Here is a 55,998-nt window from a genome sequence, read left to right as displayed (position 1 = left end):
CGCGGCGATCGTGCCATCCCAGGTCTCCGGCGGGGTCAGGCAGGTGTCGCAGTTGCCGCACCCCGTGGCGGAGGGCTCCTGGCCGAAGTAGGCCAGCAGCTGCCCGCGCCGGCACTGGGCGGTCTCGCACAGGGCGAGCATGGCATCGAGGTGGGCGGACGCCCGGCGGCGGAACGCCTCGTCGCCCTCGCCGGACTGGATCAGCTTGCGCTGCTGGATGACGTCGTTGAGGCCGTAGGCCATCCAGGCGGTGGAGGACGTTCCGTCGCGGCCCGCGCGGCCCGTCTCCTGGTAGTAGCCCTCGATCGACTTGGGCAGGTCCAGGTGGGCGACGAAGCGCACGTCCGGCTTGTCGATGCCCATGCCGAAGGCGATGGTCGCGACCACGACCAGGCCCTCCTCGCGCAGGAACCGGGACTGGTGGGCCGCGCGCGTGCCCGCGTCCAGGCCCGCGTGATAGGGCACTGCCTCGATGCCGTTGCTGCTCAGGAACTCGGCCGTCCGCTCCACCGAGTTGCGGGAGAGGCAGTACACGATGCCGGCGTCGCCCGCGTGCTCCTCCCGCAGGAAGGCGAGCAGCTGCTTCCTGGGGTCGGCCTTGGGCACGATCCGGTACTGGATGTTGGGCCGGTCGAAGCTGGCGACGAAGTGCCGGGCCCGCGGCATGTCCAGCCGCTGGGTGATCTCCTGGTGGGTGGCGCGCGTGGCCGTGGCCGTGAGGGCGATCCGCGGGACGTCCGGCCAGCGCTCGCCGAGCAGGGAGAGGGCCAGGTAGTCGGGGCGGAAGTCGTGGCCCCACTGGGACACGCAGTGCGCCTCGTCGATGGCGAAGACGGAGATCTTGCCGCGGGAGAGCAGGTCGAGCGTGGCCTCGACGCGCAGCCGCTCCGGGGCCAGGTACAGCAGGTCCAGCTCGCCGGCGAGGAACTCCGCCTCGACCACGCGCCGCTCGTCGAAGTCCTGCGTGGAGTTGATGAAGCCGGCCCGCACGCCGAGGGCACGCAGGGCGTCCACCTGGTCCTGCATCAGCGCGATCAGCGGCGAGATCACCACGCCCGTACCGGGTCTGACCAGGGCCGGGATCTGGTAGCACAGCGACTTGCCGCCGCCGGTCGGCATGAGGACGAGGGCGTCTCCGCCCGCCACCACATGCTCGATGATCGCTTCCTGCTCACCGCGGAAGGCCTCGTATCCGAAGACCCGGTGCAGCGTGGCCAGCGCCTCGCTCGCGTCCGCGCCCGGCCCCTCGGTCGTCCTTCGCATCTCGCTGATCCCGCCCGTCGCGCCCATCGTCCTGTCCCCCGTGCGTCGTCCCTCGACCACTGCGTCCACGATAGGCGCCCGCGCCGACAGCGTCTGAAGTTGTCCACAGGTGCGAGTGACTTCTCATATCAACCCACCGACTGTTTCCGGACAGCCGATCTTGCACCCCAACGGGTGCGTCGGCTGCTGCCGAAAGGCCACCGCTCAACCCATTGGGCGCCTCTGGATGGCCACTCCCCTCGCCCGGAGACAGGCTGCTGGAGCGGGCCGGGGAAGCCCGCTCGCCGTCGGATCACGCTTCCCGCCCCGGTACACCCGCGTCTGCCCCTAGGAGCCCCGCCTCATGATCGCTCGCCTCGCCGGAGCCGCCCTCGCCCTCGTCTCGGCCCTCGCCGTGCCCGCCTCCGTGCCCGCCCACGCCGCCGGCCAGGACACCTTCACCGACCCGCAGCTGACCGCGGCGTACACGGCGACGGCGCTGTACCGCTACGCGCCGTTCGCGACCGCCGCCGGCTACGAGCCGCACGTGTGTCTGGCCCGTGCCGAGGGCGCCATGGGCTTCCACTACTTCAACGAGTCCCGCTTCGGCTCCCTCGACCCGAAGAAGCCGGGCGGCCTGCTGTACGAGGACACCGGCAACGGCGGGCGCCGGCTCGTGGGTGTGGAGTGGGTGGTCCCGGTCACCGGCAAGAACATGAAGCGGCCCCGCCTGTTCGGGCAGGACTTCCAGGGCCCGATGGTCGGCCACTACCCGGGCATGCCCACCCACTACGACCTGCACGTATGGCTCTACAAGAAGAACCCCCGCGGTCTGTTCTCCCAGTGGAACCCGACCGTGAAGTGCCCTTCGTCGGCGACGCCGGGCATGTCGAAGATGCCGGGCCACTGACAGGCGATGGCCCCGGCTCCTCGCTCGGAGGAACCGGGGCCGCACAGCCGTGGCGCGGACCTCAGCGCACGAACACTCCCGCCTGGCTCGCCAGGTTCAGGAAGTACTGCGGCGCCACACCGAGCACCACCGTGACCGCCACGCCCACCCCGATCGCCGCCATGGTCAGCGGCGACGGCACGGCCACGGTCGGGCCCTCGGGCCTCGGCTCGCTGAAGAACATCAGCACGATCACCCGGATGTAGAAGAACGCGGCGATCGCCGAGGAGATCACACCGATCACGACCAGCGGGGCCGCACCGCCGTCCGCCGCCGCCTTGAAGACGGCGAACTTCCCGGCGAAACCGGAGGTCAGCGGGATACCGGCGAAGGCCAGCAGGAACACCGCGAACACGGCCGCGACCAACGGCGACCGGCGCCCGAGCCCGGCCCACTTGGACAGGTGCGTCGCCTCGCCGCCCGCGTCGCGCACCAGCGTGACCACCGCGAAGGCACCGATCGTCACGAACGAGTACCCGGCCAGGTAGAACAGCACGGACGACACGCCGTCCTTCGAGGTCGCGATGACACCCGCGAGGATGAATCCTGCGTGCGCGATCGACGAGTACGCCAGCAGCCGCTTGATGTCGGTCTGCGTGATCGCGATGATCGCGCCGCCCAGCATGGTGACGACCGCCACCGCCCACATGACCGGCCGCCAGTCCCAGCGCATGCCGGGCAGGACGACGTACAGCAGGCGCAGCAGCGCGCCGAACGCCGCCACCTTCGTCGCCGCCGCCATGAAGCCGGTCACCGGGGTCGGCGCGCCCTGGTAGACATCGGGCGTCCACATGTGGAACGGCACCGCGCCCACCTTGAAGAGCAGGCCCATCACGATCAGGGCGCTGCCGAGCAGCAGCAGGGCGTCGTTGCCCATGGTGCCCGCGAGCGCCGGGTCGACGTTGGTGACCGTGCCGTCGACGACCTGCGCGATGCGCGCGTACGACAGCGAGCCCGCGTAGCCGTACAGCAGGGCGATGCCGAACAGCGTGAACGCCGAGGCGAACGCGCCGAGCAGGAAGTACTTGACCGCGGCCTCCTGCGACATGAGCCGCTTGCGGCGGGCCAGCGCGCACAGCAGGTACAGCGGCAGGGAGAAGACCTCCAGGGCCACGAACAGCGTCACCAGGTCGTTGGCCGAGGGGAAGATCAGCATGCCGGCGATCGCGAAGAGCAGCAGCGGGAAGACCTCGGTGGTGGTGAACCCGGCCTTCACCGCGGCCTTCTCGCTGTCACTGCCCGGCACGGACGCGGCCTGCGCCGCGAACGAGTCGACCCGGTTGCCGTGCGCCACCGGGTCCAGGCGCCGTTCGGCGAAGGTGAACAGGGCGACCAGACCGGCCAGCAGGATCGTGCCCTGCAGGAACAGGGCCGGCCCGTCGACCGCGATCGCTCCCATGGCCGCGATGTGCGCCTTCGTGGTGCCGTAGCCGTCGGCCGCCAGGGCGACCACCGCGGCGAACGCGGCACAGAGGGCCACGACGGACACGAACACCTGCGCGTAGTAGCGGGACCTGCGCGGGACGAACGCCTCGATCAGCACGCCGACCAGTGCCGCACCGACGACGATCAAGGTCGGCGACAATTGCCCGTACTCGATCTTCGGCGTGGGGATCTTCGCGATCGGCTCGGCCGCGTTTGTCCACAGGCTGTGGACGGCTGTTGCGCTCACTTGGCCGCCTCCACCGAGGGCTTGGGATCGGTCTTGTGTACGTCGGACATGGTCTGTTTGACCGCCGGGTTGACGATGTCCGTGACGGGCTTCGGGAAGACGCCCAGGAAGATCAGCAGCACGATCAGCGGGGCGACGACCACCAGCTCGCGCGCGCGGAGGTCGGGCATCGCCGAGACCTCGGGCTTGACCGGGCCCGTCATCGTGCGCTGGTACAGCACGAGGGTGTAGAGCGCGGCCAGCACGATGCCGAAGGTGGCGATGATGCCGATCGCCGGGTAGCGCGTGAACGTGCCGACCAGGACCAGGAACTCACTCACGAACGGTGCGAGTCCGGGCAGCGAGAGAGTGGCGAGGCCGCCGATCAGGAAGGTGCCGGCGAGCATCGGGGCGACCTTCTGCACACCGCCGTAGTCGGCGATGAGGCGCGAGCCGCGCCGGGAGATCAGGAAGCCGGCGACCAGCATCAGCGCGGCCGTGGAGATGCCGTGGTTGACCATGTAGAGCGTGGCCCCGGACTGGCCCTGGGTGGTCATCGCGAAGATGCCCATGATGATGAAGCCGAAGTGCGAGATCGACGCGTAGGCGACCAGGCGCTTGATGTCCCTCTGGCCGACGGCGAGCAGGGCGCCGTAGACGATGCTGATGAGCGCCAGTACGAGGATGACGGGCGTCGCCCACTTACTGGCCTCCGGGAACAGCTGGAGGCAGAAGCGGAGCATCGCGAAGGTGCCCACCTTGTCGACGACCGCGGTGATGAGGACGGCGACCGGGGCGGTGGCCTCCTGCATGGCGTTGGGCAGCCAGGTGTGCAGCGGCCACAGCGGCGCCTTCACCGCGAAGGCGAAGAAGAAGCCGAGGAACAGCCAGCGTTCGGTGTTCGTCGCCATGTGCAGCGAGCCGTTGGCGCGTGCCTGCGCGATCTCCTGGAGGCTGAAGTTCCCGGCGACCACGTAGAGGCCGATCACCGCGGCCAGCATGATCAGACCGCCGACCAGGTTGTAGAGCAGGAACTTCACCGCCGCGTACGACCGCTGGGTGGAGGCCGCCTCCTCGCCGTGCTCGTGGGCACGGTCCCCGAAGCCGCCGATGAGGAAGTACATCGGGATGAGCATGGCTTCGAAGAAGATGTAGAAGAGGAAGACGTCGGTGGCCTCGAAGGAGATGACCACCATCGCCTCGACCGCCAGGATCAGCGCGAAGAAGCCCTGGGTGGGCCGCCAGCGGCGGCTGCCGGTCTCCAGCGGGTCGGCGTCGTGCCAGCCGGCGAGGATCACGAACGGGATCAGCAGCGCGGTCAGCGCGAGGAGCGCCACCGCGATGCCGTCGACGCCCAGCTCGTAGCGGACCCCGAAGTCCGCGATCCAGGCGTGCGATTCGGTGAGCTGGTAGCGAGCACCGTCCGGGTCGAAGCGGACCAGGACGGTGATCGCCAGGGCGAGCGTGGCGAGCGAGACCAGCAGCGCCAGCCACTTCGCGGCGGTGCGCCGTGCGGCCGGTACGGCGGCCGTGGCGACGGCCCCGATGGCCGGGAGCGCCGCCGTCGCTGTCAGCAGAGGAAAGGACATCGGTATCAGACCGCCCTCATCAGCAGGGTCGCGGCGACCAGGAGTGCCGCACCGCCGAACATCGAGACCGCGTAGGAACGGACGAAGCCGTTCTGGACCCGCCGGAGCCGGCCCGACAGGCCGCCGAAGCCGGCCGCCGTGCCGTTGACGACGCCGTCGACCAGGGTGTGGTCGACGTACACCAGGGAGCGCGTGAGGTGCTCGCCGCCGCGCACCAGGACGACGTGGTTGAAGTCGTCCTGGAGCAGGTCGCGCCGGGCGGCCCGGGTGAGCAGCGATCCGCGCGGGGCGACGGCCGGGACGGGCTTGCGGCCGTACTGGGCCCAGGCGATGCCGACGCCGATGACCAGGCACACCATCGTCGCGCCGGTGACCGTGGCCGCGCTGACCGGCGAGTGGCCCTCGCTGTGGCCGGTGACCGGCTCCAGCCAGTGCAGGAAGCGGTCGCCGATGCTGAACAGCCCACCGGCGAAGACCGACCCGAACGCGAGCAGGACCATCGGGATCGTCATGACCTTGGGCGACTCGTGCGGGTGCGGCTCGTTGCCGTTCTCGTCCGGCTGCCAGCGCTTCTCGCCGAAGAACGTCATCAGCATCACGCGCGTCATGTAGAACGCGGTGATGGCCGCGCCCAGCAGGGTCGCACCGCCGAGGATCCAGCCCTGGGTGCCGCCCTTCGCGAAGGCCGCCTCGATGATCGCGTCCTTGGAGAAGAAGCCCGACAGGAACGGGAAGCCGATGATGGCGAGGTAGCCGAGACCGAAGGTGGCGAAGGTGACCGGCATGTACTTCCGCAGGCCGCCGTACCTGCGCATGTCGACCTCGTCGTTCATGCCGTGCATGACGGAACCGGCGCCGAGGAACAGCCCGGCCTTGAAGAAGCCGTGCGTCACCAGGTGCATGATCGCGAAGACATAGCCGATGGGGCCGAGGCCGGCGGCGAGGATCATGTAGCCGATCTGCGACATGGTCGAGCCAGCCAGCGCCTTCTTGATGTCGTCCTTCGCGCAACCGACGATCGCACCGAAGAGGAGCGTGACCGCACCGACGACGGTGACGGCGAGCTGGGCGTCCGGAGCCAGGTTGAAGATGGCAGCGGAGCGGACGATCAGGTACACGCCCGCGGTCACCATCGTCGCGGCGTGGATCAGGGCCGACACCGGGGTCGGGCCCTCCATGGCGTCCCCGAGCCAGGACTGCAGTGGCACCTGGGCCGACTTGCCGCAGGCGGCGAGCAGCAGCATCAGGCCGATCGCGGTGAGCCTGCCCTCGGAGGCGTCACCGGCGTGGCTGAAGACCGGGCCGAAGGCGAAGCTGCCGAAGGTGGTGAACATCAGCATGATCGCGATCGACAGGCCCATGTCGCCCACGCGGTTGACCAGGAAGGCCTTCTTCGCCGCCGTGGCCGCGCTGGGCTTGTGCTGCCAGAAGCCGATCAGCAGGTACGACGCGAGGCCGACGCCCTCCCAGCCGACGTACAGCAGCAGGTAGTTGTCGGCGAGGACGAGCAGCAGCATCGCCGCGAGGAACAGGTTCAGATAGCCGAAGAAGCGGCGGCGCCGCTCGTCGTGCTCCATGTACCCGACCGAGTACAGGTGGATCAGCGAGCCGACGCCGGTGATCAGCAGCACGAAGGTCATCGACAGCTGGTCGAGGCGGAAGGTGACGTCCGCCTGGAAGCTGCCGACCGAGATCCACGTCCACAGGTGCTGGGTCAGGGTGCGGTGTTCGGCGTTCTTGCCGAGCAGGTCGGCGAAGAGGATCAGGCCGAACACGAAGGAGGCGGCCGACAGGAGCGTGCCGACCCAGTGGCCGACGGCGTCCAGCCGCCGACCGCCGACCAGGAGGACGGCCGCTCCGAGCAGGGGCGCCGCGATGAGCAGCGCGATCAGGTTCTCCACGATTCTTCCGACCCCTTACAGCTTCATCAGGCTGGCGTCGTCGACCGAGGCCGAGTGGCGGGTACGGAACAGCGACACGATGATCGCGAGGCCCACCACGACCTCCGCGGCGGCGACGACCATCGTGAAGAAGGCGATGATCTGGCCGTCGAGGTTGCCGTGCATCCGGGAGAAGACGACGAACGCGAGGTTGCAGGCGTTGAGCATCAGCTCGATGCACATGAACACGACGATCGCGTTGCGCCGGATCAGCACCCCGGTAGCGCCGATGGTGAACAGGAGAGCGGCGAGGTAGAGGTAGTTGACGGGGTTCACTTCGACGCCTCCTCGGGCCGCTTGAACGTCGTCGGCTCGGTCTCGGTCCGCTCCAGGCGTTCCTCGGCGCGCTGCTCCAGGGCCCGCAGGTCGCCCAGCGCCTCCGCCGACACGTCACGGATCTGGCCGCGCTCGCGCAGCGTCTTGCTGACGGTCAGCTCGGAGGGGGTGCCGTCGGGCAGCAGGCCCGCGACGTCCACGGCGTTGTGCCGGGCGTAGACGCCGGGAGCGGGCAGCGGCGGCAGGTGCTTGCCCTCGCGGACGCGCTGCTCGGCCAGCTCGCGCTGGGTCTTGGCGCGCTCGGTGCGCTCGCGGTGGGTGAGCACCATGGCGCCTACGGCGGCCGTGATCAGCAGGGCGCCGGTGATTTCGAAGGCGAAGACGTACTTGGTGAAGATGAGGGCGGCGAGGCCCTCCACGTTGCCGTGCGCGTTCGCCTGGCCGGTGCCGTTGAACTCCTTGAGGGAGGCGTTGCCGATGCCGGCGAACAGCAGGACGCCGAAGCCGACCCCGCACAGAAGGGCCAGCCAGCGCTGGCCCTTGATGGTCTCCTTCAGCGAGTCCGCGGCCGTGACGCCGACGAGCATCACCACGAAGAGGAACAGCATCATGATCGCGCCGGTGTAGACGACGATCTGCACGATCCCGAGGAAGTAGGCGCCGTTGGCGAGGTAGAAGATCGCCAGGATGATCATGGTCCCGGCGAGGGAGAGCGCGCTGTGCACGGACTTCTTCATGAAGACGGTGCACAGGGCGCCGATCACCGCGATCGTGCCGAGGACCCAGAACTGGAAGGCCTCACCGGTGGAGGTGGTGTAGGCCGCGAGCTGCGGGCTCATGCGTCCACCTCCTGGTTTTCGGCCGCGTCCGAAGAGCCTGCCGATTGAGGCTGTTCGCCCTTGGAGACGGCCACCTGCTGCACGGTCCCCGGCGCGGCCTCCGTCACCAGGCCCCGGTAGTAGTCCTGTTCGTCGGTCCCCGGGAAGATCGCGTGGGGCGTGTCGACCATGCCCTCTTCGAGACCGGCGAGCAGTTGCTCCTTGGTGTAGATGAGGTTGGCGCGGCTGGAGTCGGCCAGTTCGAACTCGTTGGTCATCGTCAGCGCGCGCGTGGGGCACGCCTCGATGCACAGCCCGCACAGGATGCAGCGGGCGTAGTTGATCTGGTAGACGCGGCCGTACCGCTCGCCCGGGGAGTAGCGCTCCTCGTCGGTGTTGTCGGCGCCCTCCACGTAGATGGCGTCGGCGGGGCAGGCCCAGGCGCACAGCTCGCAGCCGACGCACTTCTCCAGGCCGTCCGGATGGCGGTTGAGCTGGTGCCGTCCGTGGAACCGCGGAGCCGTGGTCTTCTGCTGCTCCGGGTACTGCTCCGTCAGCCGCTTCTTGAACATGGCCTTGAAGGTCACGCCGAAGCCGGCCACGGGGTTCTGGAAACCGGGCTTGGTCTCCTTGGGCTCCTCAGCCATCGGACGCCTCCTTTCCATCCGAAGATCCGTCACTGACAGTGTCCGATCCGCCACTGACAATCAGCTCCCGGTCCTGGCGCGAGCGGCGCCTCGGTACCGGCGGCAGCTCCTGTCCGGGCAGCGGCGGTACGGGGAATCCGCCCGCCATCGGGTCGAACCCGGGCTGCTCGGCGGCGGGCTGCTCGGCCGTCTTCGCCTTCTCGCGGAACATGTCGGCGACGAAGGAGATCAGCAGCAGGGCCAGGATCCCGCCGCCGACGTAGAGGGCGATGTCGGCGAAGTCGTAGTTCTCGTTGCGCAGCGCCCGCACGGTCGCGACGAGCATCAGCCAGGTCACCGAGACCGGGATGAGGACCTTCCAGCCGAGCTTCATCAGCTGGTCGTAGCGCACGCGCGGGAGCGTGCCGCGCAGCCAGATGAAGAAGAACAGCAGCAGCTGGACCTTGATGACGAACCAGAGCAGCGGCCACCAGCCGTGGTTCGCGCCCTCCCAGAAGCCGCTGATCGGCCACGGGGCGCGCCAGCCGCCGAGGAACAGGGTGGTCGCCACGGCCGAGACCGTCACCATGTTCACGTACTCGGCGAGCATGAACATCGCGAACTTGATCGAGGAGTACTCGGTGTTGAAGCCGCCGACCAGGTCGCCCTCGGACTCCGGCATGTCGAAGGGGGCGCGGTTGGTCTCGCCGACCATCGTGACGATGTAGAGGATGAAGGAGACCGGCAGCAGCAGGATGTACCAGCGGTCCTGCTGCTGTTCGACGATCGTCGACGTCGACATCGACCCGGAGTAGAGGAACACGGAGGCGAACGCGGCGCCCATGGCGATCTCGTAGGAGATCATCTGCGCGCAGGAGCGCAGGCCGCCCAGCAGCGGGTAGGTGGATCCGGAACTCCAACCCGCGAGGACGATGCCGTAGATGCCGACGGAGGCGACCGCGAGGATGTAGAGCATCGCGATCGGCAGGTCGGTCAGCTGCATCGTGGTGCGGTGCCCGAAGATCGAGATCTCGTCGTCGGCCGGGCCGAAGGGGATCACCGCGATCGCCATGAAGGCCGGAATGGCCGCGACGATCGGCGCGAGGATGTAGACCACCTTGTCCGCGCGCTTGACGATGATGTCTTCCTTGAGCATCAGCTTGATGCCGTCGGCGAGCGACTGGAGCATGCCCCAGGGGCCGTGCCGGTTCGGGCCGATGCGCAGTTGCATCCAGGCGACGACCTTGCGCTCCCAGACGATGGAGAACAGCACGGTCACCATCAGGAAGGCGAAGCAGAACACCGCCTTGATGACGACCAGCCACCAGGGGTCGCGGCCGAACATCGAGAGGTCTTCAGCGGCGAGGTACGGGCTCATGCCTCCACCTCCTTGGGGGCCGCGTCGGCGCGTGCCGCCGGGCCGATGCGGACGAGGGAGCCGGGCTGCGCGCCGGTGCCGGAGGCGACGCCCGGGCCGACGGAGTTCAGCGGGAGCCAGACCACCCGGTCGGGCATCTCGGTGACCTGGAGGGGGAGTTCGACCGTGCCGGCCGACCCGGTGACGGCGAGGAGATCGCCGTCCCTGACGCCTGCCTCGGCGGCTGTCGCCGACGACACGCGCGCGCGTGCGGCGTGCCGGGTGCCGGCGAGCGCCTCGTCGCCCTCCTGCAGGACACCGTGGTCGAGCAGCAGCCGGTGTCCGGCGAGTACGGCCTCACCCGCGGCGGGGCGGGGCAGCGCGGCCGCGGTCTCCATGGGCTCGGAGGCGCGCGGGCCGTCCCAGGCGCCGAGCCGGTCGATCTCCGCGCGCGCGGTGCGCAGGTCCGGCAGGCCCAGGTGGACGTCCATGGCGTCGGCCAGCATCTGCAGCACGCGCCCGTCGGTCGGGGCGAGGCGGCGGGTCATCTGGTCGGGCTTGAGCGCGGCCTCGAAGAAGCGCACCCTGCCTTCCCAGTTGAGGAACGTGCCGGCCTTCTCGGCGACCGCGCCGACCGGCAGGACGACGTCGGCGCGCTCGGTGACCTCGCTGGGCCGCAGCTCCAGCGACACCAGGAAGCCGACGCTGTCGAGCGCCTCACGCGCGCGTGCCGGGTCGGGCAGGTCGGCGGCCTCGACACCGGCGACCACGAGGGCCGACAGTTCGCCGGTGGCGGCGGCCTCGAGGATCTGATGGGTGTCGCGGCCGTAGCGCAGGGGCAGTTCGGAGAGCCCCCAGACGGCGGCGACCTCCTCCCGCGCGCGCGGGTCGGTCGCCGGGCGGCCGCCCGGCAGCAGCGACGGCAGCGCGCCCACCTCGACGGCGCCGCGCTCGCCCGCCCGCCGTGGGATCCACACCAGGTGTGCGCCGGTCGCGGAGGCGGCGCGTACGGCGGCGGTGAGTGCGCCGGCCACCGCGGCGAGCCGCTCGCCCACGACGATCACCGCGCCCTCGGCGCGCAGGGCCTCGGCGGCCTTCGCGCCGGGCTCCTCCAGGCCGACACCGCTCGCGAGGGCGTCCAGCCACTCGGTCTCGGTGCCGGGAGCGGCCGGCAGCAGCGTGCCGCCCGCCTTCTCCAGGCCGCGGGTGGCGTGTGTGGCCAGCGAGAACACCCGCTGCTTGTGCCCCCGCCAGGCCTTGCGCAGCCGCAGGAAGACGCCGGGCGCCTCCTCCTCCGATTCGAAACCGACGAGCAGGACGGCGGGCGCCTTCTCCAGGGAGGTGTACGTGACGCCCGTACCGTCGAGGTCACGGCCGCGGCCGGCCACCCGGGCCGCCAGGAAGTCGGCCTCCTCGCCGCTGTGCACGCGCGCGCGGAAGTCGATGTCGTTCGTGTCGAGCGCCACGCGCGCGAACTTGCTGTACGCGTAGGCGTCCTCGACGGTCAGGCGGCCGCCGACGAGGACACCGGCCCGGGAGCGGGCGGCGGTCAGCCCGCGCGCGGCCGCTTCCAGCGCCTCGGGCCAGGAGGCGGGCTCCAGGACACCTTCGGCGTTACGTACGAGCGGGGTGTCGAGGCGGTCCTTGAGCTGCGCGTACCGGAACGCGAAGCGTCCCTTGTCGCAGATCCACTCCTCGTTGACCTCGGGGTCGTTGGCGGCGAGCCGCCGCATGACCTTGCCGCGCCGGTGGTCGGTGCGGGTCGCGCAGCCGCCGGAGCAGTGCTCGCACACCGACGGCGAGGAGACGAGGTCGAAGGGGCGGGAGCGGAAACGATAGGCCGCGGAGGTGAGCGCGCCGACCGGGCAGATCTGGATGGTGTTCCCGGAGAAGTACGACTCGAACGGGTCGCCCTGGCCGGTGCCGACCTGCTGGAGCGCGCCCCGCTCGAGCAGCTCGATCATCGGGTCGCCCGCGACCTGGTTGGAGAAGCGGGTGCAGCGGGCGCACAGCACGCACCGCTCACGGTCGAGCAGCACCTGTGTGGAGATCGGGACGGGCTTCTCGTACGTCCGCTTGCGGCCCTCGAAGCGGGACTCCGCGTTGCCGTGCGACATGGCCTGGTTCTGCAGCGGGCACTCGCCGCCCTTGTCGCAGACCGGGCAGTCCAGCGGATGGTTGATGAGCAGCAGCTCCATCACACCGTGCTGCGCCTTCTCGGCGACCGGGGACGTGAGGTGAGTCTTCACCACCATCCCGTCCGTGCACGTGATCGTGCAGGACGCCATCGGCTTGCGCTGGCCCTCGACCTCGACGATGCACTGACGGCAGGCACCGGCAGGGTCCAGGAGGGGGTGGTCGCAGAAGCGGGGGATCTCGATGCCGAGCTGTTCGGCGGCGCGGATGACCAGGGTGCCCTTGGGCACGCTGATCTCCACGCCGTCGATCGTCAGCGTGACGAGGTCCTCCGGCGGGACCGCCGCCTCTCCCCCTCCGGAGGGAGCGCTGGTGGTCACGGTCATGCGTTCACCTCCGGGCGGTCGGCCCAGGCCGTCGACTTTGCCGGGTCGAAGGGGCAGCCCCGGCCCGTGATGTGTTGCTCGTACTCCTCGCGGAAGTACTTGAGCGAGGAGAAGATCGGCGAGGCGGCGCCGTCGCCGAGGGCGCAGAAGGACTTGCCGTTGATGTTGTCGGCGATGTCGTTCAGCTTGTCGAGGTCGGACATGACGCCCTTGCCGGCCTCGATGTCCCGCAGCAACTGCACGAGCCAGTACGTCCCTTCACGGCACGGTGTGCACTTGCCGCAGGACTCGTGGGCGTAGAACTCGGTCCAGCGGGTCACCGCCCGCACCACGCAGGTCGTCTCGTCGAAGCACTGCAGGGCCTTGGTGCCGAGCATGGAACCCGCGGCACCCACTCCTTCGTAGTCGAGCGGGACGTCGAGGTGCTCGGCGGTGAACATCGGCGTCGAGGAGCCGCCCGGCGTCCAGAACTTGAGGCGATGCCCGGGCCGCATGCCGCCGCTCATGTCGAGGAGCTGGCGGAGCGTGATGCCGAGCGGCGCCTCGTACTGGCCGGGGCTCGCGACGTGACCGCTGAGCGAGTAGAGCGTGAAGCCGGGCGACTTCTCGCTCCCCATCGACCTGAACCATTCCTTGCCGTTTTTCAGAATGGCGGGAACCGACGCGATCGACTCGACGTTGTTCACAACAGTCGGGCAGGCATAGAGCCCTTCGACCGCAGGGAAAGGGGGACGGAGCCGCGGTTGACCACGGCGGCCTTCGAGCGAGTCGAGCAGTGCGGTCTCCTCACCGCAGATGTACGCGCCGGCGCCGGCGTGCACGGTGAGTTCGAGGTCGAGTCCGCTGCCCAGGATGTTCTCGCCGAGGTAGCCCGCCGCGTGGGCCTCGCGCACGGCCTCGTGCAACCGCCGCAGAACGGGGACGACTTCACCACGCAGATAGATGAAGGCATGCGACGACCTGATGGCATAGCACGCGATCACAATGCCCTCGATGAGGCTGTGCGGGTTCGCGAAGAGGAGCGGGATGTCCTTGCAGGTCCCGGGCTCCGACTCGTCGGCGTTGACAACTAGATAGTGCGGTTTCCCATCACCCTGGGGAATGAACTGCCACTTCATTCCGGTCGGGAATCCCGCGCCGCCGCGCCCGCGCAGACCTGAATCCTTGACGTACGCGATCAGGTCGTCCGGCGACATGGCGAGCGCCTTGCGGAGCCCCTCGTACCCCTCGTGCCTCCGGTAGACGTCCAGAGACCAGGACCGGTCCTCGTCCCAGAAGGCCGACAGCACGGGTGCGAGCAGCTTCTCGGGGCTGGTGTCCTTGAGTTCGGTCACGGTCATCACTCCCCCTCCTCCTCGGCCCGGCCCGCGGACGGAGCGTCCTGTGGTTCCTGGCCGCGCGGATGGACCACGCGCGCGGGTGCGGCCTCTCCCCTTGCCAGGCGAAGGCCCACCAGCGAAGCGGGTCCCGCACTGCCGCCCTCCTCGACGGCCCCTGGCCGCTCGTCGGGGAAGCCGGCCAGGATCCGCGCGGTCTCCTTGAAGGTGCACAGCCGCGCCCCGCGCGTGGGCTGTACGGGCCGTCCGGCACGCAGGTCGTCGACCAGACGCTTGGCGCTGCCCGGGGTCTGGTTGTCGAAGAACTCCCAGTTGACCATCACGACCGGCGCGAAGTCGCAGGCCGCGTTGCACTCGATGTGCTCCAGGGTGACCTTGCCGTCGTCGGTGGTCTCGCCGTTGCCGACGCCCAGGTGCTCCTGGAGACCTTCGAAGATCGCGTCGCCGCCCATCACCGCGCAGAGCGTGTTGGTGCAGACGCCCACCTGGTAGTCACCGGACGGCCTGCGCCGGTACATGGTGTAGAAGGTGGCGACGGCGGTGACCTCGGCCGTGGTCAGGTCCAGCACGTCCGCGCAGAACTGCATTCCGGTGCGCGTGACATGCCCTTCCTCCGACTGCACGAGGTGGAGCAGCGGCAGCAGGGCGGACCTGGAGTCGGGGTAGCGCGCGATCAGCTCGCGCGCGTCCGCCTCCAGCCGGGCCCGTACGTCGTCCGGGTACGCGGGTGCGGGCAGTTCGGGCATGCCCAGGCTGACGCCCCGCTCCGAGGAACTGGTGGTCACCGGTCGACGCCTCCCATCACGGGGTCGATGGACGCCACGGCGACGATGACGTCGGCGACCTGGCCGCCCTCGCACATCGCCGCCATGGCCTGCAGGTTGGTGAAGGACGGGTCGCGGAAGTGGACCCGGTAGGGGCGGGTGCCGCCGTCGGAGACGGCGTGCACCCCGAGTTCGCCCTTGGGCGACTCGACGGCCACGTACGCCTGTCCGGGCGGGACTCGGAAGCCCTCGGTGACCAGCTTGAAGTGGTGGATCAGGGCCTCCATGGAGGTGCCCATGATCTTCTTGATGTGGTCGAGGGAGTTGCCGAGTCCGTCCGGTCCCAGGGCGAGCTGGGCGGGCCAGGCGATCTTCTTGTCGGCGACCATGACCGGGCCGGGCTGGAGCCGGTCCAGGCACTGCTCGACGACCCTGAGCGACTGGCGCATCTCCTCCAGGCGGACCAGGAAGCGGCCGTAGGCGTCGCAGCTGTCGGCGGTCGGGACGTCGAAGTCGTACGTCTCGTAGTCGCAGTACGGCTGGGCCTTGCGCAGGTCGTGCGGCAGGCCGGCGGAGCGCAGGATCGGGCCGGTGGCGCCGAGGGCCATGCAGCCGGCCAGGTCGAGGTAGCCGATGTCCTGCATACGGGCCTTGAAGATGGGGTTCCCGGTGGCGAGCTTGTCGTACTCCGGGAGGTTCTTCTTCATCTTCTTCACGAACTCGCGGATCTGGTCCACCGCGCCGGGCGGCAGGTCCTGCGCGAGTCCGCCGGGCCTGATGTACGCGTGGTTCATGCGCAGGCCCGTGATGAGCTCGTAGATGTCGAGAATCATTTCACGATCACGGAATCCGTAGATCATGATCGTGGTGGCGCCCAGCTCCATGCCGCCGGTGGCGATGCACACCAGGTGGGAGGACATCCGGTTCAGCTCCATCAGGAGCACCCGGATGATCTTGGCGCGCTCGGTGATCTGGTCCTCGATGCCGAGGAGCTTCTCGACGGCGAGGCAGTAGGCGGTCTCGTTGAAGAAGGACGTCAGGTAGTCCATGCGCGTCACGAACGTGGTGCCCTGCGTCCACGTCCGGTACTCGAGGTTCTTCTCGATGCCCGTGTGGAGGTAGCCGATGCCGCAGCGGGCCTCGGTGACCGTCTCGCCCTCGATCTCCAGGATCAGACGGAGCACTCCATGGGTGGACGGGTGCTGGGGACCCATGTTGACGACAATGCGCTCGTCGTCGGCGCGGGCCGCGGACTGGACGACCTCGTCCCAGTCGCCGCCGGTGACCGTATATACGGTGCCCTCGGTGGTCTCGCGCGCCGAGGCGGCGGAGGCCGCGGATGCTGACTGCGTGCTCACGAGTACGACCTCCGCTGGTCCGGAGCCGGGATCTGGGCGCCCTTGTACTCGACGGGGATGCCGCCGAGGGGGTAGTCCTTGCGCTGCGGATGGCCCTGCCAGTCGTCCGGCATCATGATCCGCGTCAGGGCCGGGTGACCGTCGAAGACGATTCCGAAGAAGTCGTAGGTCTCGCGCTCGTGCCAGTCGTTGGTCGGATAGACGGGGACCAGGGACGGGATGTGCCGGTCGCTGTCGGGGGCGCTGACCTCGAGGCGGACGAGCCGGTTGTGGGTGATCGAGCGCAGGTGGTACACGGCGTGCAGCTCGCGTCCCTTGTCGCTCGGGTAGTGGACGCCGCTGACGCCCGTGCACAGCTCGAAGCGCAGGGCCGGGTCGTCGCGCAGGGTGCGGGCGACGCGGACCAGGTGCTCGCGTTCGATGTGGAAGGTGAGCTCGCCCCGGTCGACGACCGTCTTCTCGATGGCGTTCTCCGGGAGGAGTCCCTGCTCCTCCAGGGCGCCCTCCAGCTCGTCGGCGACCTCGTCGAACCAGCCGCCGTAGGGCCGGTTCGCCGGTCCCGGGAGTCGGATCGAGCGGACCAGGCCCCCGTAGCCGGAGGTGTCGCCGCCGTTGGCGGCGCCGAACATGCCGCGCTGGACACGGATCTCCTCGCCGCCCTGGCCGCGCTGGCCGGGGAGGTTGGAGGCGGCGAGGTCCTTCTCGGGGTTCACCCCGTTCGCGCCGTTGGTGCCGTTCGCGTCGCTCACCGCAGCAGCCCCTTCATCTCGATCGTGGGCAGGGCCTTGAGCGCCGCCTCCTCCGCCTCCCGGGCCGCCTCCTCGGCGTTCACGCCGAGCTTGGAGGTCTGGATCTTGTGGTGGAGCTTGAGGATCGCGTCCATCAGCATCTCGGGCCGCGGCGGACAGCCGGGGAGGTAGATGTCGACGGGGACGATGTGGTCGACGCCCTGGACGATCGCGTAGTTGTTGAACATGCCGCCCGAGGAGGCGCAGACGCCCATGGAGATCACCCACTTGGGGTTGGGCATCTGGTCGTAGACCTGCCTGAGCACCGGCGCCATCTTCTGGCTGACCCGGCCGGCGACGATCATCAGGTCCGCCTGGCGCGGCGAGCCGCGGAAGACCTCCATGCCGAAGCGCGCGAGGTCGTAGCGGCCGGCGCCGGTGGTCATCATCTCGATGGCGCAGCACGCCAGGCCGAAGGTGGCCGGGAAGACGGACGCCTTGCGCACCCAGCCCGCGGCCTGCTCGACGGTGGTCAGCAGGAAGCCGCTCGGCAGCTTTTCTTCGAGTCCCATGTCTCTAAAGGCCCCTCAGTCCCATTCCAGGCCGCCGCGCCGCCATACGTACGCGTACGCGACGAAGACGGTGAGCACGAAGAGCAGCATCTCCACGAGCCCGAAGATCCCCAGGGCGTCGAAGGTGACGGCCCAGGGGTAGAGGAAGACGATCTCGATGTCGAAGACGATGAAGAGCATCGCCGTCAGGTAGTACTTGATGGGGAAGCGCCCGCCGCCGGCCGGCGTGGGGGTCGGCTCGATACCGCACTCGTAGGCCTCGAGCTTGGCGCGGTTGTACCGCTTCGGACCGATCAGCGTGGCCATGACCACGGAGAAGATCGCAAAGCCTGCCCCGAGGGCTCCCAGTACGAGGATGGGCGCATACGCGTTCACCGCTCCTCGCTCCTCTCAGTCGGCACTGACTGGTGGCGGTTGCACTGGGCTCACACCCGCCTCACCGGTCCCACGAGCCCCGCTCGTCGCGGGCGAAGATCGAGAACATGTGAAGCAGGTCACAAGCCCAACTGCCTCGCATCTTATGCCCGCCACTCTGTGATCTGCGACACGGGGTATTACACAAGCTTTGTGATCTCCACCACCTGACGAAGGATCATGAAGTCGGATGATGGGTGATCTTCGTACGCGAAGCGTTCAGGTGATCACCAGAAGTGACATTCTCGCTCGTCGTCGCAGGCCGGAGGGGTCGTCTCCATATCAAGAGAGTTCCGCTGCATGCAAATTGGTGCTGAACCCGGCGCCCTGATAGAGGACCGCGTTCACACATCGGGGGGAGCTTCGAGGCGGGATGTGGACGCGCGGCGAATGCGTGCACACGTTCACGAGCTCCTGCCCGCGCGTGACGCCACCCCTCGGGTAACCGTTCCGTGACCTCCGCCACATTCATGAGAGCGGCCTGAGAACCGGGCTTGGCCATCCACCCGAACCAGTGGTAGGTGCGGGGCAATTCGGACGTAATGATCAAAGACCGTGATCAAGGGCTTGATCACGGTCGTCCGCAATGTCCGTTACGGCGTCAATAAAGAGCGACACGCCCGGGCTTCGAGGTCTCGATTGAACAACTGTGGCGCAGCACACGTTTCTTGAAGATATGAAGGAGCCCCTGGTACCGGTTATTCCCATGTCCCACACCGCTCACATACGCAGCCACCGGAAGCCCCGCCGCAGCAGCGCGTCGACCATCGCCGTGCGGGCCGGAGTTGCCGGTGGCGTCCTCAGCACCCTGGCAGTCGCCGGGGCGTCCGGTTCGGCGAACGCTGCCGAGCCGGTGACGCAGACCCTCGAACTGCCCACCCTGACGGCCGACCTGGCCGCTCAGGTCGCCCAGTCCGCGGACGCCACGCAGCAGGCCGCCGCGAACTACCAGCTGCAGGCCGAGCGCGATCAGGCCGCCGCAAACGCCGCGAAGCAGGCCAAGACGGACCTCGCGGACGCGAAGCAGAAGGCGGCGGAGGCCAAGAAGAAGGCTCAGGAGGCCGCCCGCAAGGCCGCTGCCGCGCGCGCCTCGCGCAGCGCGGAGCGGACGACGCTCTCCACCACGGCGGGCACCGGCTCGAGCACCTCCACCAGCACGTCCACGGCCACCGGTTCGGCCGCGGCGGTCCTCGCCTTCGCCAAGGCGCAGATCGGCAAGAGCTACGTTCTGGGCGCCTCCGGCCCCAACGCGTGGGACTGCTCCAGCCTCGTGCAGGCCGCCTTCAAGCAGGTCGGCATCAGCCTGCCGCGCGTCTCCCAGGACCAGTCGACCCAGGGCACCCCTGTCTCGCTGAGCAACCTGCAGCCGGGCGACATCCTCTACTGGGGCGGCGCGGGCAGCGCGTACCATGTGGCGATCTACGCCGGTGACGGCATGTTCGTCGGTGCGCAGAACCCCTCCACCGGCATCGTGGAGAAGCCGCTGTCGTACGACCCGCCGACCGGCGCCGTGCGGGTGCTCTGAGCACTCGGCACACCATTCACGCGCGTAGGGCCGCAGCCGCTCGGGGGCAGCGGCCCTTCGGGCTCATCCCGTCCCCTCATCTCCAGGGCGATCCGGGCATATTCGCCCCATTGGGCTCATCCCAGGTCGAAGGTGTTGGGTAGACCGAGCCGGTAGGGCAGCTCGTCGACGCGTTTGAGGGCTTCCATCTCGGGCGGGCGGAACAGCTCCCAGATCCGGCAGCGCTCGGTGTCCGAATTGTCTGCGTCCAGGAGGGCGTTGACGGCCCGGCGCGCGGACTCGTTGGCGCCCTCCATCGTCGCCAGATCCACATCCGTGCGGACGTAGTCGCCGGCGAGGAAGAAGTTGGGCACCGCCGTCTTCGCCGACGGACGGTTGTAGAGCGTCCCCGTGGGGTGAATGAGGAGCTGTTCCCGGTTCTGCGGGTCCCGGGCCGCCCAGGCCGGTCACCGCGGGGTCCATGAACCAGCCGAGCCGGTCCTCGTCCCTGAGCGTCGTCTTGCCGGAGTCGTTGACCCCGTCCTTCAGCTGGGCCCAGAGTTCGGCGACGATCTCCTCCTTGGTGCAGGCGCGGGCCGTCTTGCCATACAGGATGCCGGGCTTGTCCCATTCGGAGATGATCGCGGACAGGCAGTCGTGGGCCTGTCCGTCCCCGTAGTCGCGCGCAAAATCCCGTACGTCCCAGAACTGGGCCTGGCCGATGCCCGTCACCGCCCAGGGCGAGTCGAGGCAGTTGATGTGCCCGTGGACCACGGGTGTGGGCGTGCGCAGAGAGAACTGGACGCCGGTCATCCAGTCGGTCTTCAGCGCGTCGCAGCGACCGAGCCGGGGGTCGGCGGCGCGCAGGGCCCGGCCCCAGGTCGCGCGGGCGTGTTCGACGGGCAGTGCGGAGACGTAGTGGTCGGCGGTGACCGTGCGCTCCTGGCCGCCGTCCCGGGCCGAGACGCGGATGCCGCTCACCCGACCGCCCTCGTACACCACCTCCCGCACCTGGGTCCCGAGCACGAACTCGACGCCGAAGGAGCGCAGCTGCGTCTCCCAGGGGTCGATCCACGCCTCGCCGGTGGGGGCGTTGAGGACACGGTCGATGTCGGCGTCGCCGTCCGTGCCGCGGCCGAGCAGGCCCCACAGGAGCAGGGCCTCGATGATGACGCGGCCGACGATGGGGGCACCTCCCTGCTCGAGCGAAGCCGAGAGCTTGGGGGAGGGTGGAGGCGATCTCGGCGCGGGTGGCCACCAGGTTGCGGGTCTGGCCGATACCGAGGAGAACCTGGTACTCCCTGCTCATCTCGCCGGCCCGGATGAAGTCCCACCACGCCGTCTTCTCCCACTGGTCCTCGCGGCGGGCGTCGCAGCTGGTGAGATGGACCAGGAGGCGGTCGGCGAAGTGGGCGGCCTCGTGGGCGGGCAGGCGGCTGCCGAGATCCAGGACGGACAGGATCTGGTCGCGGAGCCAGGACGGGGTGATGTCCCCGGGTGCGGGCGGGGTGGTGACCCGTCGCAGCGGGAAGTGCGGGTCCGGGCGGCCGGAGCCACGGGCGAACAGGGCCTCGGTGCCGCTGCGGAGGTTGTCGTGGACGCCGTTCGCGTTGCCGGGGACGGGGATGCGGCGCATCGTGTCCGGCAGGTTCCGGTAGAAACCGGGGAAGAAGCGGAAGCCGTGTTCGCCCGGGAGCGGTCTGCGGCCGCCGGTGCCCGTGGCGGGGACGTCCATCGAGCGGGCCTTGCCGCCGAGGTGGTCCCCGTGCTCGTAGACGGTGACGGTCGTAGCCGCGCTCGGCGAGTTCGTGGGCGGCGCTGAGGCCGGATACTCCGCCGCCGAGGACGGCGACCCGCTTGCCGGCGGCCGGGGTCGCCGCGGCCGCCGTCGAGGCCGTCCCCAAGGCGGCGGCACCGGCCACGCCCCCGGCGACCGCTCCCCCGGCCGCCGTCAGGAAGCGTCTCCGGGAGGGGCCGACGTGTCCGGCGAGCCCCTGTGACTGCTGCGCGTGTTCTGTTGTCATGAGTCCCGGAGGGTAGGGAGGGGCGCCGGAGGCCGGAAGCCCGCTGCCCTGTCACCCACAGCATCCTCGCAAACACAGGGAGACACAGCGATGCCACGTGTGTTCGTCCAGGGCAGCCCCGCCGACCACTACCCGCGTCACGCCCCCGAGGCCGGACGCGGTGCGGTGCGCCGCATCACCGAGGTCGGGGAGGAGGTCCTGCACAAGCCCTGCCGGGACGTCACGGAGTTCGGGCCCGACCTCGCCGCGCTCATCGACGACATGTTCCTCACCATGTATGTCGCCGAGGGGGCGGGACTGGCCGCGAATCAGGTCGGGATCGATCTGCGCCTGTTCGTGTACGACTGCCCCGATGACGATGGAATCCGGCATGTCGGACACATTGTCAATCCCGTGCTCAAGACTCCCCTGAGCGGCCGACGGCTGCTGGACGAGGGCGAGGGGTGCCTGTCGGTGCCGGGAGCCGTCATGGCCGTACCGCGACCGGATCGGGCCGTCGTGCGCGGGCAGGACAAGGACGGCAGGGCCGTGGTCATCGAGGGCACGGGGTACTTCGCGCGCTGTCTCGCCCACGAGACCGACCACACCACCGGGTACATCTACCTGGATCGGCTCTCCAAGCGGGAGAAAAGGGACGCGCTGCGGCAGATGACGGACCGGCGGGACGAGGTGTACGCCCGCCGGACCGCCAACGCGGCGGCTCTCAGCGCCTGATCACGCCTTCGGGGCCACCTTGCTCAGACCGTTGATGATGCGGTCCATCGCGTCGCCGCCCGTCGGGTCGGTGAGGTTCGCGAGGAGCTTCAGGGTGAACTTCATCAGCTGCGGGTGGGTGAGACCGCGCTGGGCGGCGATCTGCATGACCTTCGGGTTGCCGATGAGCTTCACGAAGGCGCGGCCGAGCGTGTAGTAGCCGCCGTAGGTGTCCTTGAGGACGCGCGGGTAGCGCTGCAGGGCGATCTCGCGCTGGGCGGGCGTGGCCCGCGCGTGGGCCTGGACGATGACGTCGGCGGCGATCTGGCCGGACTCCATGGCGTAGGCGATGCCCTCGCCGTTGAAGGGGTTCACCAGGCCACCGGCGTCGCCGACGAGCAGCAGGCCCTTGGTGTAGTGCGGCTGGCGGTTGAAGGCCATGGGGAGGGCGGCGCCGCGGATGGGGCCGGTCATGTTCTCGGGGGTGTAGCCCCACTCCTCCGGCATGGACGCGCACCAGGCCTTGAGGACCTCCCGCCAGTCCAGTTCCTTGAAGGAGGCGGAGGTGTTGAGCACGCCGAGGCCCACGTTGGAGGTGCCGTCGCCCATGCCGAAGATCCAGCCGTAGCCGGGCAGCAGACGGTCCTGGGAGCCGCGGCGGTCCCAGAGTTCCAGCCAGGACTCCAGGTAGTCGTCCTCGTGGCGCGGCGAGGTGAAGTACGTGCGCACCGCGACGCCCATCGGGCGGTCCTCGCGGCGGTGCAGGCCCATCGCCAGGGACAGGCGGGTGGAGTTGCCGTCGGCGGCGACGACGAGCGGCGCGCGGAAGGTGACCTCGCGCTTCTCCTCGCCGAGCTTGGCGGTCACGCCGGTGATCCGGCCCGTGCGGTCGTCGATGACCGGACCGCTGACGTTGCACAGCTCGAAGAGCCGCGCTCCCGCCTTCTGGGCCTGGCGGGCGAGTTGCTCGTCGAAGTCGTCGCGCTTGCGGACGAGACCGTAGTTCGGGTAGGCGGCGAGATCCGGCCAGTCCAGCTGGAGTCGCGAGCCGCCGCCGATGATGCGCAGGCCCTTGTTGCGCAGCCAGCCGGCCTCTTCGGAGATGTCGATGCCCATGGCCACGAGCTGCTTGACCGCGCGCGGGGTGAGGCCGTCGCCGCAGACCTTCTCCCGGGGGAACTCGGTCTTCTCCAGCAGGAGAACGTCGAGTCCGGCCTTGGCGAGGTGGTACGCGGTGGTGGAGCCGGCTGGCCCCGCGCCCACGACGATCACATCGGCGGTGTTGTCGGAGAGGGGCTCGGTCACGGCGGGATCTCCCCAAGGTTCAAAATCTGCGTGCCGACCGGCACTGGACATGGGCAGTCTATTCAGCAGAATTGATCACCCGGCTGAAGGGCTACCCCCGTGAACCGAGCTCTCCCCGCAGTACAGCTGCGAGTGCCCACCGACGAGGACGCGTTCGCCTGGCACCGGGCCTTCGACGACCCCGAGGTCATGGAGTTCCACGGCGGCAGTTCCGCCGAACTCTCGGTCTACGAGGAGCTGACCGCGCGCCAGCGCCGGCACGACGCGGAGCGGGGATTCTGTCTGTGGTCGGTGCTGGACGACTCCGGTGACGTCGTCGGCTTCACCGGCGCCCAGCCGTGGCCGCACGAGTGGGGGCCGTCGGGCGAGATCGAGATCGGCTGGCGGCTCGGCCGGGCGCACTGGGGCCGGGGATACGCCTCGGCGGCCGCCGAGGCGACCCTGGAGCGACTGCGGGCCCTGGAGGTGCCGCACGTGGTGGCGATGGTCGACGCACGCAACGAGCGCTCCATCGCGGTCACCCGGCGCCTCGGCATGCGGCTCGCGGAGACCTTCGTGACCCCGTCCTCGGAACGCGAGGGGCACTGCTACCGACTTGATCTGTGACCCAGAGTAACCAAGTGTTACAGAAAGCCACATGACGCTTCCGGGCGGCACGCACCCGGGTTACCCTTCCAGTACCGCTGGGGGTGACATCTGTGCGTATAACACCCAAAACACCCGAAGTGCACGTTCCTCGCCTGGTCGGGCTCATGGCCGTGGACGCGCGCGAGACGGCCCAGGCGCGGGGTCTGTTCCTGAACGCGCCGGACCGCCCGGACTTCCACCTCACGGTCGTCGACTACGTCGTACGGCAGTACCCGCAGCCCGGCGCCGAGGTGCCGCGGGACTCCATGGTGTACGTGTGGTTCGACTTCGGTGAAGGTGAGGGCGGCGGGGGCGTGCGCGAGCCACGCATCCCACGGCCGCCCAGGGGCGGAATGCAGCGCGAACTGGGCGAGCCCGGCGACGCCTTCGAGATGATCGACCGGTGAGACGCCGGCACCCGCCGCCGGGGCTCAGCTCTCCTTGAAGCCCCGGTGCAGCGCGACCACACCGCCGGTCAGGTTGCGCCAGGCCACCTTCGACCAGCCCGCCTTGCGCAGCCGCTCGGCGAGCGCGGGCTGGTCGGGCCAGGCGCGGATGGACTCGGCGAGATAGACGTACGCGTCCGGGTTCGAGGACACCGTGCGCGCGACCGACGGCAGGGCCCGCATCAGGTACTCGGTGTAGACGGTCCGGAACGGCGCCCATGTCGGGTGCGAGAACTCGCAGATCACCACCCGGCCGCCGGGCCGCGTCACCCGGTACATCTCACGCAGCGCCGCGTCCGTGTCCTGCACGTTGCGCAGCCCGAAGGAGATCGTGACGGCGTCGAAGGTGTCGTCCTTGAACGGCAGCCTCGTCGCGTCGCCCGCCGTGAACGGCAGCCAGGTGTGCTTCTTCTTGCCGACCTGGAGCATCCCCAGCGAGAAGTCGCAGGGGACCACGTACGCGCCCGTCTGCGCGAAGGGCAGCGAGGAGGTCGCCGTGCCGGCCGCCAGGTCGAGGACCTTCTGCGCGGGGCGCGCGTCGACCGCCTTCGCCACCTCCTTGCGCCAGCGCCGGTCCTGGCCGAGCGACAGCACGTCGTTCGTCAGGTCGTACCGTTCCGCCACGTCGTCGAACATCGAGGCGACTTCGTGCGGCTGCTTGTTCAGGGAAGCGCGGGTCACCCGCCCATTCTTGCAGCACGGCCTCCCGGGATCAGTCGCGGCTTCTTCTTCGCGGCCACGTCCTCCACCCAGCCGCACGCCAGGACGAAGCCGGCGATCAGGACCCAGCCGACGCCGAACATGAACCACTGGCTCTCCAGCGGCAGGTACGTCTCGAAGGCGGGGACGTTCCAGAACCGGTCGATGAGCGGGACGGCCAGGATCAGGGCGATCTCGTGCCAGAGGTAGATCGTGACGGCCCGGGCGTTGAAGATCGTCACGATCCGGTCGGTCCGCCGGAATCGGGTGAGCCGGGCGAAGCCGATCCGGAAGTACGCCTTGGCCCACATCAGCAGCAGCACGAAGCCGGCCGACCAGAAGGCCTGCGCGAGCGGGTTCTCGTCGAGGTCGTACGTGCCGAAGTCCGCCTGGTGCGAGAAGGCGTACCAGCCGCCGTACGGGGACGTCGTACTTGCGCAGGATCGCGAGGACCTGCGGGGTCCAGGTCGGGTTGGGGCCGTCGTCGAAGGTGAGCGCGATGGTCCTGGCCGGGACGGAGACTGTGGTGGCCCGGCCGCCCCGGAAGGTCAGGATCGGGCCGCCGTCGAGGACCTTGCCGGAACCGGCGCCGGTGCGCACGCGCTGGTCGCCGCCGACCTCGGCGCGCAGATAGCCGTCGAGCAGCATCACGCAGGTCAGCGCCAGCAGGAGCAACAGGGCGAGGATGACGCGCGGGCGCTGCAGCGCGGCCGCCCTGCCGCGGACGAGGACACGACCGCCGGCGGAGACGGGGAAGAGGACACGGAGAGGGATGTGGATGCGGATGCGGATGGCGACGGGATGCTGCTCGGGAGGTCCGCCCGGCGGCCGATCCCGCCCTGTGGGCGGATGCCGGGGCCCCGGCCGTCCCGGGCGTCGCCGAAAGGAAGCAGCGAGGACGGGGCGAGGGAGGTGCCCCAGCCCATGAACGCGGCGCCGAGCACACCCGCGTACGCGAGGCAGACGACACCGACGAGCAGGCCGATCCGGCGCAGCACCTTCGAGCGACGTCCGCCGGAGTCGACGAACACGGGCCCCTCGACGGACCCGTTGCCATGTTTGCTACGGCGACCACGCCTGGCGGCGCGAGTTTCGATGGCGGGTTCGGAATGCATTCCTCGGATATTAGGAAGCCTTTATGTGACCCCTTCCCGGGGATTCTTGTGAGCCACCAATGAAAGGCCAATCAAGCTGTATTTCTCCTGAGAATACCGAGGTGAACGGCCTCTACGTGTGAGAGATTTCCTTCCGAACAACCAATTTTGTTTCCGTCCCGAGACGGAGATCACGAGAATGGGTAGGCGCACGATGAGGAGTTCCCTGACGTGGATCACCGGGTTCACCTGCATGTTTGCAGTCGTTGCAACCGGGTGCTCGGCGCCGGGCGGAAGCACGCCCGCCCACGCCTCCTACGTCGCCGACTACGCCCCCTACGTCAGCGCCACCGACGCCTCCGCCACCGACTCCGCCGGATCCCCGGCGGCGTACAACCTCGCCTTCGTGATCTCGGGCGGGAGCGGCTGTACACCGAAGTGGAACGGCACCGAGGCGATCGCCGACTCCGCCGTGAAGTCCCGGATCTCGCGGCTGAAGCAGGACGGCGCCACGGTCCGGGTGTCCTTCGGCGGGGCCTCCGGCAAGGAACTGGCCGCCACCTGTGACAGTGCCTCCGCGCTGGCCGCCGCCTACGCCGAGGCACTGGACGCGGCCGGCTCCACCCAGGCCGACTTCGACGTCGAGGGCGACGAGTTGACCGACTCCGGCTCGGTCGCCCTGCGCTCGAAGGCGATAGCCCGGCTGCAGAAGAACCGGCCCGGCGTGCGGGTCTCCTTCACCCTCCCGGTGATGCCCTCGGGGCTCGACGCGGACGGCCTCGCCCTGCTGGAGTCCGCGAACACGTACGACGTCCAGGTCTCCACGGTCAACCTCATGACGATGAACTACGGCGAGTCGTACTCCGGCGACATGGGCGACTACGCCCTCACCTCCGCCCAGGGCGCGCACGCCCAGCTGAAACGGGTGTTCGAGCTGTCCGACGCGGGCGCCTGGCGGGGCATGGCGCTCACCTCGATGATCGGCGTCAACGACGTGGCCGGGGAGACCTTCACGCTCTCCGACGCCGCGCAGGTACGGAAGTTCGCCGGGCAGAAGGAGATCGCCTGGGTGTCGATGTGGTCGGCCTCCCGGGACCGCCGTTGCGGGGAGGGTGACTCCGTGTCCGACGGCGCGGCGACCGACTGCAGTGGGGTGAAGCAGAGCCCGGGGGCTTTCGCGCAGGCGTTCGCGGGCTGAGCCCGGCGCTCCCCGATACGAGCCGTGATCAGCGGCCGCGGTACACCAGCCGCCCTCCGATCACGGTCGCCACGCAGGTCCCGGCGCCGCGCCGGACCAGTTCGGCGCGGTCCGCGACATCGAACACGGCGAATCGGGCGGGACCGCCCGGCACCAGCCTCGGCAGCAGGATCAGCGGGGTCGGGGACAGCGCCGGCGGGCCCGGGAGACGGTCCGGCCGCTGTCCCAACGCGAGCCCGGCTCGGCGCACCGCGTCGACCACGGCCCTCGACCGCAGCTCCCCGGCCACCGCGACCGTGCCGTGCGCCAGCATCCGCTGCACCCCGCGCCGCGCGCTCGCGCCGAGGCGGACAGGGTCGGTACGGAGGATCTCCCGCGCCCGTTCCCCGCCGATGGGCTCGGTACCCAGGGCATCGGCCTCGCGCGGGTCGGGATGGTAGGTGGCCTCCAGCAGCTCCGGGCCGTACGGGTTCAGCAGTCCCGGCGTCAGGATGCCGGGCCAGCGCCGCACCCTCGCCCGCGGGTGGGCGGCGGCCAGTTCCTGGTACGGGCCGACGGCGGCGACGGACGCCCCGTCGACCACGACCGCCGTCTCGGGCGACTGCTCGGCGACATGAAGTGTCAGCACGGGACCCCTGGCCGGCTCTAGTTGGACGCCAGCAGCTTCAGCTCGGGGTGAGCCGTGCCGCCCGCGATCGCCGTGGACGAGATGTGCGACATCACCCGCTCGTCGACGGGGTCGTTCGCCGGGTCGTCGTGCACGACGAGGTGCTCGTAGGTCGTGGCCCGCTGGGCCGGGACGCGGCCCGCCTTGCGGATGAGGTCGATGATCTCGAGCCGGTTGGAGCGGTGCTTGGCGCCGGCCGAGGAGACCACGTTCTCCTCCAGCATGATCGAGCCGAGGTCGTCCGCGCCGTAGTGCAGGGACAGCTGGCCGACCTCCTTGCCGGTGGTCAGCCACGAGCCCTGGATGTGCTGGACGTTGTCCAGGAAGAGGCGGGCGATCGCGATCATCCGCAGGTACTCGAAGAGCGTGGCCTGGGTGCGGCCCTTCAGGTGGTTGTTCTCGGGCTGGTAGGTGTACGGGATGAAGGCGCGGAAGCCGCCCGTGCGGTCCTGTACGTCCCGGATCATGCGCAGGTGCTCGATGCGCTCGGCGTTCGTCTCGCCCGTGCCCATGAGCATGGTGGACGTGGACTCCACGCCCAGCCGGTGCGCGGCCTCCATGATCTCCAGCCAGCGCTCGCCGCTCTCCTTGAGGGGCGCGATGGCCTTGCGGGGGCGGGCGGGCAGCAGTTCGGCGCCGGCACCCGCGAAGGAGTCGAGGCCCGCCTCGTGGATCCGGGTGATGGCCTCCTCGACCGACACCCCGGAGATCCGGGCCATGTGCTCGACCTCGGAGGCGCCCAGCGAGTGGATCACCAGCTGCGGGAAGGCGTCCTTGATGGCCTTGAAGTGCTTCTCGTAGTACTCGACGCCGTAGTCGGGGTGGTGGCCGCCCTGGAACATGATCTGGGTGCCGCCCAGCTCCACGGTCTCCGCGCAGCGGCGCAGGATGTCGTCGAGGTCGCGGGTCCAGCCCTTGGCGGTGTCCTTGGGGGCCGCGTAGAAGGCGCAGAACTTGCACGCCGTGACACACACGTTCGTGTAGTTGATGTTGCGCTCGATGATGTACGTCGCGATGTGCTCGACGCCCGCGTACTTGCGGCGGCGCACGGCGTCGGCGGCGGCGCCCAGCGCGTGCAGCGGGGCGTCGCGGTAGAGGACGAGCGCCTCTTCCGGGGTGATCCGCCCACCGGCAGCGGCACGGTCGAGGACAGACTGGAGGTCGGCCTTCTCGGTCACCAGGGTCCCTTTCGGAAGGGTTGTGGACGGACTGATCCAGCCTACGCCAGGGGTTTCGGCGGTCCGCGCTCAGGCCGCGTACGCGCCGATCAGCAGCCCGGCAAAGGCTCCGATGATGAGGAAGGGCCCGAACGGGATCGCCGTCTTGCGGCCCGCTCGTCGCGCGACGACGAGGCCACCGCCGTACAACGCCCCGAGCAGGAAGCCGGCGAAGGTGCCGAGCAGGACGGTCGGCCAGCCGTACCAGCCGAGGACGGCGCCCATGCCGAGGGCCAGTTTCACGTCGCCGAAGCCCATGCCGGCCGGGTTGATCAGGTACAGCACGTAGTAGCCGCCGCCGAGCGCGAGGGCGCCGTACAGCGCGGTGAGCCAGTGACCCGCGTGCTCGGGCAGCAGCGCGACGAGGCCGAGCAGGGCGAGCCCGGCGGCCGCGAGCGGCAGGGTCAGCGGGTCGGGCAGCCGCCGCACCCGCAGGTCGACGGCGGCCAGCAGTACCCACACCGGTGCGAGCAGCAGCCAGACCCCCAACTCGGGCCGGGTGCCGGTCGCGGCGGCGAGAGCGGCACAGATGAGGGCGGTGAGGGTGGCCAGGGCGGCGGACGCGTCGCCCGGCGTCCGCGCGCACTCGCCGCACCGTGCCCGGCCGAGCCACCCGCGGATCGGGTGGCCGTCCGGGCACAACTCCCGCCACGGCTCCTCGTCCGGGGCGGCGAAGCGGTAGGCGGCCCGGGGCAGCAGCGCGCCCGCCACCGCGCCCCACAGTGCCGCGACGAGGACCAACGCGCCCATGCTCACGGGGAGATCCTAGGGAGTGCGGCCGGTCGGGGAGGCCGGTCTCAGACAGTCGGCATCGCGTAGACCTCCTGGCCGCCGGTCACCAGCAGCCGGCTGCCCGACCGGGCGATCTGCCAGTAGTCGGTGGCGTCGGTGTTGTCGACCCAGGTCCAGCGGACCTTGCCGGTCCTGGCGTCCAGGGAGATGATGCCGCCGCCCAGCGCGCCGGCGGCCGCGTACAGCGTCGTCCCGGCCTTCAGGAACGTCTCCCTGGGCACGCGGTTGCCCGCCTCGCAGAGCCAGATCCGTTTGGCGTCCTTGACGTCGACGGCCCAGATGCCGTGGTCGTAGTCGGTGGCGTAGAGGACGCCGTCGATGACGGTGGGGTTGTTGAAGCCGCGGCGGCCGTTCGGCGAGAGCGTCCAGCGCGTCCTGCCGGTCTCGATGTCCACGGCGGTCAGCTGCTCGCCCGGCAGGAACACCAGTCCGTTCGCGGCCGTGGGCTGCCAGCTCCAGTCGTCGCCGATCTTCTTGCTCCACAGCTGCCCGCCCGTGGCGGTGTCGCGCACGGTGAGGTTGTAGTTGGAGTCGGCGTAGACGAGGTACTTGCCGGAGACGGTGCCCTCGACGTCGTAGTCCTTGGTGCCCCAGTCGCGCCGCTGCAGCCATGTGGTCCGGCCCGTGCTGTGGCTGACCGCGGCGACGGCCGTGCGGTACTTGGTGGCGCTCTTCGCCTGGCCGTAGTCGGTCAGCGTGACGTAGACGTTCTTGTCGTCGACGGCGATCGTCCGCTCGATGCTCAGCTTCTTGCCGAGCCGGCTGCGCCAGGCCTCGTCGCCGGTCCGTACGTCGTAGGCGACCAGGACGCCGTCGAAGTCGCCGTCGGCCAGGAACACCTTGCCGTCGTGGAAGAGGAGCGGGGCTCCCGAGCGACAGATGCCTTTCCTGGACCAGCGCGGCTTGCCGGTCTTCACGTCGTACGCGACCAGCGGGTCGCCGCTGACCAGGAGCAGTCCGTCGTAGGTGACGAGCGGTACGGAGGTGGCGGTGCTGTCCTCGGCGGCGCTCTTGTGCCACAGCGGCTGCGGGGCCACCCCGGGAGGCGGGGTGGTGAAGGTCTCGGCGGCCGGCTCGCCGGAACTGCCGTGGCTGCGCGGGCCGTCGGACGTGCCGGTGCCGCCGTCCTTGCGCGTCAGCCACCAGGCCGTGCCCCCGCCGACGACGGCGACGGCGGCGGCCCCGCCGAGGGCGTAGGAGAGGGCGCGGCGGCGGGTGGGGGCCGGCGTGGAGGCGTCCGTGGCGCCGAGCCGGACGGTGCCGGGCTGCGGGGTGTCGTGGCCGGGGGCGGGCGTGCCGTAGGCGGGCGCGGGCGTACCGGCCGGCGGATAGCCGTACCCGGCCGCGGGCGTACCCGCCGGCGGATAGCCGTATCCCGCCGCCGGCGTACCCGCCGGCGGCACCGCGGCGGCCGGCATTGTCGGTGCCGGACCGAAGGAGGGTGTTGTGGCCGGCTGCTCGGGTGCCTCCAGGTCGAGGTCCAGGATCCCGCCCGCGTGGGTGGCGATGGTGGACGCCACCGCCGAGGGCAGCCAGTCGCTGAGCACGCCCTCGACGCCCTGCGGGGCCAGTGCCGCCACGATCTCGGCGGGGCCGGGGCGGCCGGCCGGGTCCTTCAGCAGACAGGCCCGCACCAGACCGAGCAGGGACTGCGGTACGTCCGTCAGATCCGGTTCGCCGTGGACGACCTGATAGAGCAGCGCGGCGTGCGAGGCGGCGCCGTCGCCGAAGACGTTGCGGCCGGTGGCGGCGAAGGCGAGGACGGCGCCCAGCGAGAAGACGTCGCCGGCCGGGCCGACGTCCTGGCCCAGGGCCTGCTCCGGGGGCAGGTAACCGGGCGAGCCGACCACGACGCCTGTCTGGGTCATCCGGTTGCCGTCCACCGCCCGCGCGATGCCGAAGTCGATGACTCGGGGGCCGTCGGCGGCCAGGAGGACGTTCGAGGGCTTGAGGTCGCGGTGGATGAGACCTGCCGCATGGATCTCCTGGAGGGCGGCCGCGAGCCCGGCGCCCAGCGCGCGCACGGTGTGCTCGGGCAGCGCGCCGTGCGCGTCCACGACGTCCGTCAGGTCCGGGCCGAGCACGTACGAGGTCGCCAGCCACGGCAGCGGTGCGTCCGGGTCGGCGTCCACGACCGAGGCGGTGTAGTGGCCGGAGACCGCCTGGGCGATCTCCACCTCGTGCCGGAAGCGTCGGCGGAAGTCGGCGTCGGCGGCGAGGTCGGGGCGTACGACCTTCACGGCGACGGTACGGCCACCGGGCGAACGGGCCAGGTAGACCCGGCCCATGCCGCCGGCTCCGAGCCGGCGCAGCATGCGGTAGCTGCCCAACTCCCGCGGGTCGTCCGGCTGCAGTGTCTCCATGGCGGGCGTTCCCCGTCCTTCCCCGTTGCGATGCTTTGCACCGCTGCGCTGCGCGTTGTGACGCGTTGTCCGGACCAAGACCGGTGCGGTGGCGCGCCGTTGGCGTTCGCCAACGCAGACACAGTAGTGACAGCCGGGGAGGGCGGGCAGACGGGGGCGTGGCGCGGTGCCGGGCTAGCCCACCTTCGACATCCGCGACTCCGGGTCGCCCTCGGCCGCGCTCTCCGCGGAGTACCGCAGGTCGTCACCGACCGGCGTCAACTCCACCGGGTGCGGCGCGGGATCGCAGCCGACGTGGTTGCCCCTGGCGCCCACCGAGGTCGCCACGATCCGGGTCTTCGTCACCTGCTCGAGGGTGAGGATGTCGGTGCAGACGCCCCCGAGCTGGTCGGTCTGCTTGAGCCGCCCCAACTCCTTGCCGACGGCCGCCTGGTGGACGGTGAGCCGGAAGGTGCCCATGTCCAGGCTGCCGCCGAGTCCGGTGGCCCGGCCCTCCCAGGTGCCGAGGTAGCGGGCCGGGATCGCGCCCGGCGCCGCACTCGGCTCCTGCGAGTAGCCGTCGGCGGGTGACGACGGCGAGGAGGAGTCGGAGGCGGCCGGCGCGCCGCCCGCCGTGTCGTTCTCCCCGCCGGCCCACGGCCGCAGCAACGCCCCGAGCCCCACGGCGCTCGCGGCCAGCGCCCCCGCCACGGCCAGCGCGACGGTGCAGCTCACCCGCCGCCCGCGCCCGCTCTCCGCCGGCCCGGCGGCCGCCGCCACGCTGACGCTGACCTTCCCGGGAGCCGGCACCGCGTCCTGCGGCTGAGCCTCCGACGGCACGGCCGGAGCCTCGGTCGGCACGGGAGGAGTCATCACCGGAGCCGGTCCGAACTCCCCCGCGGCCACCGCCGGCCCACGCGGGACCGCACCGGATTCCCCGCCCACCGAAGGGCTGTTGAACCGCACCGGCCCCGACGGCGCCGGCTCCGCCGTCTCCAGGTTGAGCAGGTGTACGGCGCTGCGGCTGACCTGTTCCACCAGCGCGCCCGGCAGCCAGCCGCCGGCGACCAGACGGGCGGCGCCCTCGGGGGCGAGCCGACGGGCCAGCTCGGCCGGGGTCGGTCGGGCGGTCGGGTCCTTCGCCAGGCAGGCGGCAGCGGCCTCCCGCAACTCACCGGTCAGGTGGCCGAGCTCCGGCTCCTCGTGGACGACCTTGTAGAGCAGGGCGGCCGAGGAGTCGCCGGGGAAGGGCGGCTCACCGGTCGCCGCGTACGCCAGGACCGCGCCGAGGGAGAAGACGTCGGCCGCGCCCGTGACCCCCTTGCCGAGGATCTGCTCGGGGGACATGTAGCCCGGCGAGCCGACGGAGACGCCGGTCGAGGTCAGGGACGCCGTGCCGTCCGTGGCGCGCGCGATGCCGAAGTCGATCAGCAGCGGGCCGTCCAGGGTCAGCAGGACGTTGGAGGGCTTCACGTCCCGGTGGACGAGGCCCAGTTCGTGCACCGCCGTCAGCGCCTCGGCGAGGCCCGCGCCCAGCGCCCGTACGGTGTGCCCGGGCAGTGCGCCGCCGTCCTGAACGGCGGCGGCGAGGGAGGGGCCGGCCGCGTAGACGGTGGCGGCCCAGGGCACGGCGGCCTCCGGGTCCGCGTCGAGCACGGGCGCGGTCCAGGCCCCGCCGACCCGGCGGGCTGCCTCCACCTCGCGCCGGAAGCGGGCCCGGAACTCCTCGTCCAGCGCGAAGTGCGGATGCACGATCTTCACGGCGACCGTACGGCCGCCCGCGCTGCGGCCCAGGTAGACCCGGCCCATGCCGCCGGAACCGAGCCGGCCGAGCAGCCGGTAGGGCCCGATGGCGGCCGGTTCGTCCGCTGCGAGCGGCTGCATGGCGTCCCCCTCTTCCCCCGGGGCGTCCCGCCTCTCCCCCGGCACGCCTCACTGCCCGCAGCGTAGTGCCGTGGCGATTACGGCTGAAGCAGGTCCACCTTCACGTCCGCAGGGAAGCCGGTCGTCGGGCCCACCCGGCGGGCGAACTCGGTGACCGCGGCCAGCTGCGGCTCGCCGAAGCTGAAGTCGAGGGTGGTGAAGTACTGCTCCAGGGTCGCCTCGTCGAAGGCCTCCCAGCGCGAGGCCTGTTCGGCGACCTTGCCGACCTCCTCCAGGGAGAGGTTGCGGGAGGCGACGAAGGCCTCGTGGACCTGGCGGGTGAGGGCCGGCTCGCGCTCCAGGTAGTCGCGCCGGGCCGCCCAGACCGCGAAGACGAACGGCAGGCCGGTCCACTCCTTCCACATGGCCCCGAGGTCGTGCACGTCCAGGCCGAGCTTGGGCCCGTAGTGCAGGTTGGCGCGCAGGGCCGCGTCACCGATGAGGACGGCGGCCTCCGCCTCCTGCATCATCAGGCCGAGGTCGGGCGGGCAGGTGTAGTACTCGGGCTGCACGCCGAACCGCTCGGCCAGCAGGAGTTGGGCGAGGCGGACCGAGGTGCGGGAGGTCGAGCCGAGGGCGACCCGGGCGCCGTCCAGCCGGTCGAGCGGAACCTGCGAGACGATCACGCAGGACATCACCGGGCCGTCGCAGCCGACGGCGATGTCCGGGAAGGCGACCAAGTCGTCGGCGTTGCGCAGGAACTCGACGAGGGTGACCGGCCCGATGTCGAGGTCGCCGCGCACGAGCTGCTCGCTGAGCTTCTCCGGGGTGTCCTTGGTCAGCTCGAAGTCGAGGAGCGTGCCGGTTCTCGCGAGCCCCCAGTAGAGGGGCAGGCAGTTCAGGAACTGGATGTGGCCGACGCGCGGCCGGGTGCGAGAATTGTCCACATCGCGAGACTAGACCCCGTGCTGTACCGTGCTGAGACCGGCCCCACCGTCAACCCACCCGTCCGGCGCTTCAAACATTCGGGTGACGTGATCTTGACCTCTATTGCTTTCGGCTGCCTGCGTGCTAGGCTCGCCGCAAGTTGCAGTTTGGTTTCCCTTGCAGTACAGAGCCTGCGGAGCATGTGACCGCGGGCTCTCGTCGTTTTCAGACGAATGCGTTGTGCAGCACAGTTTCGCACTTGCAGGTTCTGGAGCAGGGCAACCCTTTTGAGCCCAAGGAGGGCTTATGGCTACCGGAACCGTGAAGTGGTTCAACGCCGAAAAGGGCTTTGGCTTCATCGCCCAGGAGGGCGGCGGCCCCGACGTCTTCGTTCACTACTCCGCGATCAACGCCTCCGGCTTCCGCTCCCTCGAGGAGAACCAGCAGGTGAGCTTCGACGTGACGCAGGGACCGAAGGGTCCGCAGGCGGAGAACGTCACCCCCGTCTGATCACTGCCTGATCGCAGAACCTGAGTGCAGTACCCAAGGAGCCCCGCGCCGCAAGGCGACGGGGCTCCTGCCTTTTCCCGTTCATTTCCGGTTCACATGTGCTGCATGATCAGTACGAACTTTGTCCCGATGGTGAGCGCTTCGTATGCATGCGGGACATCACCGCGGTAGGACATGTAGTCCCCGGGCGCCAGTTCGACCGTCTCCCCACGCGGCCCCGCCCTGACACCTCCCTCTGTGACCACGATGTGCTCCGTGGTCCCGGGAATGTGCGGTTCGGAATCCCGTACGGTCCCGGGCTCCAGCCAGACGTAATAGATATCCCTGCGCGCACCCGGCGGGCTCGCGGACAACAGAGTCGCCAGATAGCTGGACTGCTCGGAGTGCACGGTGGGTCCCGCGCCGGCCCGGATCACCTGGACCGAGGGCGTGGGCGGCTCCACGAGGGCACTGAAGGGCACCCCGAGGGCCACGGCCAGCGCCCAGATCGTCTCCATGCTCGGATTCCCGCTCGCCGCCTCCAGTTGGGACAGCGTGGACTTCGCGATCCCGGCGCGCTTGGCCAGCTCGGACAGGGACAGCCCGGTGCGGGTGCGCTCGCGTCTGAGGGACGCGGCGATCCATTCCATCGGGAGCCGGGCGGGCGGCCCGGACGGTGCCTCGGACATGTCGTTCGCTCCATCGGTACGATCGTTCGCCTTGACGGACTGGATGTTCACTGTTCATTGTAGAAAACATGCGTTCGCTCCTCCGAACACGCTCGCTCCGCCGCACAGAGCCCGGCACACCGGAGACCGGCTCACTGGTCCGGGACAGCTCCCTCGTCTGGCTGGCCGGCGGCATCGTCGGCGTCTCCTTCGGCGCGGTCTCCGTCGCGGGCGGGCTGCCGGTGTGGGTCCCGGTGCTGATGTCGCTGGTGGTGTACGCGGGATCGGCCCAGTTCAGCGCGGTCGGGGTACTCCTCGCCGGAGGCGGCCCGCTGGCCGCCGCGGCCACCGGCCTGCTGCTCAACACGCGTACGGCCGCCTTCAGTCTGGCGGTGGCCGAGACCATCGATACCGGTCGCGCGACCCGTTTCCTGGGTGCGCATCTCGTCACCGACGAGACGGTCGCCTTCGCCCTCGCCCAGCCCGACCCGCGACAGCGGCGCCGGGCGTTCTGGATCTCCGGGCTCGGCCTGTTCGCCGTGTGGAACACCGGCGTCCTGGCAGGGGCCCTCGCCGGCCGCGCCCTGGGCGACACCGCACGCTACGGCCTCGACGCGGCCTTCCCCGCCGTCCTGGTGGCCCTGGTCCTGCCGACCCTGCGCGCCGACGCGACGGTACGGCGCTGCGCCCTGCCCGGCGCCGCCCTGGCCCTCGCCGCGACGCCCGCGGTACCGGCCGGGGTGCCGGTGCTGCTCGCACTGACCGGGCTGTTCCTGCACCGCCGCCCCGCCGGGGCCGCCGTATGAACGCCACGGTCGCCATGATCCTGGCCCTGGCCGTCGGCACGTACGCCTTCCGCCTGGTGGGCCCGTTGCTGCACGGCCGGGTCACGGTCCCGGCCCGGGTGCAGGAGCTGGCGTCGACGGGCGCGATCGTCCTGCTCGTCGCCCTGCTGGCCACGGACGCCCTGACCGAGGGCGGCGGCTTCGCGGGCTGGGCCCGCCCGGCCGGGGTGCTGGTCGGTGGTGTCCTGGCGTGGCGAAGGGCGCCGTTCGCCGTGGTGGTCCTGGGCGCGGCGGCGACGACGGCACTGCTGCGGCTGGCGGGGGTGGCGTAGGCCGGGGCCGTCGGAAGGCCCGACTGTCAGTGGCCCTGGCTACGGTCGCTCCCCATGACCGACTCCCACGGCATGACCGACTCCCGCGATTTCCTCGCCGCCACCCGTACCTTCTACGACACCGTCGCCGACGACTACGCCGAGCAGTTCCGGGACGCGTACACGGGCAGGCCCCTCGACCGGGCCCTGCTCGCCGCGTACGCCGAACTCGTCGGCTCCGGCGGGCCGGTGGCCGACCTCGGCTGCGGCCCCGGGCGGGTCACCGCGCACCTCGCCGCCCTCGGCCTGGACGTCTTCGGGCTCGACCTGTCCGAGTCCATGCTCGCGATCGCCCGCCGCGAGAACCCCGGGCTGCGCTTCGAGCAGGGCTCCATGCTGGACCTCCCCCTCGCGGACGGCACGCTGGCCGGTGTCGTCGCCTGGTACTCGACCATCCACACCCCGGTGGACGAACTCCCTTCCCTGTGCGCCGAGTTCCACCGCGTCCTGTCCCCCGGCGGCCACCTCCTGCTCGCCTTCCAGGCCGGGGAACACACCCGCCGCCACGACCGCCCCTGGGGCCATCCGGTGGCGCTGGACTTCCACCGGCGCCGCCCCGAGCACCTGGCGGAACTGCTCACGGACGCCGGTTTCGCACTCGGCTCCCGCACGGTCCGCGAAGCCGACACCGCCCTCGGCGAACCGGTCCCCCAGGCCTTCCTGTTCGCCCGGAAGCCCGCCTAGGGGCGGTTGAAACCAGGAGTACCGGGAGCCCGCCCCGTGCCGGGAACCGGCGGGGACGGCATGGGGATCGCTCGCCACGAGCATCGGTTGCGGCGTCGGGAAGAGGCCCGGCGACCGGATCACGATCCGTCTCTTCCTGGGGGTTCGACCTATGCGCGCCATCGCACTGCGTACGAAGACGGTTCTGACCGCGCTCACCGGGGCCGGTGTCCTGGCACTCGGCACCGCTGCGGCCGTCCCGGCGACCGGTGTTCAGGACGCCGTGGTGCGCATCGCCTCCGGCCTGTCGGGGCACCAGGCGCAGTCCGGGCCGGCTCTGGCGGACGAGCGCCCGCCCGGCCTCGTCCACTACTGACGGCGTTCGCGGACCGCGCACTGCTGCATCGACGGCACCGGCCGGGCTCACGCCCCGTCGGTGCCGTTCTTCATACGAGCTGCCCCGTAATTTCCGCCGTCCACAAGGTCATTGCCTAGAAACGCCGCCCCGCGTCCGTCACTCGCATCGCGTCGTACAGCACCTCCGCCGCGCCCCGATGCTGACGTGCCATCGGTTCGTCGCCCAGCGCCTGCGCCGCCTCCGCCATACCGTGCAGGGCGCGGGCGGTTTCGAAACGGTAGCCCAGGCGGGAGGCCAGATCGTGGGCGTGACGATGCAGTTCCATCGCCTGCTCGGGTGCGCCGCTGCGCAGGTGGACCAGGCCCACCACGTTGGCCACGGTCGCCTGGCGCAGGGCCGTGCCCTCGGCGGAGACCAGGTCCAGGGCACGCTCGGCGTGTTCGGCGACCGAACGCATGTCGCCGAGGCGCTGACAGACCCGCGCCCACTGGGCGAGGACGACAGCTACATTCGCGGGTTTCCGGGACTCGTCACACAATTCGAGAGCTTGGGCGAGGCAGGCCCTCGCCCGCTCGTCCTCGCCGGTGCCGAGGTGGGCCAGCGCCAACCAGGTCAGTGAGGAGATCTCATTGCTGCGTTCGCCCAGGCGCCGGTTCAGCTCGGTGGCTTGAGCCGCGTACCGGGCCGCCTCGGCATAGCGGCCCGCCCAGGTCTCCACGGTGCTGAGGTTGGCCAGCGCCACAGCCTCCGCCCGAGGCGAGCCCAGCTCCCTGTGCAAGGCGATGCCTTGGTCCAGGTAGATGCGCGCCTCGTCGAAGTTGCCTATCGCGCCGTGCAGCATGCCCAGCACGTCGATGCACATCGCCTCGCCTCGGCGATCCTCGGTCGCGGCCAGCCCCAGGGCCTCCTGGGCGGTGGTGATCCCGTCCTGGAAGTCGCCCAGCCACCAGTGGGCCACGGCCAGGTTGCCCAGGCAGACGCTGAGCAGCGCCGAGTCGCCGAGCTGTCGGCAGGCATCGACACCGATGCGGCCGACCACCCGGAACTCCTCGTAGTGGCCCCGCAGGTCCAGGTAGAAGAGCAGGTCGCGGGCGAGCAACGTGGCGGAGCGGTGCAGGCATCGGGCGCCGGCCTGTGCGACAACCGCGAGCAGTGCCTCGTGTTCCCGGTCGAACCAGGCCAGAGCTTGCTCGTCGCCGTCCAGCCGGGGCAGTTCGGGCGCGCTCGGTTCGGCCGGGTTGTCGAACCGGTCACGACCGGGGAAGAGCATCTTGCAGGCCTGCTCGGTGGCCAGCGCGTAGTACGCCACGAGCCGCTCGACCGCGGCCCCCTCGTCGTCCTCCGCCTCCCGCACACTGATCGCATACGTCCGTACCAGGTCATGGAAGCCGTACAGCCCCGCCTCGTGCTGTTCCAGCAGATGCGCGTCGAGCAGATGCTCCAGAACGTCCTCGGCGTCGTGGACGTCGGTGCCGAGCAGCGCCGCGGCCGAGTGGACGTCGATCGCGCTGCCGGGGTGCAGGCCGAGCAGCCGGAACGCGACCCGCCGGTCCTCCTCCATCGCCTGGTACGACAGCCGGAGCGTGGCCTCGACGCTGCGTTCCCCTGCGCTCATCTCGCGCAGCCGCCGGGTCTCGTCGGCAAGCCGGTCGACCAGGTACTGGACGGTCCAGCGGGGGCGGTTGCGCAACCGGGCGGTGGTGATGCGCAGGGCGAGGGGCAGGCCGCAGCACAGCCGGGCGAGCTGGTCGACGGCCTGGGGCTCGGCGGCGGTGCGGTCGGCGCCGAGCATCCGGGTGAGCAGCGTGGTGCTGTCGTCGGCCGAGAGCAGGCCGAGCGGGAGCCACTCGGCGCCGTCGAGTTCGAGCATGCGGACCCGGCCGGTGAGGATGGCCAGGCAATCCTCGGAGGTGGGCAGCAGCGGCCGTACCTGGGCGGCGTCGGCGGCGTTGTCGAGGAGGAGCAGGAGCTTCCGCTGGGCGGAAACGGTTCTCCATAGGGTGGTGCGCCGCTCCAGGTCGTCCGGTATCCGGTCGTCCGGGATGCCGACGGTGCGCAGCAGGGAGTGCAGGACCGCGCCCGGCTCCTGCGCCTTCTCGCCGGGGCTGAATCCGCGCAGGTCGACGAAGAGCTGCCCGTCGGGGTAGTCCGGCGCGAGCAGGTGGGCGGCGTGCACGGCCAGGGTGGTCTTGCCGCTGCCGCCCATGCCGTCCACGCCGACGATCCGGGCGCACCCGCCGGCCGGGGCCCGGCCCACCGCCAGCAGCCGGGCCAGCTCCTCGTCGCGGCCGGTGAAGTCCGGCAGGTCGTAGGGCAGGGTGCAGGGCGCGGGCTCGGATCCGGACGGCCGGTCGAGGGGAGCCGGTACGAGATGGGCCGCGCGGTCGGCCACGGACTGCGGTACCCGGGGCGCCACCTCGGGGCTGTCGCGCAGAATGGCTTCGTACAGCCTTGTCAGTTCGGCGCCCGGGTCGATGCCCAGTTCCTCGACGAGCAGTTCGCGCACTCGGCCGAACTCCTCCAGCGCCTCGGCCTGCCGGCCGCCCCGGTACAGGGCGAGCATCAGCCGCCCGCGCAGGGTCTCCCGCAGCGGGTGTGCGGTCACCAACTCGCGTAGAGCTCCGACAAGTTCGGTGGACTGGCCGAGTTCCAGCTGTAGTTCGAAGTACTGCTCGGCGACGGCCATGTGCCGTTCCTCGAGCGCGGCGGAGGCCGCGGAGATCACCGAACCACCCGTTCCGGCCATGACCGGGCCGCGCCACAGGTCCAGACAGGCCCGCAGATGCCCGACGGCCTCGGCCGGCTGCCCGGCGGCCACCGCCTGCCGGGCCTCGGCCGAGCGGCGGCCGAACTCGTGCAGGTCGAGCTGGTCCTCGCCGAGGACGGCCCGGTATCCGGCGCCGTCGGTGACGATCAGCCCGGCACCGCCCGGGATCCGGGTGCGCAGCGCCGCGACGGCCTTGCGGATCTGGTGGCCGGCGGTCTGCGGCGGCTCGTCGTCCCAGGCCGCGGCGACCAGCCGGGGCACCGGCACCATGCGCCCCGGCTCCAGTAAGAGCGTGACCAGAACGCGTTCCTGGGTCGGGCTGCCGAGTCTCAGCCGGCGGTCGCCGTGCCAGCCCTCCAACGAGCCGAGGATGTTGAAGCGCACGACAGGCCGAGCGGATACCGCCGACTCCACGAACCCTTCCCCCCCGCCCCATCGCGTTGCCCGGCCCGAGATGATCGGGACAATCCTAGGTTGTACCCGAACGGGCCACGCTGGAAGGCGACTTCACGTTACCGTGCGACACGTCTCGGCTCAGTCAAAAGCTAACCCTTTACGCAAGTTGAAGGAGAGAGGATCGCGCATCACCGGCCAAAGCCGGGTCATGACAGAGAATCGCGCTCTCCACCTGACGCAGGGCCGGGGAGGGCTGGATGCCGAGTTCGTCGTCGAGGTGGCGGCGCATCCGGCGGAAGACGTCGAGGGCGTCGGCCTGCCGCCCCGAGCCGTACAGGGCGATCATCAGCTGCTCGCAGAAGCGCTCCCGCAAAGGATGGTTGGTGTGCGCCTCGGTCAGCTCGGCGAGCACGGCGGCATGGCGGCCCAGCCGCAGCTCGGCGTCGAAGCGCAGTTCCATGGCCCGCATCCGGTACTCCTCGTACCGGGCACCGGCCAGCTGACACAGCGTCCCGCCCGCGAACCCGCCGAAGACGGGGCCGCGCCACTGCGCGAGGGCGCCGCCGAGCAGCCGCGCGGTGCGCTCCGCGTCCTGCGGGGACGCCGACTCGGCCTGCCGTACCGTGCGCACGAACTCCGCGGCGTCCAGCTCGCCCTCGGTCACCACGAGCCGGTAGCCGGAGGGGTGGATGGTCACCCGGGATCCGGACCGGCCGGGCTCCAGGCTGCGCAGTCGGCGGCGCAGCCGGCTGACATGGGCCTGGAGGGCGTTGGCCTGGTTGTCGGGGACGGCGTCTCCCCACATCTCCTCGACCAGGCTCTCCCCGGACACCGACTGGCCCTCGCTGATCAGCAGGGTCTGCACCAGGGTGCGCTGCAGGTCGCCGGAGATCTCCGCCGGGCCGGACACGGTACGGATCTGCAGTGCCCCGAGGATCGAGAACTTCAGCATCCTGACTCCGCCTCCCGTTGACGTCGCTGGCGTCGTCGTCCTTCTTCCGGCGACGTATCAACAGTGCGGTCGGCCCGTACCGGATCGTTCCCGATCCGTTCCCGGTCGCCGGTCAGCCGCCGTCGCCGACGACCAGGGCGGTGAGGGAGGCGACCCGGCGGGCCGCCAGCTCGGGCGATTCGGCGTGCACGACGAGGTGTCCGGGGCGCAGTGCCTCGGGCGGCGAGACGTGCCGGACGTGCGGCAGTATCCCGACCTCGGTGGTCTCCAGCCGCCACGGCGGGCTCAGCAGGGCCGCGGCCGCGAACCGGTTCGGCCGCACCGCGTCGACCAGCCGCCCGGCCAGCACCTCGATCGCGCCGGCCGCCAGGTCGAACCCTCCGGCCACCTTGACCAGTTCGGGCACCGGGTCGTCCCCGAGTCCCGCCCGGCAGCCGGTGATCACCGGCCCGCGCGGGGTGAGGGCGACGCTGATGTGGGCCGGCCCGTACTGGTACCCGGTCAGGTCCAGCAGGGCGGTCACCACCGCGCGCACCTCGGCGGCGGTGTCGTCGGTCAGCGGAGCGGGGTGGAGCAGACCGTAGGGGGTGCGGGCGGTGATCCCGACGGCCTGGTGCATGCCGTGCACGCTCAGCGTCTCCACGGTCAGCCGCAGATCGCCGGGCGCGACCTCGGTGCCCCCGGGGGAGAGTCGGTTGTCGCGGACCAGGCGCTGCACGGCCGCCGGGTCCGAGAGCACCCTGAGGGCGCGGGCCGGGTTGACGCACAGCCCGGCCTCGGCGGCCTCCGCGAGCGGTGCGCGCAAAGCCGCCTCGTCCGTTGCGTCGACCCGGATCGAGCGCACTTGGACACCCGCGTGCGCGGCCTCGCGGACGAGGCGCTGGTCAGGGTTCAGCAGGAAGATCCGGCGGACGTCGTTGTCTTCTTTCATGCCTCTGCTCGTGGTGACGAAGTCGGCGAGGGTGGAAAGGCAGGCTACGAGCGGTCGTTACCGATCCGATCCCGGCCGGTTCCCGAGGGTGGTGCGTGGGCCCAAGACGCTCACTTCTTCTGTGTGGTTGACCAGTTGACGACACACCACGGACACGGGTGCATCCCTCCTACGCTACCCGTTCCCCGGCACTTGCCGGGGGCGGATTCACGGCAAAAACAGAACAGCCGGTTTACCGCGCTGTCCGGCCGTTTCAGGGCACAGCCGGTGAGCCGCAGCGTTCGACGACGGTGTCCGCGAAAGCCCTCGCGGGCGAGCTGAGCGCGTCCCAGCGGCGGACCGCCCAGCCGACCGGCAGGGGCCGCAGACCCGGCAGCGGCACGAGCCGGAGCGCGCCCCCGCCGGGCACCGGCAGCCCCGGGACGGCGGGGACGACGGCCCGTCCCACCCCCAGCTCGGCCAGCAGCAGCGCGGTGTCCCAGTCGGCGACGCTGGTGTCGTGGCCGAGCCGGACGCCCCACTCGGCACAGGCGTCCTCCAGATGGGCGGCGGAGGCGGAATTCGGCGGCAGCCGGATGAGCCGTACGTCGGCAAGGTCGGCCGGATCCAGACGGGTGCGCGTGGCCAGCGGGTCGTCGGCGAGGACGGCGAGCACCCAGGGCAGCTCGACCACGGCGCGCTGCTCGATGCCGCGCACCGGAGGGCCGAGGGTGATCCAGGCCAGATCCAGGGTGCCGTCGGTGAGCGCGTCGAAGCTGCCGCGGCCGGAACTGACCGTCCGGAACTCCAGGTTGACCTGTGGGTGGCGGCGCCGGAAGGTGACGACGGCGTCGGACATGAAGTGCCGGACGGTGGTGGCGCCGGTGGCCACACGGACGTGTCCGCTGTGCCCGTCGAGCAGGTCGCGCAGCTGCCGTACCGCCAGGTCGAGACCCGAGATCCCCTCGGCCGCCGCGGCTTCGAGGATCCGGCCGGCCCGGGTGGGCACGACCCCGCGCGGCTGCCGTTCCAGCAGGGCCACTCCGGTCTCCCGCTCCAGCCGTTTGACGTGCTGGCTGACGGCGGACTGGGTGCAGCCCAGCTCGCGTGCGACGGCGCTGAGGCTCCCGGCCCGGCACACCGCCACGAACACACGAAGGTCGTCGAGGGTCACAACACCCAAGCTAACACTGGGGTTTAGGGAGAAAACCTTAGGATTGACTGGCTCCGGCGGCCGTACGAGGATCGATGCCGGGCCGCGACCGACCCAGGCGGCAACCCGCTCCACGCTCCTCGCCGAGTCCGGACCGAGGCGGGGCCGGCGGGAGCGGGTGCCGACCCTCTCAGCGTGCGTAGAGGCTCTCCACCTCGGCCGCGAAGTCCTGCATGATCTGCTGCCGCCGCAGCTTCATCGAGGGGGTCAGATGGCCCGCCGCCTCGGTGAAGTCCACGGGCAGCACGGCGAACCTGCGGATCGACTCGGGCCGGGACACCAGCTTGTTGGCCTCGTCCAGCGCCCGCTGCAGCATCGCCTCCAACTCCGGGTCACCGACCAGGAGTTCCGGCGGCACCGGGTGCTTGCCGTTCATCTGGCGCCAGTGCGTGATGCCGTCGGGGTCCAGGGTGACGAGAGCGGCGACGTAGGGGCGGGCGTCGCCGACGAGCATGCACTGGGAGATCAGCGGGTGCTGGCGCAGCCAGTTCTCCAGCGGTGCCGGTGCCACCGACTTGCCGCCGGCCGTGATCAGCAGCTCCTTCTTGCGGCCGGTGATGGTCAGATAGCCCTCGTCGTCCAGCTCGCCGAGGTCGCCGGTGGGCAGCCAGCCGTCCCGGGTCGCGGGCACGACGCCGCCCGCCTGCGGGTCCCAGTAGCCGCGCAGGACGTGGTCGCCCGCGATCAGGATCTCGCCGTCCGCCGCGATCCGCACCCGGCTGCCGGGCAGCGGCCAGCCGACCGTGCCCAGGCGGGGCTTGAGCGGCGGGGTCACCGTCGAGGCGCCGGTGGTCTCGGTGAGGCCGTAGCCCTCGAAGATCTCGATGCCGGCACCGGCGTAGAAGGCGGCCAGGCGGCGGCCGAGGGGTGAGCCGCCGCAGATGGCGTACTTGACCTTGCCGCCCATGGCGTTGCGGATGCGCCGGTAGACGAGCGGGTCGTAGAAGGAACGGGCCGTCTTCAGGGTTCGGTTGGGGCCGCCGCCGGTGCCGGTCTGGCGGGCCTCCAGCGCCTCCCCGTAGCGCACGGCAACCGCGGACGCGCGGTCGAAGGTGGTCACCCGGCCGCCCGTCTCCGCCTTGGCCCGCGCGGAGTTGTAGATCTTCTCCAGCATGTACGGGATGGTCAGCAGACAGGTCGGCCGGAAGGCGGCCAGGTCCGGCAGCAGGTCCTCGGCCTTCAGGCTGGGCGCGTGCCCGAGCCGCACCCGGGCCCGGACGCAGGCGATCGCCACCATCCGCCCGAACACGTGGGACATCGGCAGGAACAGCAGCACCGACACCTCCTCACCCGACTTCGCCTTGAAGATCGGATAGAGGAGTTCGATGGCGTTGTCGACCTCGGCGAAGAAGTTGCCGTGCGAGAGGGCGCAGCCCTTGGGCCGGCCGGTGGTGCCGGACGTGTAGATGAGCGTGGCGAGCGTGTCGGGCCCCAGCATCCCCCTCCGGACGCCCACTTCACCGTCCGGTACCTGGGCGCCCAGCTCCGCCAGCCGCTCCACGTGCCCCTTCTCGATCACCCACAGATGCCTGAGGTCCGGGATGCGCTCCAGCTCGGGGGCGATGGCCGCGGCCTCCCCTGCGCTCTCCGTGACCAGGGCCCTCGCACCGGAGTCGTGCAGGATCCAGCGGGTCTGGAAGACGGAGGAGGTGGGGTAGACGGGGACGGTGACCAGGCCGGCCGCCCAGGCGGCGAAGTCGAGCAGCGTCCACTCGTACGTGGTGCGGGCCATGACCGCGATCCGGTCGCCGGGTACCAGCCCCTCCGCGATCAGCCCCTTCGCCACCGCGAGCACCTGCCCGGCGAACTCCGCCGCGGTCACGTCCGTCCAGCTGCCGTCGGCGAGCCTGCGGCTGAGCACGATCGCGCCGGGGGCCGCCTCGGCGTTGTCGAACGGCAGGTCCGCGAGCGAGCCGTGCTTCACCGGCGGCGCGAACGGCGGGACGTACGCCTCCCGCACGGCACCGTCCAGCCGCCGGGTCTCGGGCTCCACCAGGACCGGGAGGCCGTCGTAATCGGTGGCCGAGACGGTGGTGCCGGAGGAGACGGGGGTGTTCGGGTACGGCGTGGACACGGGCGGCTCCTCGGGCGTGCAGCGGCGAACTGCTTGCTGCATGACGTACGTACCTCGTGCGGCGAGGTGTTCACCGGCGGCCCTCGAACAGGGGTTACCGCTGGTTAGGCAGGTGATCGTACGAGGCCCCTGTGGGGGGCTTGTGCGGGTTCGGCGGTGTTCCGGAGCCGGGGGTGTGCAGCCTCGGGGGGTATGTGAGGGGGTTTCAACTTCCCTGACCTGCCCGCCACTCACCCGGGTCCCGTCTCGACCTCCTCCTCACCCGCGACATAGACTTACCTCCGGTAACCTTACTCCAGAGTAAGAACTTCGGACCGAGTCGCGCGGGAGTTGGACATGGCCGACCGCTGCCTGAGCTTCACCCTGGCCGCCGCTCCCGCGCTGGCCCCGCTGCTGGCCCGGGGCGCGCTGCGCTCCCCCTTCAAGCGCCCGTCCCCGGAAGCGGACTTCCCGCGCACCCGCCTGGTGCTGCCCGGCCTGCGCATCGACCTGGCCCGGCTGGCCGCCTACGAGCGGGTGTGCGGCTTCGCCACCGGCTCGGCCGACGGCACGGACGCACTGCCCGTCACCTATCCGCACCTCCTCGGCTTCCCGCTGGCCATGCGCCTGATGAGCGGCCGGGACTTCCCGCTGCCGCTGCTCGGCCTGGTCCACACCTCGATCGAGATCGTCCGCCGCACCGCCCTGCCGGCCACCCGGGAGTACGAACTTGCCGTCCACATCGACGGGTTGACCCCGCACCGGCGCGGCACGGAGGCCACGGTGGTCACCGGACTACGGGCCGGCGGGGACGCCGTGTGGGAGTCGCGGAGCACCTACCTCGCCCGGCACCGGACACCCGGCCGGCCCGACGGATCACGGGACCAACACCCGGCCCCGCTGCCCGTCCTGGCCGAGTGGCGGCTCGCCGGGGACGTCGGCCGCCGCTACGGCGCCGCCTCCGGCGACCGCAACCCCATCCACCTGCACCCCCTCACCGCCCGCCTCTTCGGCTTCCCGCGAGCCATCGCGCACGGCATGTGGACGGTCGCCCGCAGCCTGGCCGCCCACGGCACACCCGCCGAGGCCGTCGTCCGGGCCCGCTTCCACGCGCCCGTGCTGCTGCCGGGAACGGTGCAGTACGGCGCGGACGGCGAGGGCCGTTTCGAGCTACGGGGCGCCGGGAGCCGCCTGCACCTGACCGGGGAGGTGAGCTAGGCCCCGTACGGGTGCATCGCCCTTGCCGGGTGCGGGTGCATGGGGGTTGTCGCGCAGTTCCCCGCGCCCCTTCGAGCAAACTGCCGCCTGTCCACCTGAGGGGCGCGGGGCGGCAACAACGAGGACCCCGACGGCGCCTAGTCCTGCGGCGGAACCCAGGGACGCCCCTGCATCAGGTTGCCCAGACCCGACCAGGCGAAGTTCATCAGGGTGGACGCGGCCTGCTTGGCGGTGACGCCATCCGTGGCGTTCGCCCAGGCGGCGAGGGACTCGGCGGCGCCGACCAGGGCCTCGGCCAGGCCTGCGACCTCCTGCTCGGGGAGGTCGGGGTCCCGGTGGGCCGCACGGGCCGCCTCCGCGATCAGCTGGGTCACGAACGCGACGATCTCCTCGCGCATCGCGCTGACCTCGGCGGCGAAGCTCTCGCCGTGGGTGCGGGCCTGGAGGTGCAGCACGGACCAGCCGTCGGGGTGCTCGGCGGTGTGCGCGAAGAACGCCTGGAGACCGTCCCACAGCTGGCGGTCGGCGGGCAGCCCCGCACGGACCCCGGCACGGACGGCCTGGGTGAGGGCACCGGCCTCGCGGCGGATGCAGGCGGTGAAGAGGTCTTCCTTCGAGTTCAGGTACAGGTAGACCAGCGGCTTGGACACGCCCGCGAGCTCGGCTATCTCGTCCATCGAGGCGGCCATGTAGCCGCGTTGGCCGAAGATCCGCACGGCGGCATCGAGCATCTGCTGCTCCCGAACCGCCCTCGGCATCCGTTTGGTCTTCACGGCACCCATGAAGCCAAGCCTAGTTGGGCGCGGCAGCCCCGCCCTGCGCCCGCGCGGAGTCGTCCGCCACGTCCTCCTGGCTGCGGTTGGCATCCAGGTTGGCCTTCATCCGGTCGACCCGGCTCACGATCTGCACGGAGGCCCGGTCCCGCTCCCTGCGCAGCACCACGAAGCTGATCGGCGCCGAGAGCACCAGCGCGAGCAGCATGACCCACAGGAAGTTGGAGTCGCCGAAGCCGCGCGGGAAGAGCCCGGCGTAGACGGCTCCCCAGACGACCACGAAGCAGCCGGCAAAGATGCCGAGGCGCATCAGCGTGTAGCGGAGCATCTCAATCCACTCTTCCGATTCCAAATGGGGGCACCGTCCAGTGAAGCACGGTGCGGACCCGATCTTGCAGCGGGGTCAGGGCAGCGGCAGCAGCATGAAGATGTCGTCCCGGTCGTCGCCGGGCGCGACCCGGATCGCGCCGGGTATCCGGCCGACCTCCTTGTAGCCGCAGGAGCCGTAGAACCGCTCCAGGCCGAGGCCGCCCCGGCAGGTGAGCCGGATGGCCTCGATGCCGTCGAGGCCGCGGGCGGCGTCGGCGGCGGCCTCGAGGAGGTCGCGGCCGTAGCCCTTGCCCTGGTGCCGGGGGTGGACCATCACCGTGTACAGCCACACCCAGTGCCGCATCAGCCGGTGCGTGTTGTAGGTGAGGAACACGGTCGCCACGACCGCGCCCGTCCCGTCCCGGCCCACCAGCAGCCGGGTACGGCCCTCGGCCATCGCGACGAGGTGCCTGACCAGCTCGGGGCGTATCTCGTCCACGGTCACCGGCGGCACGAAGCCGACCGAGCCGCCCGCGTTCGACACGTCGGCCCACAGCGTGAGCACCTCGTCCCTGAGGGCGGGCGAGAGAGCCGGGTCCAGCTCGAACGACAGCGTCACCTGCTCAGACCCGCATCGGCTGCGGCGACTCCCGGCGCAGCGGGTCCGGGCCGTCGTACTCGCGGATGATCTCGTACCGCGTGTTGCGCTCCACCGGACGGAAGCCGGCGTCGCGGATCAGGTCCAGCAGGTCCTCGCGGGTCAGCTTGTTCGGGGTGCCGTAGTTGTCCGCGTCGTGCGTGATCTTGTACTCGACCACCGAGCCGTCCATGTCGTCGGCGCCGTGCTGGAGGGCGAGCTGGGCGGTCTGCACACCGTGCATGACCCAGAAGACCTTGACGTGCGGCACGTTGTCGAAGAGCAGCCGGGAGACCGCGAAGGTCTTCAGCGCCTCGGCGCCGGTCGCCATCTGGGTCCGGGCCTGCAGCCGGTTGCGTACCTTGCCGTCCTGCATGTCCACGAAGTCGTGCTGGTAGCGCAGCGGGATGAAGACCTGGAAGCCGTTCGTCTCGTCCTGCAGCTCACGCAGGCGCAGCACGTGGTCGACCCGGTGGCGGGGCTCCTCGATGTGGCCGTACAGCATGGTGCACGGGGTCTTCAGACCCTTCTCGTGCGCCAGGCGGTGGATCCGGGACCAGTCCTCCCAGTGGGTCCGGTGGTCCACGATGTGCTGGCGGACCTCCCAGTCGAAGATCTCGGCGCCGCCGCCGGTCAGCGACTCCAGACCGGCGTCGATGAGCTCGTCGAGGATCTCGGAGGCGGACAGCCCGGAGATGGTCTCGAAGTGGTGGATCTCCGTCGCCGTGAACGCCTTCAGCGAGACGTTCGGCAGGGCGGCCTTCAGCTCCCGCAGCGAGCGCGGGTAGTAGCGCCACGGCAGGTTCGGGTGCAGCCCGTTGACGATGTGCAGCTCGGTGAGGTTCTCCGACTCCATCGCCTTGGCGAGCTTGACCGCCTCCTCGATGCGCATCGTGTACGCGTCCTTCTCGCCCGGCTTGCGCTGGAACGAGCAGTACGCGCACGAGGCCGTGCACACGTTGGTCATGTTGAGGTGCCGGTTGACGTTGAAGTGGACGACGTCGCCGTTCTTCCGCGTCCGCACCTCGTGCGCGAGACCGCCGAGCCAGGCCAGGTCGTCCGACTCGTACAGCGCGATGCCGTCCTCGCGGGTCAGCCGCTCACCGGAGCGGACCTTCTCCTCCAGCTCGCGCTTGAGCCCGACGTCCATGCCAACACCTTTCCTCGACAGCCCGCCCAACGGTACTCCCCCACTTTTCGGGCGGGCGGTACCCCCATACGGCGCTGAACGCGCCTACACCTCTTCGGGAAGGTCCCCGACCCGGTTCTCCCACTTCGTGGACAGCACGATCGTGGTACGAGTCCGCGAGACGCCCTTGGTCCCGCTGAGCCGCCGGATGATCCTCTCCAGGCCGTCCACGTCCGTCGCCCGCACCTTGAGCATGTAGGAGTCGTCGCCGGCGATGAACCAGCAGTCCTCGATCTCGGGGAGCTCCTTCAGCCGTTGAGCCACGTCCTCGTGGTCGGCGGCGTCGGACAGCGAGATGCCGATCAGGGCGGTCACGCCGAGGCCGAGGGAGGCCGCGTTCACGGTGGCGCGGTAACCGGTGATGACACCGGCCGCCTCCAGCCGGTTGATGCGGTCGGTGACGCTGGGTCCCGACAGGCCGACGAGGCGTCCCAGCTCCGCGTAGGAGGCCCGGCCGTTCTCCCTCAGGGCCTGGATGAGCTGCCTGTCCACCGCGTCCATGCGATCGAAGCCTTCCCCTGGAAAAGTTCTGACGTTCCTGAAGTGATGAGAGGTACTGCGACTTGCTCGACTACCGGACCGCTGAGCCGCCGCCCAGTTCGCCCTTCCAGCGCCGGTACAGACCGTGCCCGACGCCCGCCGCGTCCAGCACCCGCCCGGCGACGAAGTCCACCAGATCCTGGATGTGGGTCGCGCCCGCGTAGAAGGCGGGCGAGGCCGGCACCACGCTCGCCCCCGCGTCGTCGAGTGCGACCAGGTGCCGCAGGGTCTGACCGTTCAAGGGAGTCTCCCGTACGGCCACGACCAGCGGCCGGCGCTCCTTCAGTGTGACGCTCGCCGTGCGCTGCAGCAGATCCTTGGACAGCCCGAGGGCGACACCGGCGACACAGGCGGTCGAGGCGGGCACGATGAGCATCCCCTTCGCCGGGTACGACCCCGAGGACGGCCCCGCCGCGAGATCCCCCGCGCTCCAGTACCGCACCGCGCTGACGTCCACGTCGAAGGTCCCGGGCTTCCCGTCGGCGCCCCGGCCCAGCCATTCCCGCAGGTCCTCCTGCCAGTGCGCGTCCCGGAACGAGATCCCCGTCTCGTCCAGCAGCGTCAGCCGCGAGGCCCGGCTGACCACCAGGTCGACCGCCTCCCCGGCGTCCAGCAGAGCCCGCAGCACAGCGGCGGCATACGGCGTCCCGGAAGCTCCGGACACCCCCACGATCCAAGGCGCGCGCTGCGTTTCTCCTGCGTTCACACCTTGAGCGTACCGGCGGACGAAAAGGTGCTCAGGCCGGGCCACCCGTGGCACCGCACCGTACTCAGACAGTCAGCCCTCGAACCAGAAGATCCAGCAGTGCGCACACGAACAGGGCAATGCCGATGAAACCGTTGACGCTGAAGAACGCCCTGTTCAGACGGGACAGGTCATGCGGACGGACGATGCGGTGCTCGTAGCCGAAGGCGGCCGCGACGATCACCAGGCCCAGCCAGAAGAAGGCGCCGGCGTGGGTGGTCAGGGCGTACCAGACGAACAGGGCGGTGGTGACGGCGTGGCACGCCCGTGCGCCCCAGATGGCCGCCGGGATGCCGAAGCGGGCCGGGACCGACATGACGCCGATCTCGCGGTCGGTCTCGACGTCCTGGCAGGCGTAGATCAGGTCGAAGCCGCCGATCCAGATGCCGACGGCGAGGCCCAGGATCACCGCGTCCCAGGACCACTCACCGGTGATCGCGAGCCAGCCGCCGACCGGGCCCATCGCCTGGGCCAGGCCCAGGATGGCCTGCGGGAAGTTCGTGAACCGCTTCCCGTACGGGTACACCACCATCGGGATCACCGCGATGGGGGCCAGGGCCAGGCAGAGCGGGTTCAGGAGGGCGGCCGCGCCCAGGAAGACCACCAGGGCGATCAGGGCGCCGGTCCAGGCGTGCTTCACCGACATCGCGCCGGTCACGAGTTCGCGGTGGGCCGTCCGGGGGTTCCGGGCGTCGATCTCGCGGTCGATGATCCGGTTGACCGCCATGGCGAAGGTGCGCAGGCCGACCATGCAGACGGTGACGAGGAGGAGCCGTCCCCAGTGGATGTTCCGGTCCCCCTGGTACATCGCGGTCAGGGCGGCGATGTAGGCGAAGGGGAGCGCGAAGACCGAGTGCTCGATCATCACCAGGCGCAGGAACGCCTTGGTGCGTCCCGGCTGCGGGAGTGCCGCGGAGGCGCTGCTCACAGGCCGTACTCCTTCCAGCGGCGGTCCACCAGGGCCGCCGTATCCGGGTCGGACTCCACCATGTCCGGCCATCCACCGTCGCGCGTGTAGCCCTCCTCGGGCCACTTCTTCGTCGCGTCGATGCCCGCCTTGCCGCCCCAGAACTGCTGGTAGGAGGCGTGGTCCAGGTGGTCGACGGGGCCTTCCGCGACGGTCAGGTCGCGGGCGTAGTCCGTGTTGCCGAGGGCCCGCCAGGCGACCTCGTGCAGGTCGTGCACGTCGCAGTCGGAGTCGACGACCACGATCAGCTTGGTGAGGGACATCATGTGGGCCCCCCAGATCGCATGCATGACCTTCTGCGCGTGCTTCGGGTACTTCTTGTCGATCGAGACGATCGCGCAGTTGTGGAAGCCGCCGGCCTCGGGCAGGTGGTAGTCCACGATGTCCGGGACGATGATCTTCAGCAGGGGCAGGAAGAAGCGTTCCGTGGCGCGGCCGAGCGGGCCGTCCTCCGTCGGGGGCCTGCCCACCACGATCGACTGGAGCAGCGGGCGCTTCCGCATCGTCACACAGTCGATCTTCAGCGCCGGGAACGGCTCCTGCGGCGTGTAGAAGCCGGTGTGGTCGCCGAAGGGGCCCTCCGGGAGCATCTCGCCGGGCTCCAGCCAGCCCTCCAGGACGACCTCGGCGTTCGCGGGAACCTGGAGCGGGACCGTCTTGCAGTCGACCATCTCGATGCGCTTGCCGGCGATGAACCCCGCGAAGAGGTACTCGTCGATGTCGCCGGGCAGGGGCGCGGTGGAGGCGTAGCTGACGGCCGGGGGGCAGCCGAAGGCGATCGCCACCGGGAGGCGTTCACCGCGCCGCGCCGCCACCTGGTAGTGGTTGCGGCTGTCCTTGTGGATCTGCCAGTGCATGCCGATGGTGCGCTTGTCGTGCCGCTGGAGGCGGTAGAGCCCGAGGTTGCGGATCCCGGTCTCCGGGTCCTTGGTGTGGGTGAGCCCCAGATTGAAGAAGGAGCCGCCGTCCTTCGGCCAGGTGAACAGGGCCGGGAGCCGGTCGAGGTCCACGTCGTCGCCGTGCAGGACGACTTCCTGTACGGGCGCTTCCTTCACCTTCTTCGGCGGCACGTGCGCCATCGCGCCCAGTTTCCCGAACGCCTCGCGCACACCCACGAACCCGTGCGGCAGCTCGGGCCGCAGCAGCCCGCCGATCTTCTCGGAGATGTCGCCGTACGACTTCAGGCCCAGCGCCTTCAGCAGCCGCCGGTCGGTCCCGAAGACGTTCATCGCGAGGGGCATCGCCGAGCCCTTCACGTTCTCGAAGAGCAGCGCCGGTCCCCCGGACTTCTGGACCCGGTCGACGATCTCCCCGACCTCCAGATACGGGTCGACCTCGGCCTTGATGCGCTTGAGGTCTCCCTCGCGCTCCAGCGCCCTGAGCAGGGAGCGAAGATCGTCGTAAGCCATGTGTCCCAGTATCTGTCACCCGCTAACCTGGGCCCGTCACCGGGGCCCACTCACATCTCGGGGAGAGCGCACACCGATGCTCAGGTATCTGCCGTTCCTGCTGGTCCTGGCGTTGTGGATCTACGCCTTCGTGGACTGCCTGAACACTCCCGAGGAAGAGGTGCGCCACCTGCCGAAGGTGGTGTGGGTGATCATCATCCTGCTCTTCGGCGAGGTGCTGGTGGGTCCGGTCGCCTGGCTGGTCACCGGCAAGGTGCGGCGCGCCCCCGAGACGGGCTCCGCTCCTTCCCCCTTCCCGACGGGACACCGCGACACCGGAGCCTCCTGGGTCGCCCCCGACGACAACCCCGAGTTCCTCAAGTCCCTCGACAAGGACGACCCGAAGAGCGACTGACATGGAACTCCGGCTGCTCGTCACCTTCGAGAAGGTCGCCACGGTCCTGAGCTTCACCCGTGCGGCGGCCGAACTGTCGTACGCGCAGTCCAGCGTGACGAGCCAGATCCGCACCCTGGAGTCCGACCTGGGCGTCGAGTTGTTCGACCGGCTCGGCAGCCGCATCCGGCTCACCGAGGCGGGGGAGCGGCTGCTGCCCTACGCCCGGCAGATCATCGAGCTGGCCGAGGAGGCCCGGGCGGCCGTCACCGGGGCCGAGGAGCCGTCCGGCACCCTCACCGTCGGCACCATGGAGTCGCTGACCTCCTATCGGCTGCCCCCGCTGCTGGAGTACTTCCACCACCGCCACCCGAAGGTGCGGCTCGCCCTGCGCACCACCATCGGCGACGAGACCCGGCAGGCGCTGCGGCAGGGGACGTACGACGTCGGTTTCCTGATGGAGGAGGAGACCGAGCATCCGGGTCTGGAGAGCGCGGTGCTGGCGGTGGAGCCGCTGGCGCTGGTCGCGGCGCCCGGACACCCGCTGGCCGCAGGGCCGGTCACGACGGCCGACCTGACCGGGCAGGCCCTGCTCGCCACCGAGCCCGGCTGCGCCTACCGGGACCTGTTCGAGCGGGAGCTGACCGCGCTGAAGCCGGTGGAGTTCATGGA

At 70.5% G+C, this 55,998-nt stretch carries 52 protein-coding genes and 3 pseudogenes (2 of these 55 cut by a window edge); 14 read left to right on the top strand and 41 right to left on the bottom strand.

The window, feature by feature from the left end; genetic code table 11:
• Positions 1-1,290: the 5' portion of a DNA helicase RecQ gene (gene recQ, locus ACIRVH_RS35440; protein ID WP_403962253.1), read on the bottom strand. It extends 750 nt beyond the left edge of the window; the window shows 1,290 of its 2,040 coding nt (coding positions 1-1,290); it begins with the start codon at positions 1,288-1,290; the stop codon falls past the left edge of the window.
• 316 nt (positions 1,291-1,606) lie between these two features.
• Here recQ and ACIRVH_RS35435 point away from each other — a divergent pair, with 316 nt between their 5' ends.
• Positions 1,607-2,152: a hypothetical protein gene (locus ACIRVH_RS35435; protein ID WP_403962181.1), complete on the top strand. Its 546-nt coding sequence runs from the start codon at positions 1,607-1,609 to the stop codon at positions 2,150-2,152.
• 61 nt (positions 2,153-2,213) lie between these two features.
• Here ACIRVH_RS35435 and nuoN read toward each other — a convergent pair whose 3' ends face one another.
• From nuoN to ACIRVH_RS35365, 14 genes are read right to left on the bottom strand one after another with little or no spacing between them, the layout of a single operon-like run.
• Complete coding sequence (gene nuoN / locus ACIRVH_RS35430; RefSeq protein ID WP_403962178.1) at positions 2,214-3,863, bottom strand: NADH-quinone oxidoreductase subunit NuoN; 1,650 nt, start codon at positions 3,861-3,863, stop codon at positions 2,214-2,216.
• The gene (locus ACIRVH_RS35425) at positions 3,860-5,431 is read right to left on the bottom strand and encodes an NADH-quinone oxidoreductase subunit M (RefSeq protein WP_403962175.1); all 1,572 of its coding nucleotides are present in this window, start codon (positions 5,429-5,431) and stop codon (positions 3,860-3,862) included. The genes nuoN and ACIRVH_RS35425 overlap by 4 nt, the downstream gene beginning before the upstream one ends.
• 5 nt (positions 5,432-5,436) lie before the next feature.
• Positions 5,437-7,332: an NADH-quinone oxidoreductase subunit L gene (gene nuoL / locus ACIRVH_RS35420; protein ID WP_403962172.1), complete on the bottom strand. Its 1,896-nt coding sequence runs from the start codon at positions 7,330-7,332 to the stop codon at positions 5,437-5,439.
• A gap of 15 nt (positions 7,333-7,347) precedes the next feature.
• The gene (nuoK, locus tag ACIRVH_RS35415) at positions 7,348-7,647 is read right to left on the bottom strand and encodes an NADH-quinone oxidoreductase subunit NuoK (RefSeq protein ID WP_073901863.1); all 300 of its coding nucleotides are present in this window, start codon (positions 7,645-7,647) and stop codon (positions 7,348-7,350) included.
• The gene (locus ACIRVH_RS35410; protein WP_403962169.1) at positions 7,644-8,486 is read right to left on the bottom strand and encodes an NADH-quinone oxidoreductase subunit J; all 843 of its coding nucleotides are present in this window, start codon (positions 8,484-8,486) and stop codon (positions 7,644-7,646) included. Before ACIRVH_RS35410 ends, nuoK begins: the two co-directional genes overlap by 4 nt.
• On the bottom strand, positions 8,483-9,112 hold the full coding sequence (gene nuoI, locus ACIRVH_RS35405) for an NADH-quinone oxidoreductase subunit NuoI (protein ID WP_403962167.1): 630 nt from the start codon (positions 9,110-9,112) through the stop codon (positions 8,483-8,485). Before nuoI ends, ACIRVH_RS35410 begins: the two co-directional genes overlap by 4 nt.
• Entirely contained in the window at positions 9,105-10,469 is a 1,365-nt protein-coding gene (nuoH, locus tag ACIRVH_RS35400) for an NADH-quinone oxidoreductase subunit NuoH (RefSeq protein WP_403962164.1), read from the bottom strand. Before nuoH ends, nuoI begins: the two co-directional genes overlap by 8 nt.
• Complete coding sequence (locus ACIRVH_RS35395) at positions 10,466-12,970, bottom strand: NADH-quinone oxidoreductase subunit G (RefSeq protein WP_403962161.1); 2,505 nt, start codon at positions 12,968-12,970, stop codon at positions 10,466-10,468. Before ACIRVH_RS35395 ends, nuoH begins: the two co-directional genes overlap by 4 nt.
• Positions 12,967-14,310 (bottom strand): NADH-quinone oxidoreductase subunit NuoF, encoded by a 1,344-nt coding sequence (nuoF, locus tag ACIRVH_RS35390; protein WP_403962157.1) that lies wholly within the window; start codon positions 14,308-14,310, stop codon positions 12,967-12,969. The genes ACIRVH_RS35395 and nuoF overlap by 4 nt, the downstream gene beginning before the upstream one ends.
• On the bottom strand, positions 14,310-15,092 hold the full coding sequence (nuoE, locus tag ACIRVH_RS35385) for an NADH-quinone oxidoreductase subunit NuoE (protein ID WP_403962154.1): 783 nt from the start codon (positions 15,090-15,092) through the stop codon (positions 14,310-14,312). Before nuoE ends, nuoF begins: the two co-directional genes overlap by 1 nt.
• A complete protein-coding gene (locus ACIRVH_RS35380; RefSeq protein WP_403962151.1) occupies positions 15,089-16,429 on the bottom strand; it encodes an NADH-quinone oxidoreductase subunit D in 1,341 nt (446 codons plus the stop codon). The genes nuoE and ACIRVH_RS35380 overlap by 4 nt, the downstream gene beginning before the upstream one ends.
• The gene (locus tag ACIRVH_RS35375; RefSeq protein ID WP_403962148.1) at positions 16,426-17,178 is read right to left on the bottom strand and encodes an NADH-quinone oxidoreductase subunit C; all 753 of its coding nucleotides are present in this window, start codon (positions 17,176-17,178) and stop codon (positions 16,426-16,428) included. Before ACIRVH_RS35375 ends, ACIRVH_RS35380 begins: the two co-directional genes overlap by 4 nt.
• Positions 17,175-17,729, bottom strand: a complete 555-nt coding sequence (locus tag ACIRVH_RS35370) for an NADH-quinone oxidoreductase subunit B family protein (RefSeq protein WP_023547484.1) — start codon at positions 17,727-17,729, stop codon at positions 17,175-17,177. The genes ACIRVH_RS35375 and ACIRVH_RS35370 overlap by 4 nt, the downstream gene beginning before the upstream one ends.
• A 15-nt stretch (positions 17,730-17,744) precedes the next feature.
• On the bottom strand, positions 17,745-18,104 hold the full coding sequence (locus tag ACIRVH_RS35365; RefSeq protein ID WP_003992243.1) for an NADH-quinone oxidoreductase subunit A: 360 nt from the start codon (positions 18,102-18,104) through the stop codon (positions 17,745-17,747).
• 745 nt (positions 18,105-18,849) lie between these two features.
• Here ACIRVH_RS35365 and ACIRVH_RS35360 point away from each other — a divergent pair.
• The gene (locus tag ACIRVH_RS35360) at positions 18,850-19,668 is read left to right on the top strand and encodes a C40 family peptidase (RefSeq protein WP_403962145.1); all 819 of its coding nucleotides are present in this window, start codon (positions 18,850-18,852) and stop codon (positions 19,666-19,668) included.
• A 116-nt stretch (positions 19,669-19,784) separates the two neighbouring features.
• Here ACIRVH_RS35360 and ACIRVH_RS35355 read toward each other — a convergent pair whose 3' ends face one another.
• The gene (locus ACIRVH_RS35355; RefSeq protein ID WP_403962143.1) at positions 19,785-20,021 is read right to left on the bottom strand and encodes a hypothetical protein; all 237 of its coding nucleotides are present in this window, start codon (positions 20,019-20,021) and stop codon (positions 19,785-19,787) included.
• A gap of 229 nt (positions 20,022-20,250) precedes the next feature.
• A pseudogene (locus ACIRVH_RS35350) lies at positions 20,251-20,628 on the bottom strand (FAD-dependent oxidoreductase); the annotation flags it as partial.
• 1,133 nt (positions 20,629-21,761) lie between these two features.
• Here ACIRVH_RS35350 and def point away from each other — a divergent pair.
• Entirely contained in the window at positions 21,762-22,385 is a 624-nt protein-coding gene (gene def, locus ACIRVH_RS35345; RefSeq protein WP_403962140.1) for a peptide deformylase, read from the top strand.
• Here def and ACIRVH_RS35340 read toward each other — a convergent pair whose 3' ends face one another.
• Positions 22,386-23,720: a geranylgeranyl reductase family protein gene (locus ACIRVH_RS35340; RefSeq protein ID WP_403962137.1), complete on the bottom strand. Its 1,335-nt coding sequence runs from the start codon at positions 23,718-23,720 to the stop codon at positions 22,386-22,388.
• 48 nt (positions 23,721-23,768) lie between these two features.
• Between ACIRVH_RS35340 and ACIRVH_RS35335 the strand changes: the two genes are divergently transcribed.
• Both ACIRVH_RS35335 and ACIRVH_RS35330 read left to right on the top strand, forming a co-directional pair.
• On the top strand, positions 23,769-24,275 hold the full coding sequence (locus ACIRVH_RS35335) for a GNAT family N-acetyltransferase (protein ID WP_403962134.1): 507 nt from the start codon (positions 23,769-23,771) through the stop codon (positions 24,273-24,275).
• A 119-nt stretch (positions 24,276-24,394) separates the two neighbouring features.
• A complete protein-coding gene (locus tag ACIRVH_RS35330; protein ID WP_403962131.1) occupies positions 24,395-24,703 on the top strand; it encodes a PASTA domain-containing protein in 309 nt (102 codons plus the stop codon).
• Between the two features lie 24 nt (positions 24,704-24,727).
• Here the strand turns inward: ACIRVH_RS35330 and ACIRVH_RS35325 are convergent, their stop codons facing one another.
• The 3 genes and pseudogenes from ACIRVH_RS35325 to ACIRVH_RS35315 all read right to left on the bottom strand — a co-directional run.
• On the bottom strand, positions 24,728-25,423 hold the full coding sequence (locus tag ACIRVH_RS35325; RefSeq protein ID WP_403962250.1) for a demethylmenaquinone methyltransferase: 696 nt from the start codon (positions 25,421-25,423) through the stop codon (positions 24,728-24,730).
• Positions 25,420-25,860 (bottom strand): annotated as a pseudogene (locus tag ACIRVH_RS35320) (acyltransferase); the annotation flags it as partial. The gene ACIRVH_RS35325 and the pseudogene ACIRVH_RS35320, both read right to left, overlap by 4 nt.
• Before the next feature lie 43 nt (positions 25,861-25,903).
• Positions 25,904-26,089, bottom strand: a pseudogene (locus ACIRVH_RS35315) (hypothetical protein); the annotation flags it as partial.
• Between the two features lie 660 nt (positions 26,090-26,749).
• Between ACIRVH_RS35315 and ACIRVH_RS35310 the strand changes: the two are divergent.
• Positions 26,750-27,733 carry a chitinase gene (locus ACIRVH_RS35310; RefSeq protein WP_403962128.1) on the top strand — a complete coding sequence of 328 codons (984 nt, stop codon included), beginning with the start codon at positions 26,750-26,752 and terminating at the stop codon, positions 27,731-27,733.
• Positions 27,734-27,761: 28 nt separating this feature from the next.
• Here ACIRVH_RS35310 and ACIRVH_RS35305 read toward each other — a convergent pair whose 3' ends face one another.
• The 6 genes from ACIRVH_RS35305 to ACIRVH_RS35280 form a co-directional block, all read right to left on the bottom strand.
• Entirely contained in the window at positions 27,762-28,361 is a 600-nt protein-coding gene (locus ACIRVH_RS35305) for an imidazolonepropionase-like domain-containing protein (RefSeq protein ID WP_403962125.1), read from the bottom strand.
• Positions 28,362-28,378: 17 nt separating this feature from the next.
• Positions 28,379-29,578, bottom strand: a complete 1,200-nt coding sequence (gene mqnC / locus ACIRVH_RS35300) for a cyclic dehypoxanthinyl futalosine synthase (protein ID WP_403962122.1) — start codon at positions 29,576-29,578, stop codon at positions 28,379-28,381.
• A gap of 69 nt (positions 29,579-29,647) precedes the next feature.
• Positions 29,648-30,367, bottom strand: coding sequence for a prepilin peptidase (locus ACIRVH_RS35295; RefSeq protein ID WP_403962247.1), 720 nt, complete (start codon positions 30,365-30,367; stop codon positions 29,648-29,650).
• Between the two features lie 47 nt (positions 30,368-30,414).
• Entirely contained in the window at positions 30,415-32,772 is a 2,358-nt protein-coding gene (locus tag ACIRVH_RS35290; protein ID WP_403962119.1) for a PQQ-binding-like beta-propeller repeat protein, read from the bottom strand.
• A gap of 174 nt (positions 32,773-32,946) precedes the next feature.
• Positions 32,947-34,635, bottom strand: a complete 1,689-nt coding sequence (locus ACIRVH_RS35285) for a protein kinase (RefSeq protein ID WP_403962116.1) — start codon at positions 34,633-34,635, stop codon at positions 32,947-32,949.
• Between the two features lie 77 nt (positions 34,636-34,712).
• Complete coding sequence (locus ACIRVH_RS35280; protein WP_403962113.1) at positions 34,713-35,561, bottom strand: menaquinone biosynthetic enzyme MqnA/MqnD family protein; 849 nt, start codon at positions 35,559-35,561, stop codon at positions 34,713-34,715.
• A gap of 286 nt (positions 35,562-35,847) precedes the next feature.
• Between ACIRVH_RS35280 and ACIRVH_RS35275 the strand changes: the two genes are divergently transcribed.
• Positions 35,848-36,051, top strand: coding sequence for a cold-shock protein (locus tag ACIRVH_RS35275; RefSeq protein ID WP_003992177.1), 204 nt, complete (start codon positions 35,848-35,850; stop codon positions 36,049-36,051).
• Positions 36,052-36,143: 92 nt separating this feature from the next.
• Here ACIRVH_RS35275 and ACIRVH_RS35270 read toward each other — a convergent pair whose 3' ends face one another.
• Positions 36,144-36,719, bottom strand: coding sequence for a helix-turn-helix domain-containing protein (locus ACIRVH_RS35270; protein ID WP_403962110.1), 576 nt, complete (start codon positions 36,717-36,719; stop codon positions 36,144-36,146).
• Between the two features lie 68 nt (positions 36,720-36,787).
• Between ACIRVH_RS35270 and ACIRVH_RS35265 the strand changes: the two genes are divergently transcribed.
• The 4 genes from ACIRVH_RS35265 (at position 36,788) to ACIRVH_RS35250 (ending at position 38,893) form a co-directional block, all read left to right on the top strand.
• Positions 36,788-37,504, top strand: coding sequence for an AzlC family ABC transporter permease (locus ACIRVH_RS35265; RefSeq protein WP_403962107.1), 717 nt, complete (start codon positions 36,788-36,790; stop codon positions 37,502-37,504).
• Positions 37,501-37,815: an AzlD domain-containing protein gene (locus ACIRVH_RS35260; protein ID WP_403962104.1), complete on the top strand. Its 315-nt coding sequence runs from the start codon at positions 37,501-37,503 to the stop codon at positions 37,813-37,815. The genes ACIRVH_RS35265 and ACIRVH_RS35260 overlap by 4 nt, the downstream gene beginning before the upstream one ends.
• 72 nt (positions 37,816-37,887) lie before the next feature.
• Positions 37,888-38,538 (top strand): class I SAM-dependent DNA methyltransferase, encoded by a 651-nt coding sequence (locus ACIRVH_RS35255; protein ID WP_403962244.1) that lies wholly within the window; start codon positions 37,888-37,890, stop codon positions 38,536-38,538.
• A 151-nt stretch (positions 38,539-38,689) separates the two neighbouring features.
• Positions 38,690-38,893 (top strand): hypothetical protein, encoded by a 204-nt coding sequence (locus tag ACIRVH_RS35250; RefSeq protein ID WP_403962101.1) that lies wholly within the window; start codon positions 38,690-38,692, stop codon positions 38,891-38,893.
• Between the two features lie 115 nt (positions 38,894-39,008).
• Here ACIRVH_RS35250 and ACIRVH_RS35245 read toward each other — a convergent pair whose 3' ends face one another.
• The 5 genes from ACIRVH_RS35245 to ACIRVH_RS35225 form a co-directional block, all read right to left on the bottom strand.
• Entirely contained in the window at positions 39,009-42,056 is a 3,048-nt protein-coding gene (locus tag ACIRVH_RS35245) for an AfsR/SARP family transcriptional regulator (protein ID WP_403962099.1), read from the bottom strand.
• 139 nt (positions 42,057-42,195) lie between these two features.
• A complete protein-coding gene (locus ACIRVH_RS35240) occupies positions 42,196-42,990 on the bottom strand; it encodes a BTAD domain-containing putative transcriptional regulator (RefSeq protein WP_403962096.1) in 795 nt (264 codons plus the stop codon).
• A 112-nt stretch (positions 42,991-43,102) separates the two neighbouring features.
• Positions 43,103-43,921 (bottom strand): hypothetical protein, encoded by an 819-nt coding sequence (locus tag ACIRVH_RS35235; RefSeq protein ID WP_403962093.1) that lies wholly within the window; start codon positions 43,919-43,921, stop codon positions 43,103-43,105.
• Positions 43,922-44,174: 253 nt separating this feature from the next.
• Complete coding sequence (locus tag ACIRVH_RS35230; RefSeq protein WP_403962090.1) at positions 44,175-45,074, bottom strand: LysR family transcriptional regulator; 900 nt, start codon at positions 45,072-45,074, stop codon at positions 44,175-44,177.
• 169 nt (positions 45,075-45,243) lie between these two features.
• The gene (locus ACIRVH_RS35225) at positions 45,244-47,229 is read right to left on the bottom strand and encodes an AMP-dependent synthetase/ligase (RefSeq protein WP_403962088.1); all 1,986 of its coding nucleotides are present in this window, start codon (positions 47,227-47,229) and stop codon (positions 45,244-45,246) included.
• Positions 47,230-47,523: 294 nt separating this feature from the next.
• On the opposite strand from ACIRVH_RS35225, the gene ACIRVH_RS35220 reads away from it, so the two are divergent.
• The gene (locus ACIRVH_RS35220) at positions 47,524-48,384 is read left to right on the top strand and encodes a MaoC family dehydratase (protein ID WP_403962085.1); all 861 of its coding nucleotides are present in this window, start codon (positions 47,524-47,526) and stop codon (positions 48,382-48,384) included.
• 137 nt (positions 48,385-48,521) lie between these two features.
• On the opposite strand, the gene ACIRVH_RS35215 is transcribed toward ACIRVH_RS35220, so the two are convergent.
• The 8 genes from ACIRVH_RS35215 to ACIRVH_RS35180 all read right to left on the bottom strand — a co-directional run bounded on the left by ACIRVH_RS35215 (position 48,522) and on the right by ACIRVH_RS35180 (position 54,953).
• Complete coding sequence (locus ACIRVH_RS35215) at positions 48,522-49,166, bottom strand: TetR/AcrR family transcriptional regulator (protein ID WP_403962082.1); 645 nt, start codon at positions 49,164-49,166, stop codon at positions 48,522-48,524.
• 10 nt (positions 49,167-49,176) lie between these two features.
• The gene (locus ACIRVH_RS35210; protein ID WP_403962080.1) at positions 49,177-49,485 is read right to left on the bottom strand and encodes a DUF4229 domain-containing protein; all 309 of its coding nucleotides are present in this window, start codon (positions 49,483-49,485) and stop codon (positions 49,177-49,179) included.
• 75 nt (positions 49,486-49,560) lie between these two features.
• Positions 49,561-50,085: a GNAT family N-acetyltransferase gene (locus tag ACIRVH_RS35205; protein ID WP_403962077.1), complete on the bottom strand. Its 525-nt coding sequence runs from the start codon at positions 50,083-50,085 to the stop codon at positions 49,561-49,563.
• Between the two features lie 4 nt (positions 50,086-50,089).
• Entirely contained in the window at positions 50,090-51,253 is a 1,164-nt protein-coding gene (gene mqnE, locus ACIRVH_RS35200; RefSeq protein ID WP_403962074.1) for an aminofutalosine synthase MqnE, read from the bottom strand.
• Between the two features lie 84 nt (positions 51,254-51,337).
• Positions 51,338-51,793, bottom strand: a complete 456-nt coding sequence (locus ACIRVH_RS35195; RefSeq protein WP_403962071.1) for an Lrp/AsnC family transcriptional regulator — start codon at positions 51,791-51,793, stop codon at positions 51,338-51,340.
• Positions 51,794-51,863: 70 nt separating this feature from the next.
• On the bottom strand, positions 51,864-52,538 hold the full coding sequence (locus ACIRVH_RS35190) for a UbiX family flavin prenyltransferase (protein ID WP_403962068.1): 675 nt from the start codon (positions 52,536-52,538) through the stop codon (positions 51,864-51,866).
• Positions 52,539-52,602: 64 nt separating this feature from the next.
• Positions 52,603-53,505 carry a menaquinone biosynthesis prenyltransferase MqnP gene (gene mqnP, locus ACIRVH_RS35185; protein ID WP_403962066.1) on the bottom strand — a complete coding sequence of 301 codons (903 nt, stop codon included), beginning with the start codon at positions 53,503-53,505 and terminating at the stop codon, positions 52,603-52,605.
• Entirely contained in the window at positions 53,502-54,953 is a 1,452-nt protein-coding gene (locus ACIRVH_RS35180; protein WP_403962063.1) for a menaquinone biosynthesis decarboxylase, read from the bottom strand. Before ACIRVH_RS35180 ends, mqnP begins: the two co-directional genes overlap by 4 nt.
• 76 nt (positions 54,954-55,029) lie before the next feature.
• Here ACIRVH_RS35180 and ACIRVH_RS35175 point away from each other — a divergent pair, with 76 nt between their 5' ends.
• Positions 55,030-55,347, top strand: a complete 318-nt coding sequence (locus ACIRVH_RS35175) for a PLD nuclease N-terminal domain-containing protein (protein ID WP_403962061.1) — start codon at positions 55,030-55,032, stop codon at positions 55,345-55,347.
• A 1-nt stretch (position 55,348) separates the two neighbouring features.
• Positions 55,349-55,998, top strand: the 5' portion of a protein-coding gene (locus tag ACIRVH_RS35170; protein WP_403962058.1) for a LysR family transcriptional regulator. 232 nt of this gene lie beyond the right edge of the window; only the first 650 of its 882 coding nucleotides appear in the window; it begins with the start codon at positions 55,349-55,351; its stop codon lies off the right edge, out of view.

The organism is Streptomyces sp. NPDC101165 (assembly GCF_044768135.1).
Taxonomy (GTDB): Bacteria; Actinomycetota; Actinomycetes; order Streptomycetales; family Streptomycetaceae; genus Streptomyces.
This window is presented reverse-complemented; position numbering and strand designations above follow the sequence as displayed.

Bases quoted from the DNA above. Each gene is read 5' to 3' on its own strand.
- ACIRVH_RS35435 (WP_403962181.1), top strand. From the start codon at position 1,607: ATGATCGCTCGCCTCGCCGGAGCCGCCCTCGCCCTCGTCTCGGCCCTC.
- ACIRVH_RS35425 (WP_403962175.1), bottom strand. From the start codon at position 5,431: ATGTCCTTTCCTCTGCTGACAGCGACGGCGGCGCTCCCGGCCATCGGG.
- ACIRVH_RS35410 (WP_403962169.1), bottom strand. From the start codon at position 8,486: ATGAGCCCGCAGCTCGCGGCCTACACCACCTCCACCGGTGAGGCCTTC.
- nuoI (WP_403962167.1), bottom strand. From the start codon at position 9,112: ATGGCTGAGGAGCCCAAGGAGACCAAGCCCGGTTTCCAGAACCCCGTG.
- nuoH (WP_403962164.1), bottom strand. From the start codon at position 10,469: ATGAGCCCGTACCTCGCCGCTGAAGACCTCTCGATGTTCGGCCGCGAC.
- ACIRVH_RS35395 (WP_403962161.1), bottom strand. From the start codon at position 12,970: ATGACCGTGACCACCAGCGCTCCCTCCGGAGGGGGAGAGGCGGCGGTC.
- nuoF (WP_403962157.1), bottom strand. From the start codon at position 14,310: ATGACCGTGACCGAACTCAAGGACACCAGCCCCGAGAAGCTGCTCGCA.
- ACIRVH_RS35370 (WP_023547484.1), bottom strand. From the start codon at position 17,729: ATGGGACTCGAAGAAAAGCTGCCGAGCGGCTTCCTGCTGACCACCGTC.
- ACIRVH_RS35360 (WP_403962145.1), top strand. From the start codon at position 18,850: ATGTCCCACACCGCTCACATACGCAGCCACCGGAAGCCCCGCCGCAGC.
- def (WP_403962140.1), top strand. From the start codon at position 21,762: ATGCCACGTGTGTTCGTCCAGGGCAGCCCCGCCGACCACTACCCGCGT.
- ACIRVH_RS35340 (WP_403962137.1), bottom strand. From the start codon at position 23,720: ATGTCCAGTGCCGGTCGGCACGCAGATTTTGAACCTTGGGGAGATCCC.
- ACIRVH_RS35310 (WP_403962128.1), top strand. From the start codon at position 26,750: ATGAGGAGTTCCCTGACGTGGATCACCGGGTTCACCTGCATGTTTGCA.
- ACIRVH_RS35295 (WP_403962247.1), bottom strand. From the start codon at position 30,367: ATGGGCGCGTTGGTCCTCGTCGCGGCACTGTGGGGCGCGGTGGCGGGC.
- ACIRVH_RS35290 (WP_403962119.1), bottom strand. From the start codon at position 32,772: ATGGAGACACTGCAGCCGGACGACCCGCGGGAGTTGGGCAGCTACCGC.
- ACIRVH_RS35285 (WP_403962116.1), bottom strand. From the start codon at position 34,635: ATGCAGCCGCTCGCAGCGGACGAACCGGCCGCCATCGGGCCCTACCGG.
- ACIRVH_RS35275 (WP_003992177.1), top strand. From the start codon at position 35,848: ATGGCTACCGGAACCGTGAAGTGGTTCAACGCCGAAAAGGGCTTTGGC.
- ACIRVH_RS35270 (WP_403962110.1), bottom strand. From the start codon at position 36,719: ATGTCCGAGGCACCGTCCGGGCCGCCCGCCCGGCTCCCGATGGAATGG.
- ACIRVH_RS35265 (WP_403962107.1), top strand. From the start codon at position 36,788: ATGCGTTCGCTCCTCCGAACACGCTCGCTCCGCCGCACAGAGCCCGGC.
- ACIRVH_RS35260 (WP_403962104.1), top strand. From the start codon at position 37,501: ATGAACGCCACGGTCGCCATGATCCTGGCCCTGGCCGTCGGCACGTAC.
- ACIRVH_RS35255 (WP_403962244.1), top strand. From the start codon at position 37,888: ATGACCGACTCCCGCGATTTCCTCGCCGCCACCCGTACCTTCTACGAC.
- ACIRVH_RS35250 (WP_403962101.1), top strand. From the start codon at position 38,690: ATGCGCGCCATCGCACTGCGTACGAAGACGGTTCTGACCGCGCTCACC.
- ACIRVH_RS35240 (WP_403962096.1), bottom strand. From the start codon at position 42,990: ATGCTGAAGTTCTCGATCCTCGGGGCACTGCAGATCCGTACCGTGTCC.
- ACIRVH_RS35235 (WP_403962093.1), bottom strand. From the start codon at position 43,921: ATGAAAGAAGACAACGACGTCCGCCGGATCTTCCTGCTGAACCCTGAC.
- ACIRVH_RS35225 (WP_403962088.1), bottom strand. From the start codon at position 47,229: ATGCAGCAAGCAGTTCGCCGCTGCACGCCCGAGGAGCCGCCCGTGTCC.
- ACIRVH_RS35220 (WP_403962085.1), top strand. From the start codon at position 47,524: ATGGCCGACCGCTGCCTGAGCTTCACCCTGGCCGCCGCTCCCGCGCTG.
- ACIRVH_RS35215 (WP_403962082.1), bottom strand. From the start codon at position 49,166: ATGGGTGCCGTGAAGACCAAACGGATGCCGAGGGCGGTTCGGGAGCAG.
- ACIRVH_RS35210 (WP_403962080.1), bottom strand. From the start codon at position 49,485: ATGCTCCGCTACACGCTGATGCGCCTCGGCATCTTTGCCGGCTGCTTC.
- mqnE (WP_403962074.1), bottom strand. From the start codon at position 51,253: ATGGACGTCGGGCTCAAGCGCGAGCTGGAGGAGAAGGTCCGCTCCGGT.
- ACIRVH_RS35195 (WP_403962071.1), bottom strand. From the start codon at position 51,793: ATGGACGCGGTGGACAGGCAGCTCATCCAGGCCCTGAGGGAGAACGGC.
- ACIRVH_RS35180 (WP_403962063.1), bottom strand. From the start codon at position 54,953: ATGGCTTACGACGATCTTCGCTCCCTGCTCAGGGCGCTGGAGCGCGAG.
- ACIRVH_RS35175 (WP_403962061.1), top strand. From the start codon at position 55,030: ATGCTCAGGTATCTGCCGTTCCTGCTGGTCCTGGCGTTGTGGATCTAC.